Source organism: Lentzea xinjiangensis, from assembly GCF_900110955.1.
Taxonomy (GTDB): domain Bacteria; phylum Actinomycetota; class Actinomycetes; order Mycobacteriales; family Pseudonocardiaceae; genus Lentzea; species Lentzea xinjiangensis.
In genome coordinates this window covers 115344-173014 of record NZ_FOFR01000017.1, presented here as the reverse complement: position 1 = coordinate 173014, position 57671 = coordinate 115344, and the positions used below count along the sequence as shown (strand labels likewise).

The 57671-nt window shown below is 69.2% G+C and carries 47 protein-coding genes and 6 tRNA genes; 20 read left to right on the top strand and 33 right to left on the bottom strand.

Going from position 1 to position 57671, the window contains the following annotated elements:
- Positions 1-305: 305 nt before the first annotated feature.
- Genes BMW88_RS30255 through BMW88_RS30235 form a run of 5 tightly spaced genes read right to left on the bottom strand, consistent with a single transcriptional unit; the run spans position 306 to position 4729 of the window.
- Positions 306-929, bottom strand: coding sequence for a response regulator (locus tag BMW88_RS30255; protein ID WP_089957098.1), 624 nt, complete (start codon positions 927-929; stop codon positions 306-308).
- Between the two features lie 49 nt (positions 930-978).
- Entirely contained in the window at positions 979-2133 is a 1155-nt protein-coding gene (locus BMW88_RS30250) for a sensor histidine kinase (protein WP_089957210.1), read from the bottom strand.
- A 9-nt stretch (positions 2134-2142) separates the two neighbouring features.
- The gene (locus BMW88_RS30245; protein WP_245778165.1) at positions 2143-2868 is read right to left on the bottom strand and encodes an ABC transporter permease; all 726 of its coding nucleotides are present in this window, start codon (positions 2866-2868) and stop codon (positions 2143-2145) included.
- Positions 2852-3745 carry an ABC transporter ATP-binding protein gene (locus BMW88_RS30240; protein ID WP_089957092.1) on the bottom strand — a complete coding sequence of 298 codons (894 nt, stop codon included), beginning with the start codon at positions 3743-3745 and terminating at the stop codon, positions 2852-2854. The genes BMW88_RS30245 and BMW88_RS30240 overlap by 17 nt, the downstream gene beginning before the upstream one ends.
- A 57-nt stretch (positions 3746-3802) precedes the next feature.
- Positions 3803-4729: a LysR family transcriptional regulator gene (locus tag BMW88_RS30235; protein WP_089957207.1), complete on the bottom strand. Its 927-nt coding sequence runs from the start codon at positions 4727-4729 to the stop codon at positions 3803-3805.
- A gap of 71 nt (positions 4730-4800) precedes the next feature.
- Between BMW88_RS30235 and BMW88_RS30230 the strand changes: the two genes are divergently transcribed.
- Positions 4801-5703 (top strand): SDR family NAD(P)-dependent oxidoreductase, encoded by a 903-nt coding sequence (locus BMW88_RS30230; RefSeq protein ID WP_089957091.1) that lies wholly within the window; start codon positions 4801-4803, stop codon positions 5701-5703.
- Between the two features lies 1 nt (position 5704).
- Entirely contained in the window at positions 5705-6523 is an 819-nt protein-coding gene (locus tag BMW88_RS30225; RefSeq protein ID WP_089957089.1) for an SDR family NAD(P)-dependent oxidoreductase, read from the top strand.
- Here BMW88_RS30225 and BMW88_RS30220 read toward each other — a convergent pair.
- Positions 6516-7106, bottom strand: coding sequence for a TetR/AcrR family transcriptional regulator (locus BMW88_RS30220; protein ID WP_089957086.1), 591 nt, complete (start codon positions 7104-7106; stop codon positions 6516-6518). The two genes, BMW88_RS30225 and BMW88_RS30220, sit on opposite strands and share 8 nt — an antisense overlap.
- 79 nt (positions 7107-7185) lie before the next feature.
- Between BMW88_RS30220 and BMW88_RS30215 the strand changes: the two genes are divergently transcribed.
- Positions 7186-7515: an antibiotic biosynthesis monooxygenase family protein gene (locus BMW88_RS30215; protein WP_089957084.1), complete on the top strand. Its 330-nt coding sequence runs from the start codon at positions 7186-7188 to the stop codon at positions 7513-7515.
- A gap of 15 nt (positions 7516-7530) precedes the next feature.
- A complete protein-coding gene (locus BMW88_RS30210) occupies positions 7531-9942 on the top strand; it encodes an ATP-binding protein (protein WP_089957082.1) in 2412 nt (803 codons plus the stop codon).
- Here BMW88_RS30210 and BMW88_RS30205 read toward each other — a convergent pair.
- A complete protein-coding gene (locus BMW88_RS30205) occupies positions 9908-10510 on the bottom strand; it encodes a DUF305 domain-containing protein (protein ID WP_089957080.1) in 603 nt (200 codons plus the stop codon). The genes BMW88_RS30210 and BMW88_RS30205 overlap by 35 nt on opposite strands.
- Positions 10511-10645: 135 nt before the next feature.
- Between BMW88_RS30205 and BMW88_RS30200 the strand changes: the two genes are divergently transcribed.
- The gene (locus BMW88_RS30200; RefSeq protein ID WP_177221471.1) at positions 10646-12082 is read left to right on the top strand and encodes an LVIVD repeat-containing protein; all 1437 of its coding nucleotides are present in this window, start codon (positions 10646-10648) and stop codon (positions 12080-12082) included.
- Positions 12083-12095: 13 nt separating this feature from the next.
- Here the strand turns inward: BMW88_RS30200 and BMW88_RS30195 are convergent, their stop codons facing one another.
- The 8 genes from BMW88_RS30195 to BMW88_RS30165 form a co-directional block, all read right to left on the bottom strand.
- Complete coding sequence (locus tag BMW88_RS30195; RefSeq protein ID WP_089957078.1) at positions 12096-13256, bottom strand: MFS transporter; 1161 nt, start codon at positions 13254-13256, stop codon at positions 12096-12098.
- Positions 13257-13652 carry a VOC family protein gene (locus BMW88_RS30190; RefSeq protein ID WP_089957076.1) on the bottom strand — a complete coding sequence of 132 codons (396 nt, stop codon included), beginning with the start codon at positions 13650-13652 and terminating at the stop codon, positions 13257-13259.
- 7 nt (positions 13653-13659) lie between these two features.
- Positions 13660-14034 carry a low temperature requirement protein A gene (locus tag BMW88_RS44105; protein ID WP_281249466.1) on the bottom strand — a complete coding sequence of 125 codons (375 nt, stop codon included), beginning with the start codon at positions 14032-14034 and terminating at the stop codon, positions 13660-13662.
- Positions 13989-14531 carry a low temperature requirement protein A gene (locus tag BMW88_RS44100; RefSeq protein ID WP_281249465.1) on the bottom strand — a complete coding sequence of 181 codons (543 nt, stop codon included), beginning with the start codon at positions 14529-14531 and terminating at the stop codon, positions 13989-13991. Before BMW88_RS44100 ends, BMW88_RS44105 begins: the two co-directional genes overlap by 46 nt.
- A gap of 85 nt (positions 14532-14616) precedes the next feature.
- Entirely contained in the window at positions 14617-15648 is a 1032-nt protein-coding gene (locus BMW88_RS30180; RefSeq protein ID WP_089957073.1) for an ABC transporter ATP-binding protein, read from the bottom strand.
- Positions 15649-15652: 4 nt separating this feature from the next.
- The gene (locus BMW88_RS30175) at positions 15653-16456 is read right to left on the bottom strand and encodes an ABC transporter permease (RefSeq protein ID WP_245778164.1); all 804 of its coding nucleotides are present in this window, start codon (positions 16454-16456) and stop codon (positions 15653-15655) included.
- On the bottom strand, positions 16441-17361 hold the full coding sequence (locus BMW88_RS30170; RefSeq protein WP_245778163.1) for an ABC transporter permease: 921 nt from the start codon (positions 17359-17361) through the stop codon (positions 16441-16443). The genes BMW88_RS30175 and BMW88_RS30170 overlap by 16 nt, the downstream gene beginning before the upstream one ends.
- The gene (locus BMW88_RS30165) at positions 17358-18479 is read right to left on the bottom strand and encodes an ABC transporter substrate-binding protein (protein ID WP_245778162.1); all 1122 of its coding nucleotides are present in this window, start codon (positions 18477-18479) and stop codon (positions 17358-17360) included. Before BMW88_RS30165 ends, BMW88_RS30170 begins: the two co-directional genes overlap by 4 nt.
- A 192-nt stretch (positions 18480-18671) precedes the next feature.
- On the opposite strand from BMW88_RS30165, the gene BMW88_RS30160 reads away from it, so the two are divergent.
- Positions 18672-19073 (top strand): PPOX class F420-dependent oxidoreductase, encoded by a 402-nt coding sequence (locus BMW88_RS30160; RefSeq protein WP_089957070.1) that lies wholly within the window; start codon positions 18672-18674, stop codon positions 19071-19073.
- Here the strand turns inward: BMW88_RS30160 and BMW88_RS30155 are convergent.
- Together BMW88_RS30155 and BMW88_RS30150 are read right to left on the bottom strand one after the other, a co-directional pair.
- Positions 19068-19997, bottom strand: a complete 930-nt coding sequence (locus tag BMW88_RS30155) for a hypothetical protein (protein ID WP_089957067.1) — start codon at positions 19995-19997, stop codon at positions 19068-19070. The two genes, BMW88_RS30160 and BMW88_RS30155, sit on opposite strands and share 6 nt — an antisense overlap.
- Before the next feature lie 88 nt (positions 19998-20085).
- Entirely contained in the window at positions 20086-20658 is a 573-nt protein-coding gene (locus tag BMW88_RS30150; protein ID WP_089957065.1) for a vWA domain-containing protein, read from the bottom strand.
- 161 nt (positions 20659-20819) lie between these two features.
- Between BMW88_RS30150 and BMW88_RS30145 the strand changes: the two genes are divergently transcribed.
- The gene (locus BMW88_RS30145) at positions 20820-23696 is read left to right on the top strand and encodes an AfsR/SARP family transcriptional regulator (protein WP_089957062.1); all 2877 of its coding nucleotides are present in this window, start codon (positions 20820-20822) and stop codon (positions 23694-23696) included.
- Here BMW88_RS30145 and BMW88_RS30140 read toward each other — a convergent pair.
- Both BMW88_RS30140 and BMW88_RS30135 read right to left on the bottom strand, forming a co-directional pair.
- Positions 23687-24931, bottom strand: coding sequence for a helix-turn-helix domain-containing protein (locus BMW88_RS30140; protein ID WP_089957059.1), 1245 nt, complete (start codon positions 24929-24931; stop codon positions 23687-23689). The genes BMW88_RS30145 and BMW88_RS30140 overlap by 10 nt on opposite strands.
- 105 nt (positions 24932-25036) lie before the next feature.
- The gene (locus BMW88_RS30135) at positions 25037-25216 is read right to left on the bottom strand and encodes a hypothetical protein (RefSeq protein WP_089957057.1); all 180 of its coding nucleotides are present in this window, start codon (positions 25214-25216) and stop codon (positions 25037-25039) included.
- 218 nt (positions 25217-25434) lie between these two features.
- On the opposite strand from BMW88_RS30135, the gene BMW88_RS30130 reads away from it, so the two are divergent.
- Positions 25435-26097: a hypothetical protein gene (locus tag BMW88_RS30130; RefSeq protein WP_089957054.1), complete on the top strand. Its 663-nt coding sequence runs from the start codon at positions 25435-25437 to the stop codon at positions 26095-26097.
- Positions 26098-26137: 40 nt separating this feature from the next.
- Here the strand turns inward: BMW88_RS30130 and BMW88_RS30125 are convergent, their stop codons facing one another.
- The 10 genes from BMW88_RS30125 to BMW88_RS30080 all read right to left on the bottom strand — a co-directional run bounded on the left by BMW88_RS30125 (position 26138) and on the right by BMW88_RS30080 (position 33393).
- Positions 26138-29323 (bottom strand): ATP-binding protein, encoded by a 3186-nt coding sequence (locus BMW88_RS30125; protein ID WP_089957051.1) that lies wholly within the window; start codon positions 29321-29323, stop codon positions 26138-26140.
- Positions 29320-29925 (bottom strand): hypothetical protein, encoded by a 606-nt coding sequence (locus tag BMW88_RS30120; protein ID WP_089957189.1) that lies wholly within the window; start codon positions 29923-29925, stop codon positions 29320-29322. Before BMW88_RS30120 ends, BMW88_RS30125 begins: the two co-directional genes overlap by 4 nt.
- 11 nt (positions 29926-29936) lie before the next feature.
- Positions 29937-31553, bottom strand: coding sequence for a tyrosine-protein kinase family protein (locus tag BMW88_RS30115; RefSeq protein ID WP_089957047.1), 1617 nt, complete (start codon positions 31551-31553; stop codon positions 29937-29939).
- 2 nt (positions 31554-31555) lie between these two features.
- The gene (locus tag BMW88_RS30110; protein ID WP_245778161.1) at positions 31556-31987 is read right to left on the bottom strand and encodes a TIR domain-containing protein; all 432 of its coding nucleotides are present in this window, start codon (positions 31985-31987) and stop codon (positions 31556-31558) included.
- A gap of 323 nt (positions 31988-32310) precedes the next feature.
- Positions 32311-32382, bottom strand: a tRNA-Val gene (locus tag BMW88_RS30105).
- A 1-nt stretch (position 32383) separates the two neighbouring features.
- Positions 32384-32456, bottom strand: a tRNA-Gly gene (locus tag BMW88_RS30100).
- A gap of 158 nt (positions 32457-32614) precedes the next feature.
- Positions 32615-32686: transfer RNA gene (locus BMW88_RS30095), tRNA-Val, on the bottom strand.
- Between the two features lies 1 nt (position 32687).
- Positions 32688-32759: transfer RNA gene (locus tag BMW88_RS30090), tRNA-Cys, on the bottom strand.
- 29 nt (positions 32760-32788) lie between these two features.
- Positions 32789-32861: transfer RNA gene (locus tag BMW88_RS30085), tRNA-Gly, on the bottom strand.
- A gap of 106 nt (positions 32862-32967) precedes the next feature.
- Positions 32968-33393, bottom strand: a complete 426-nt coding sequence (locus BMW88_RS30080; RefSeq protein ID WP_030466274.1) for an SsgA family sporulation/cell division regulator — start codon at positions 33391-33393, stop codon at positions 32968-32970.
- A gap of 256 nt (positions 33394-33649) precedes the next feature.
- Between BMW88_RS30080 and BMW88_RS30075 the strand changes: the two genes are divergently transcribed.
- From BMW88_RS30075 to BMW88_RS30060, 4 genes are all read left to right on the top strand, one after another.
- Positions 33650-34270: an RNA polymerase sigma factor gene (locus BMW88_RS30075; RefSeq protein WP_245778160.1), complete on the top strand. Its 621-nt coding sequence runs from the start codon at positions 33650-33652 to the stop codon at positions 34268-34270.
- Positions 34267-35049, top strand: coding sequence for an anti-sigma factor (locus BMW88_RS30070; RefSeq protein ID WP_089957041.1), 783 nt, complete (start codon positions 34267-34269; stop codon positions 35047-35049). Before BMW88_RS30075 ends, BMW88_RS30070 begins: the two co-directional genes overlap by 4 nt.
- 22 nt (positions 35050-35071) lie before the next feature.
- Positions 35072-35494, top strand: coding sequence for a TIGR02611 family protein (locus BMW88_RS30065; RefSeq protein ID WP_089957039.1), 423 nt, complete (start codon positions 35072-35074; stop codon positions 35492-35494).
- A gap of 56 nt (positions 35495-35550) precedes the next feature.
- Positions 35551-35622: transfer RNA gene (locus tag BMW88_RS30060), tRNA-Val, on the top strand.
- 733 nt (positions 35623-36355) lie between these two features.
- Here BMW88_RS30060 and BMW88_RS30055 read toward each other — a convergent pair.
- A complete protein-coding gene (locus tag BMW88_RS30055) occupies positions 36356-39643 on the bottom strand; it encodes a DEAD/DEAH box helicase (RefSeq protein WP_143116322.1) in 3288 nt (1095 codons plus the stop codon).
- Between the two features lie 13 nt (positions 39644-39656).
- Here BMW88_RS30055 and BMW88_RS30050 point away from each other — a divergent pair, with 13 nt between their 5' ends.
- Genes BMW88_RS30050 through BMW88_RS30035 form a run of 4 tightly spaced genes read left to right on the top strand, consistent with a single transcriptional unit; the run spans position 39657 to position 48041 of the window.
- Positions 39657-41159, top strand: coding sequence for a PD-(D/E)XK nuclease family protein (locus tag BMW88_RS30050; RefSeq protein ID WP_177221466.1), 1503 nt, complete (start codon positions 39657-39659; stop codon positions 41157-41159).
- The gene (locus BMW88_RS30045) at positions 41156-42301 is read left to right on the top strand and encodes a restriction endonuclease-related protein (protein WP_143116321.1); all 1146 of its coding nucleotides are present in this window, start codon (positions 41156-41158) and stop codon (positions 42299-42301) included. The genes BMW88_RS30050 and BMW88_RS30045 overlap by 4 nt, the downstream gene beginning before the upstream one ends.
- The gene (locus BMW88_RS30040; RefSeq protein ID WP_218148255.1) at positions 42298-45570 is read left to right on the top strand and encodes a thioesterase domain-containing protein; all 3273 of its coding nucleotides are present in this window, start codon (positions 42298-42300) and stop codon (positions 45568-45570) included. The genes BMW88_RS30045 and BMW88_RS30040 overlap by 4 nt, the downstream gene beginning before the upstream one ends.
- On the top strand, positions 45564-48041 hold the full coding sequence (locus BMW88_RS30035) for an RNaseH domain-containing protein (RefSeq protein ID WP_089957028.1): 2478 nt from the start codon (positions 45564-45566) through the stop codon (positions 48039-48041). The genes BMW88_RS30040 and BMW88_RS30035 overlap by 7 nt, the downstream gene beginning before the upstream one ends.
- On the opposite strand, the gene BMW88_RS30030 is transcribed toward BMW88_RS30035, so the two are convergent.
- Positions 48014-48433 carry a hypothetical protein gene (locus tag BMW88_RS30030; RefSeq protein WP_089957025.1) on the bottom strand — a complete coding sequence of 140 codons (420 nt, stop codon included), beginning with the start codon at positions 48431-48433 and terminating at the stop codon, positions 48014-48016. The two genes, BMW88_RS30035 and BMW88_RS30030, sit on opposite strands and share 28 nt — an antisense overlap.
- Positions 48434-48495: 62 nt before the next feature.
- Here BMW88_RS30030 and BMW88_RS30025 point away from each other — a divergent pair, with 62 nt between their 5' ends.
- Positions 48496-52653 (top strand): hypothetical protein, encoded by a 4158-nt coding sequence (locus BMW88_RS30025; RefSeq protein WP_089957022.1) that lies wholly within the window; start codon positions 48496-48498, stop codon positions 52651-52653.
- Here BMW88_RS30025 and BMW88_RS30020 read toward each other — a convergent pair.
- Positions 52626-53579, bottom strand: a complete 954-nt coding sequence (locus tag BMW88_RS30020) for a hypothetical protein (protein ID WP_089957018.1) — start codon at positions 53577-53579, stop codon at positions 52626-52628. The genes BMW88_RS30025 and BMW88_RS30020 overlap by 28 nt on opposite strands.
- 177 nt (positions 53580-53756) lie before the next feature.
- Here BMW88_RS30020 and BMW88_RS30015 point away from each other — a divergent pair, with 177 nt between their 5' ends.
- The 3 genes from BMW88_RS30015 to BMW88_RS30005 are packed head-to-tail and all read left to right on the top strand — an operon-like array spanning position 53757 to position 56636.
- A complete protein-coding gene (locus BMW88_RS30015; protein ID WP_089957015.1) occupies positions 53757-54821 on the top strand; it encodes a hypothetical protein in 1065 nt (354 codons plus the stop codon).
- Positions 54822-54843: 22 nt separating this feature from the next.
- Entirely contained in the window at positions 54844-55518 is a 675-nt protein-coding gene (locus BMW88_RS30010; RefSeq protein WP_143116320.1) for an SMODS-associated NUDIX domain-containing protein, read from the top strand.
- Entirely contained in the window at positions 55515-56636 is a 1122-nt protein-coding gene (locus BMW88_RS30005; protein ID WP_089957011.1) for a hypothetical protein, read from the top strand. Before BMW88_RS30010 ends, BMW88_RS30005 begins: the two co-directional genes overlap by 4 nt.
- 178 nt (positions 56637-56814) lie before the next feature.
- On the opposite strand, the gene BMW88_RS30000 is transcribed toward BMW88_RS30005, so the two are convergent.
- On the bottom strand, positions 56815-57471 hold the full coding sequence (locus BMW88_RS30000; protein ID WP_089957010.1) for a Crp/Fnr family transcriptional regulator: 657 nt from the start codon (positions 57469-57471) through the stop codon (positions 56815-56817).
- Positions 57472-57671 lie beyond the last annotated feature (200 nt).

Genomic DNA, 57671 nt, shown 5'->3' with positions numbered 1-57671 from the left:
ATGGTCCCGCCGCGGGGGATGTTCTGCGGGCTCGGCGCCTGTGGCTTCAACGTTAGCGGCCTCGGCACCCGCGATCTGAACGTCAGCGGCCTCGGCACCCGCGATCTGAACGCCAGCGGTCTCGACACCAGCGGCTTCAACGCCAGCGGTCTCGATACCCACGATCTCAACGCCAGCGACCTCGACACGCCCGGCTCCGACACCAGCGGCCCTCGACACGCGCGGCCCTCAAGACCCGCGGCTCCGACACCCGCAGCCCTCAGCACCCGCGGCTCCGACACCAGCGGCCCTCGACACCCGCGGCCTCAGCGCCGCCGTCCGCGCAACAGCCCGCGCTCGTACGCCACCGCGACGGCCGCAGCCCGGTCCGAGACCCCGAGCTTCGCGTAGACGTGCAGCAGGTGCGTCTTCACGGTCGCCTCGCTGATGAACAGCGCCGCCGCCACCGCCCGGTTCGTGGACCCCTTGGCCACCAGCGCGAGCACGTCGAGCTCCCGTGCCGACAACGGTTCCAGCGCGGGCTCCCGGACCTGCCCCAGCAACCGGGTCGCCACCGCGGGCGACAGCACGGCCTCGCCCGCGTGCGCGGCCCGGATGGCCCGCTGCAGCTCGTCGCGCGGCGTGTCCTTCAACAGGTAGCCGGTGGCACCGGCCTTGATGGCCGGCAGGACGTCCCGGTCCGTGTCGTAGGTCGTGAGCACCAGCACCCGGCACGGGTGGTCGCGCAGCCGTTCGATCGCCGACAGCCCGTCGGAGCCGGGCATCCGCAGGTCCATCAGCACCACGTCGGGTCCCAGCGCCGTCACGACGGCCACCGCCTCGTCACCGGAGGCGGCCTCGCCCACGACCTCGAAGTCCGGTGCGGCGAGCATGCCGCGCAACCCGTCGCGCACCACGGGGTGGTCGTCGACGATCACCAGCCGGATCACGCGCACCTCCTCGTCCCGCCGGTGCCGGCCCGGCCGGCCGTCACGCCGGTCACGCCGGCACCCGAGCCGAGATCGCCGTCCCCGCGCCGGGTTCGGACTCCACGGACAACGCCCCCGACAGCCGGTGCACCCGGTGCCTCATCGCGGGCAGCCCGAAGCCGGAGGACGGCCGCGTGAGGTCGAAGCCCACGCCGTCGTCGCGCACGTCCAGCGTCACGACGTCCTCCATGTACGACAGGGTCAGGCCGACCCTGGAGGCCGCGGCGTGCTTCGCCACGTTCGACAGCGCCTCCTGGGCCGTGCGCAGCAGGGCGACCTCCACCTCCGGGTGCATCACCCGGACGGAGCCGGTCAGCGTCATCGACACCGGCACGCCGTTGACCGTCGACCAGCCCGACGCCACCTCGTCCAGGGCTTCCGGCAGGGCCGCGGAGTCCAGCGCGGGCGGGCGCAGCGCGTGCACCGAGCGGCGGGCCTCCGCCAGGTTCGCGCGGGCCAGCTCGGCGGCCACCGCCACGCGGCGCTCCCAGTCGGACGACGAGGCCGCCGACAGCTGCGTGATGATGCCCGCCAGGCCTTGGGCGAGGGTGTCGTGGATCTCTCCGGCCATCCGGTGCCGCTCGTCCTGCACCCCCGCCTCGTGCGCCTGCACCAGGAGCTGGGCGTGCAGGCCCTCGTTCTCCTCGAGCAGCTCCTTGCGCTGACGGGACTGTTCGGTCGTCACGTGCCCGACGAACGTGAACGTGCACGCCACCACCACGAACACCATCATCAGCAGCCAGAAGGCGGGCCGCGCCTCGGCGGGCGGGTAGCCGCCGAACAACGACAGCGTCGCCAGCACGGCCGTCAGGCCCACGGCGAAGAACATCCGGCGACCGCGCAGGACCTCGCTCGCGTAGACGTACACCGCGTACGACACCGCGCCGAACCAGTGCTCGCGCATTCCCAGCACCGCGTAGAACACGACCAAGCCGGCGACGAACACGGTCATGAGCCCCATGCGGTTGCGCCACTGGGGATGCAGCGTGAACCACCACGCCATCCACGCGTAGCCGAACGCCACCAGGCCGTAGGTGACCCAGCGCTCCGAGGCCGAGTGCGCGGTGAAGATCGAGTAGATCACCGTCGTCGCGGTCAGCACGAAGTACGGGATCGCGTGCGCGAGGAACGTGAGCCTGCGCTCCCACCTGTCCAGCACGACCATGTCCACGAGCTACTCCCAGCGGAACGTCCTGGCCGCGACCGTACCCGCCACGAGACCCACCAGTCCCATGATCGCGAGATGCCTCCAGTCCGGAGCGGTTCCCAGCCACGCCTGCTGCAACGCCTCCACGCCAGGAGGCGCGTACGAACCGATCGCCTGGATCGCCGGGGGCAGCATGAACCGCGGCAGGTACACGCCGCCGAAGAACATCAGCAGCATGAACACCGCCGTGGCCCAGCCACCGGCCGCTCGCGCGTTCGGGGCCAGCGCGGCGATCACCAGTCCCAGCGCGAACGTCCCGGCGCCGCCCAGGACCACGGCACCTGCCAGGCCGAGCGGGTGGTGGGGCAGGTCGACGCCGAACACGAGGTGCGCCACCACGACGGTCAACAGCACCGACAAGATCGCCGCGACGAAGTTGACCACCATCTGCCCGGCCAGCAACCGCGCCGGGTGCATCGGTGTCGTCGACAGCCGACGTAACACGCCCTTCTCCCGATAGGTCGCCACAACCGTCGGCACGCGCTGCAGACCGATGAACCCCAACGTGAACACGACCAGCGACGACAGGTAGCTGTCGATGAACCGCAGTCCGCCGAACTCCTCGGCGGGTGTGCGCAACGCCGGAACCGCCCCCAGCACCAGCAACAGCAGCGTCGGGAACAACACGGCGAACAACGAGTTCAGCCGGTCGCGGACGAACAGCCGGGCTTCCACCTTAATGATCTTCAGCACCACTACCCCCGGTCAGTTCGACGTAGGCGTCGTCCAGCGAGACCTGGTCGACGCGAAGCCCGCGCGCCACGACCTGCCTGCGCGCCAGCAGGGAGGTCACCGCGTGCAGGAGGTCCTCCGACCCGCTGACGACGATCTGCTGCCCTGCCGTCGTCACGTCGGTGACGTCCGGCAGCGCCCGCAGCGCCGCGAGGTCCACCGGAGCGGACGGGACGAACCGCACCCGCGTGGCACCGTCCACCCGCGACACCAGACCGGAGGGCGTGTCCAGCGCGGCGATCCGGCCGTCGCGGAACACCGCCACCCGGTCGCAGAGCCGTTCCGCCTCCTCCATGAAGTGGGTGACCAGCAGGACGGTCACGCCGGCCGACCGCACGTCCTCGATCACCGACCACGTGTCGCGCCGCGCCTGCGGGTCGAGCCCCGTCGTCAGCTCGTCGAGGATCGCGACCCGCGGCGACCCTGCCAGCGCCAGCGCGATCGACAGCCGCTGCTTCAGCCCGCCGGACAGCCGCCCGAACTCCACCCCCAGGTGCGCCGACAGCCCCAGCCGCTCCGACCAGTCGACCGGCGCCGGGTAGAACGAGGAGAACAGCGAGAGCGCCTCGCGGACGCGCATCCGCTCCGGCAGCTCCGAGGACTGCAGCTGCACCCCGATGGCGGACCGCACCTCGGCGGGCGGCCGCCCCAGCACGGTCACGCTGCCCCGGTCCGGCCTGCGCAGCCCGGACACGCACTCCACGGTCGTCGTCTTGCCGGCCCCGTTCGGCCCCAGCACACCGAAGATCTCCCCCTCGGCCACCTCGAAGGACACCGAGTCCACGGCGACCTTCCGCCCGTACCTCTTGCCGAGGTCGCGCACTGCGATGATTGCCATGCCCCCACGATCGAGCAGCGCGCGGCGGAGATCATCGAACAGCCGGTCGGACCGGCATCAACCGATCGGTTGATGCTCCGTCTCCAGGACAGCGGCCCGCAGCGCCGCGGCGAGCCGTGCGACGGGTTCAGGAAGAAGCCCGGGAAGCCGCGCGAGCAGGATGCGGCGGCGTTCGGCGGGACCGCCCCGCACCGGGAGCACGCGCACACCGGCGGGCACGACGGCCACCAGCGCGGCGGGAACGGTCGTGATGCCGAAGCCCGCGGCGACCAGGTGCAGCTTCGCCAGCCAGTCGCGGGCGGTGTGCGCGACAACGGGCCGTTCGCCGAGTCCCGGCCACACACCCATCACGAGCTGGTCGCCGGGCCCGGCGATCCAGCGCCGGCCCCGGAGGTCGTCGACCTCCACGAAGTCCTCGCGGGCCAGCGGATGCGTCGCGGGAACGGCGACGCGCAGGCTGCGCTCGGCGAGGACGTCCACCGCGAGTGCGGGGGTCTCGTCGTCGGGCGCGCGGAACGGTGGCGACGACGCGATCAGCGCGGCGTCCAGCGTGCCGGCCCGCAGCGCGCGCACCAACGCCGGTGTGCTGCCCTCGCGCGTGACAACCGTGATCGACGGATGCGTGCGCGCCAACGATGTGAGCGCCTGCGGCACGAGCCAGGCACCGGCCGTGGCGAACCAGCCGAGCCTGACCGTGCTCGTGTCTTCCTCGGGCAGTCCCGCGAGTTCCCGCGCACCCGCATCGACCTGATCGACCACCACGGCAGCCCGCCGCAACACGAGCCGACCGGCCGCGGTGAGCCGTACCCCGTCGTGACGTCGTTCGAGCAGCACGGCACCGGCAGCCCGTTCCAGAGCGGCGACCTGCCTGGACACCGCCGACTGGGTGTAGCCCAGCGCGGTGGCGGCCGCCGTCAACGTGCCACGCTCGGCCACCTCGCGGAAAACCCGGAGCGCCACCAGCGACGCGTCGTTCAAGGCCATGATGGTCACGCATACCCCAGTTGCGGAACTTTCGCTACCCGCATGGTCCCGGCAGGCCTAGCGTCGAAGGCGTGATCGAAACGCAGTTCGGGTTCAGCAGTACCGCCGCCGAGGTCGTCGAAGGCCTCGACCTCACCGACAAGCGCGTGGTCGTGACGGGCGCGTCGTCCGGCATCGGCGTCGAGACGGCCAGGGCGCTGGCGAGCGCCGGCGCCGAGGTCACCCTCGCCGTCCGCGACGTCGCCGCGGGCGAGAAGACCGCCGCCGGCATCGGCGGCACCGTCCACACCGCGAAGCTCGACCTGACCGACCTGTCCTCCGTCGAGGACTTCACCCGCGGCTGGCGGGGCCCGCTCGACGTCCTCATCGCCAACGCGGGCGTGATGGCGACCCCCGAGCGGTACACCGAGCAGGGCTGGGAATGGCAGTTCGCCACCAACCACCTCGGCCACTTCGCCCTGGCCACGGGCCTGCACGGTGCGCTCAAGGCCGCCGGCGGCGCTCGCGTCGTCTCCGTCACCTCCCGGGGCCACATGCTCTCGCCGGTGGTCTTCGACGACGTCCACTACGCGTTCCGCCGATACGAACCGTGGGGCGCTTACGGCCAGAGCAAGACCGCGAACGTCCTGTTCGCGGTGGAGGCAACGCGTCGGTGGGCGGATGACGGCATCACCGCGAACGCCGTCATGCCCGGCGCCATCCTCACCAACCTTCAGCGCCACATCGGACCGAGCGACGTCGACCCGACGATCACCAAGTCGGTCGAGCAGGGCGCGGCGACGTCGGTGTTCGTGGCCACCTCGCCGCTGTTGCGGGGCATCGGCGGCCGCTACTTCGACGACTGCGCCGAAACGCGGACCGTCGACCGCCGCGACGAAGCCCCGCCGATGCGCGGTGTCGCCCGCTACGCCCTCGACCCCGGCAACGCCGCACGCCTGTGGACGTACTCCGAAACCCTCCTCGCGAAGGCCTGACATGACAGTCGCACTCGTCACCGGCGCCACCCAGGGCCTCGGCCTCGCCCTGGCGGCAGGGCTCGCCCAACGGCTGCGGCCCGCCGACACCGTCTACCTCACCGGCCGCGACGCCGGCCGGATCACCGCCGCCGTGCGGACCGTGCCCGGCGGCGGGGCGGAGGTCCGCGGCGCGCTGCTGGACGTCGCCGCCCCCGGCTCGGCGGCACGGCTCGCGCGGGAGGTGGGAGAACGGCACGGCGGTATCGACATCGTCTTCGGCAACGCCGTCATGCGCATCGGTCCCGACGACAACCCGCGCGAGATCATCGACGACTACACCGAGACCAACAACTTCGGCACCACCAGGCTCCTGCGCGCCTTCGCACCGCTGCTGAACGACAACGGCAGGCTGCTCGTCGTCGCCAGCTCACTCGGCACGCTGGCCCACCTGGCACCGGTGCTGCACCGGCGGTTCACCACCGCGTCCACATTGGACGAGATCGACCGCGGGATCGCCGGCTGGCGGGACACCACGAAGCAGGGCCGCGTCAGCGCGTGGCCCGCGTTCGTGAACATCCCGTCGAAGGTCGGCCAGGTCGCCGCCGTCCGGGTGCTCGCCGCCCAGCGCCGCGAGCACGACCGGCCGCGCGGCGTCCTGGTCGCCGCCGTCTGCCCCGGGATGATCAACACGCCGACGTCGGCGCTGTGGTGGGACGTCAGCGGCGCCCCCAGCCCGGCGCAGGCCGCCAAGGCGTTGCTGGACCTCGCGTTCGACCCCGTCAAGCCGGAGCACTACGGCGAGCTGGTGCGCGACGGCGAGGTGGTGCCGTTCAGCTGATGGGCTGGTCCAGCCCGTGCACCACCTGGTCGAGGAGCGTCTGGATGACCGCCTCGTTGTGCTCGGTGCGGCCGGGCGTGATCATCCGCGACGTCGCCTCGACCATGGCGTGCACGAGCATCGCCCGCAACTGTGCGCGCTGCACCCCGGCCGTCGTGAACACACCGACCAGCGGCGCCAGCAACCGTTCGTGCTCCGCCCTGATCTGCTCGCGCGACGAGTCCGGCAGCGTGTGCGCGGACAGGGCGACCACCGCGCCGTGACTGCCGTCGGTGATGATCGCCAGCTCGGTGCGCAGGTACGCCTCGATCTTCGCCGGCACGGACGAGGCGCGGTTGACCGCGTCCTCCAGCTTGTCCGCCCACTCCGGCAGCGCGTCGGACACGATCGCGGCGACCAGTTCCTCACGCGAGCGGAAGTACTCGTACAGGCTCGGCCGCGACAACCCGACGCGTCTCGCGAGCGACGCGAGCGTCAGCGCCTCCGCTCCCTCGGTCGCCACGATCTCGCGCCCGGCGTCCAGCAGGGCGCGCAACCGGTTGGCGCGGTGCTCCGCGACGGTGTCGGCGCTGATCCTCGGCACCGGGGCAGTTTATCGCGCTTGCTTTCCCGACGGTGTGTTGGAATAGTTCCCGACAGAGCGTCGGAATCGGGAGGCCAGCATGTTCATCGCGACCAACCGCCTGTTCGTCCCCACCGAGCGGGCGGAGGAGTTCGAGGCCCACTTCCGGGACAACATGCGGACGTTCCTGCCCGGCGTGCCCGGGCTGCTGCGCAGCACGCTGCTCAAGCCGACGCGCGAGGACCAGCCGTACGTGTCGGTCAACGAGTTCGAGTCCGAGGAGCACTTCCGCGCCTGGGTCGCCTCCGACTCGTTCCGCGAGGCGCACAAGCGCAACCGCGGCATCGCCCGCCACGTCACCGGCAACGCCGTCGAGACGTTCCAGCACGCCGAGGACATGGTGTTGCCACTGCAGCGCACCGAGCGGTAGGCGATACTCCCCCGCATGGGGGAAGTGCGGTTCCGGGTGCTCGGCCCGCTCGCGGTCGAGGTGGACGGACGCGAGGTTCCCGTGCCCGGCGGGCTCTGCCAGGCACTGCTCGCGGCGTTGCTGTTGCGCCCCAACGAGGTCGTGACCGCCGACGAGCTGATCACCCGCGTGTGGGGCGACGGCGGCAACCTCCGCGCGTTGCGCACGCTCATGAACCGGCTCAGGGTCGCGCTGGGCGAGGCCGGCTGCGTGCGCACGGTGGGCGCCGGCTACGTCGCCGAGCCGCAGGACCTCGACCTGCTGACGTTCCGCGCGCTGGCCGCGCAGGGCCGCAACGCCGAAGCGCTGGAGCTCTGGCGCGGCCCAGCGCTCGCCGGCGTCGACTCGGCCTGGGTGCGCGCGGAGGTGTCCGCGCTCGTCGAGGAACGCCGTGCGGTGCAGCAGAAGCTGACCGTCCCGCGGCAGATCCCCGCGCCACCCGCCCAGTTCGTCGGCCGCGACCACGAGCTGGCCGTGCTCGACGACACGTCCGGCCCCCTGGTCATCTCCGCGGTCAGCGGCGCCGCCGGCGTCGGCAAGACCGCGCTGGCGGTGCGCTGGGCGCACACCGCGGCCGACCGGTTCCCGGCGGGCCAGCTCTACGTCAACCTCCGCGGGTTCGACCCCGCCGCCGAACCGGCACGCCCGCAGGAGGTGATCCGGCGGTTCCTCGCGGCGCTCGGCGTGCCACCCGGCCGGGTCCCGCAGGACGAGGCCGCGCAGGCCGGCCTCTACCGGGAGCTGCTCTCCACCAGGAAGCTGTTGCTGCTGCTGGACAACGCGCGAGACGCCGGCCAGGTGCGGCCGCTGCTGCCCGGCGGTGGCGGCTGCCGGGTCCTGATCACCAGCCGCGACCGGATGGGCGACCTCGAAGGGGCGCGGTCACTCCCCCTCGGCATGCTCGGCCACGACGAGGCCGTCGCGCTGGTCGCCGAACGCGTCGGCGCCGCCCGCGCCGCCGCCGAACCGGACGCCCTCGTCCGCCTGGTCGAGCTGTGCGGCGGCCTGCCGCTCGCGCTGTCCGTCGTCGCCGCCCGCGCGGCCGCCGACGCCCAGCTCCCCCTCGCCGCGCTGGCGGAGGAGATCGCCGACGAGCAGACCAGGCTCGACTTCCTCGACACCGGGGACGAGCTCACGAGCGTGCGCGCCGCGTTCTCCTGGTCCTACCGGCGGCTGAGCGAGCCGGCCGCCCGCCTGTTCCGGTTGCTGGGCGCGCACCCTGGTCCCGACTTCACCGCCGCCGTGGCGGTCAGTCTCGGCAGCACGCAGTCCGTGCTCGACGAACTGACCGGCGCGCACCTGCTGACCCAGACCGACGACCGGCGCTACCACTTGCACGACCTGGTGCGCCTCTTCGCCCGCGGCCTGACGAGCGAGGAAGAACGACTCGACGCGCTGCACCGCCTGCTCGACCACTACCTGCACAGCACCCACCGCGTCCACGACAGGGCCGTCGGACCGTTCCGGACCCCGCTCACGCTCGCCGGTCCACTGCCGGGGGTGGAACCCGAGGAAGTCGATGACGCGGCCGCCGCGTGGGCGTGGTTCGACGCCGAGCTCGACGTGCTGACCGGCCTGGTCCCGGCCGGTGAGCAGGCCGGCCTCGACGTCCTCACGTGGCAGCTCGCCTGGAGTTTGACCAACGTCTTCGACCGCAAGGGCCGCTGGCACGAGTGGACCTCGGTGCTCGAAACCGCACTGGTGGCGGCCAATCGCATCGGCGACGCGGACACCGTCGCCCGCATCCGCCACGTCATGGCGCGCGCGTATCGCCGCACGGGCCGGCTGGACGAAGCGGTGGCCATGCTCGACGAGGCGATCAAGGCCTACCGGGAGCTCGGCGACGTCGCTTCGGAGGGCGACATGCTCCAAGTCCTCGCCGCGGTGCACGGCGACCGGGGACGCCTGCCCGAAGCACTCGCCGCCGCCCGCGAAGCCCTGGCCCTCGCCGAGCAGAGCGGCGACACGGTCGCCGTCGGGCCGGCGCTGAACCAGGTCGGCTGGTACAGCGGGGAACTGGGCGACTACCAGGCCGCGGTCGAGCACTGCGAGCGGGCGGTGGAGCTGAACCGGCGAACGGGGTCGCTCAACGGCCAGGCGGCCGCGTTGCACAGCGTCGCCCACGCCCGGCGCCACCTCGGCGACCTGCGGGGCGCGATCGCCGCCTCCCACCGCGCGCTGGACCTGTTCCGGGCCACCGGGTTCCTCGTCCTCGAAGCCGAGACGCTGGTCAACCTGGGCGACACCCACCACGCGGCGGGCGAGGCCGGACGCGCCCGCCACACGTGGCAGTACGCGCTGGCCATCTACGAGCACCTGGGCGACCGCGCGGCCGAGGACGTCCGGCGGCGTCTCACAGAGTGGGCAGCAGCGCCTTCATCCGGTTGATCTCGTCGGTCTGCGTGGCGATCACGTCGTCGGCCATCTCCTCGACCTGGACGTTGCTGCCGGCGCCGCGCACGTCCGTCGCCATCTTCAGCGCACCCTCGTGGTGCTTGATCATCAGCTCCAGGAACATCCGGTCGAAGTCCTTGCCGCGCGCCGCGCCGAGCGCGTTGAGCTGCTCCTGCGTGGCCATGCCCGGCATCGAGCCGTGATCGCCGTGCGAGCCCACGATGTTGTTGGTGCGCTGCCACTGCTTCATGGCGCCGATCTCCGGTTCCTGGCTGAACCGGATGCGTTCCGCCAGGCCCTTCACCGTCTCGTTCTGCGCGCGTTCCGGCGCGAACCGCGTCATCGCGAGCGCCTGCTCGTGGTGGGCGATCATCATCGCCACGTAGTCGCGGTCGGCGTCGTTCGGCGGTGGCGGCACGACGCCGGAGGCGTCCGAGGGCGCGATGGTGGGCGCGGAGCCGCCGGGAGTGTCCGGCGCGATGAGCGGCGCGGTCGCCGGCTCGGACGTACAGCCTGCCAACAGGGCGAACGCCGCCACGATGACCACAACCCCGGAACGCATGCCCGAAGAATACCCTCCGAAAGATGCTGGCCTTTAGCAAGGCGAAGGGGTGATACTCCCCCTCATCAACCCGACTGAGGGGGTCCAGCTGTGACTTCACGCGCAACGGCACGACGGCGCAGAGCGCCGTTGGCGATTCTGGGGGCGCTCGCGCTGACGCTGTCGACGTTGACGGCACCGGCCCTGGCCGAGCCCGACCTGCCGCCCGACGGCGCCGGCCTGAGCGAGGCTCAGCTCGAGGCGCAGGCCGAGGCGGTCAGCGGCATCCCGGGCGAGAACGAGATCAGCCGCAGCCGCAACATGGTGCGGGTGGCGACCCTGCCCAAGCAGGCTCCGCTCGACTCGACGCAGACCGACATCGCGTTCCAGGACAACTACGCGTTCGTCGGCAACTACAACGGCTTCGTCATCTACGACATCCGCAACCCGAAGAAGCCGACGATCAAGGCGCAGGTGCTGTGCCCCGGCTCGCAGAACGACATCTCGGTGTACGGGAACCTGCTGTTCCTGTCGACCGACTCGTCGCGCAGCGACAACTCCTGCAGCAGCGTCTCCCAGCCGGCGACCGAGAAGTCGTCCTGGGAGGGCATCAAGGTCTTCGACATCAGCGACAAGTCGGCGCCCAAGTACGTCGCCGCCGTCGAGACCGCCTGCGGATCGCACACCCACACGATGGTGCCGGCCAAGGACAAGAAGAGCGTCTACCTCTACGTCTCGTCCTACTCGCCCAGCGCCACGTTCCCGGACTGCCAGCCGCCGCACGACAAGATCTCGATCGTCAAGGTCCCGGTGAAGAGTCCGGCCTCGGCGTCGCTGCTCAAGGCTCCGGTGGTGTTCCCGGACGGCGGCAACGCCGGTCGCACCGGCACGATCGAGACCGGCTACACCTCGGCCACCAGCGGTTGCCACGACATCACCGTCTACCCGCAGCTCGACCTCGCGGCCGGCGCGTGCATGGGTGACGGCGTCCTCTGGGACATCTCCGACCGGGAGAATCTGAAGGAGATCCACCGGGTCCAGGACGACGAGCACTTCGCGTTCTGGCACTCGGCGACGTTCAACAACAGCGGCACCAAGGTCGTCTTCACCGACGAGCTCGGTGGCGGCGGCGCCGCGACCTGCAACGAGAAGATCGGCCCGAACCGCGGTGCCAACGGCATCTACGACATCGTGGGCAAGGGCAAGGACCGCAAGCTGGTCTTCAAGTCCTACTACAAGATCCCGCGCATGCAGGGCGACACGGAGAACTGCGTCGCGCACAACGGTTCGCTGATCCCGGTTCCCGGCAAGGACATCATGGTCCAGTCCTGGTACCAGGGCGGCGTCTCGGTGTGGGACTTCACGAACTCGGCCAAGCCGCGTGAGATCGGCTTCTTCGAGTACGGCCCGATGCCCGGTGGCGCCGGCGGCGGCACCTGGTCGACGTACTGGTACAACGGCTACATCTACTCCTCGGAGATGGGCCGCGGCTTCGACGTCATCGACATGCGCGACCCGCGCACGTTCGTGGCGAAGCTCTTCCGCACGGACGAGCTGAACGTCCAGACCCAGGGCAACTTCTACCGCGGGTAGGAGCGGCTCCAGCTCAGCGCGGCTGCCGGCGTTCGGCAGCCGCGCTGACTGCTGTCAGGGCCAGGGTCACCGCGACACCACCGAGCACCGCCCAGATGGGTGAGCCCACCTCCAGCGCCCACGCGATGACGACGGCCGTCAGGCCGTAGCCCGCGCCAGTCACCGCGTACATCATCGAGAACCCGGCCGCGTGCGCGCCGACCGGCAGCCGTTCGCGCAAAGCCAGGCTCCGCGTCACGAGCACGCCGGACTGGAACAACCCCGCCGCGAGCAGCGCGCCCGCGATGCCGGGCAGGTTCGGGAACAACGCGACCGCGCCGACGCAGGTCGCCGTCACCACGAGGAGCACGAGTCCCTGGGTGCGGAACGTTCCCGGCCACGGCCGCAGCCCGTACAGCACCGCGCCCAGCGCGCTGCACGCCGCGAAGCCGGTGAGCAGCGGCCCGGTCCAGCCGATGCCGATCCCCCGGTGCTCGAGCAACGCGGGCAGCACCAGCTCCGCGACGGCGAGCTGCGTCAGCGCCGCCGCGCTGACGAGGTAGATCGGCCACGCCGACGCCACCACGCGCACCTTCGCCGTGCCGGACCGGGAGGTCACGTGCCCGCGCGGCAGGATGAACACGAGCCACGCCGCCACGACGATCAACGACACGGAGACGACGACCGGCGCGCGGTGGTCGACGCCGAGCGCCAGCACGGTGACGAGCGCGGGCGCCACCGCCCACACCACCTGCGTGATCATGGCGTCGAAGCCCATCGCCTTGGGCACCAACGCGTCCGGCACCAGTCCGAGCAGCATCGCGCGCAGCCCGCCCGGTGTCGTCGACGGCCCGGCGCCCGCGACGAACGCCGCGATCACCAGCACCGTCACGTTCGTGGTCAGCGCCAGGGTCGTGAACGCGGCCGCGCCGACGACCAGCCCGGCGCTGAGCTGCCCGCGCATCCTGGTCGGGTCGAGCAGCAGGCCGAACAGCCCGGCGCCGAGGACCTCGCCCAGCACGTAGACCGCGGTGAGCGACGCCGCGAGGACGTAGCCGCCGGACAGCTCCCTGGTCAGGAAGACCATCGTCAGCGGCGTCATGGACATCGGCAGCTTCGCGGCGACCGTCACCACGGCGCACGCCAGCACGTCCCGGTTCGCGAGGTCGCGGTAACCGGCAGCGGAGATCGTCATCTACTCGCCCAGCTCCTGGAACAGGGTCAGCTGCAGCCCGGCGGGCGCGGCGAGGCGGGCGTTCAGCGAGTTCCACGGCGTGCGCGTGGGCTCCGCGATCACCTCGGCCCCCGCGGCCTCCAGGGCGCGGGTGGCGGCGGCGGAGTCGTCGACCTCGAACGCGACCCGGACGTGGCCCGCGACGCGCCTGCCGACCTCGACGGAGTCGATGAACTCCGCGTGCGGCGGGTCGGTGATCTCCAGGGTGGCCCGGCCGGCCTCGAGGATCGTGACCCGCCCGCCGTCGGACGCGAACGCCGCCCGTTGCTCGAGGCCGAGCACGTCGCGGTAGAAGCGCAGGGCCTCGTCGTAGTCGGCGGCGGTGACGACTAGGCGAAGTTCACGAACACCGGTCATGCACTGATCATCGCACCAGTCGCGTGAGGACCACGACAACCACGGCGATACCCGCCGTGACGCGGATCGGCGCTGGTCCGAACGTCGCAGCGAGCACGGCGGCCGCACCGAGGGGCAGCAGGTACCTGCGCGGCCCGGACTGGCCCGGGCAGCCCTGCACGTACCGGACGCAGACGAAGAAGACCGCGAGCGGCACCGTCGTGAACGCCGCGACCGTCGTGCCCGGCGCGTACGAGAGGTGCAGGTCGTAGCCGACGCCGGCCGCGAGGCCCGCGCCGAGCGCCGCGATCGAGCCGAGGACGAACAGGTGCGCGTAGCCCCACAGGAACGCCTTCTTCAGCGAGTGCAGGTGGGTCGGCGCCTCGAAGTGGACCCACCACACCGAGAACACGATGACCAGCGAGGCCGCGGCGAGCGAGACGAGGTCACGCCGCTGTCGAAGCCCTTCCGGAACGCGAGCGTCGCCGCCAGGATCGACTCGCCGAGCACGATGAGCGTGAAGAGGCCGTGCCGTTCGGTGATGTGGTGCGGGTGCCACGTCGTGGCGCCCGAGCGCTCCGCCCAGACCGGCACGAGCAGCTCGCCGATCATGAAGAGGACCCAGAGCGGGATCTGCAGGCTCGGCGGCGCGACGACGACCCGCAGCACCCAGAGCACCTGCATGAAGGCGTTGCCACCGGCGTAGCGCCGGGGGCAGCCGCAGTGCGCCGGGTTGCCCCGCGACGCCCGCAGCCAGTGCGCGACCATCGCGAACCGGATGACGACGTAGCCACCGACGATCCGGTAGTCCTGGTCCTCGAAGACGGCCGGGATGCCCGACGCGACGACGAGGACACGGCGTGGTGCAGCGAGGCGGCGGCCTGGGCGACCGCCACCCACCACGAAGCTCAGGTCGAACAGCAGCTCCAGCGGCGTCGCGACCCGGTGGGCATCCGCCGTGTCGCGCGCGACGAGCTCCCTGATCTCATCCCGGTACCACCATGATCCGTGAGCGGCTGAGGTCCAGTGCGACCCGCGTGCCCGGCCGGTAGGCCGCCGCCTGGTTGGACGGCTGGTCGACCCGCAGGACCTGCTCGCCCACCCGGACGGAGATCCGCGTGACCGGCCCGAGGAACGAGTGGGTCAGCACATCGCCCACGATCTTGCCAGCGGAACCGTCGCCGTCCGCCGAGACGCCGATGTCCTCCGGCCGCACGATGACGCGGACGTCGCTGCCGGACGGCTGGTCGTGCTCGGCCGGGACGGTGACGCCGTTGACGACGACGCTCTGGCCCTCCGCCTTGGCAGCGACCGAGTTCGTGACGCCCACGAACTGCGCCACGAACGCCGTCGCCGGTTGCCGGTAGACGACCGACGGCGAGTCGAGCTGCTCCAGCCGTCCGTGCGACATGACGCCGACCCGGTCGGAGACGGCGAGCGCCTCCTCCTGGTCGTGCGTGACGAACAGCGTCGTCATGCCGAGTTCCGTCTGGATGCGGCGGATCTCGTCGCGCAGGCTCACCCGGACCTTGGCGTCCAGGGCGGACAGCGGCTCGTCCAGCAGCAGCACGCGCGGCTGGATCGCGAGAGCCCGCGCCAGCGCGACGCGTTGCTGCTGACCACCCGACATCTGGTGCGGGTAGCGGCCACCGAGGTGGGCGAGGCCGACGAGTTCCAGCAGCTCGGCCGCCCGCTTGGCGTCGCCCCTGCGCAGCTTGAGGCCGAACGCGACGTTCTGCGCCGCGGTCATGTTCGGGAAGAGGCTGTAGGCCTGGAAGACCATGCCCATGTCGCGCTTGTTGGCGGGAACCCGGGTGATGTCCCTGCCGCCCACGGTGACCGTGCCCGAGTCGGCGGTCTCGAAGCCCGCGACGATGCGCAGCGCCGTCGTCTTGCCGCAGCCGGACGGGCCGAGCAGGCTGACCAGCTCGCCCTCGGCCAGCTCGAGGTCGAGGCCGTCGAGCGCGATGTTGCCGCCGAAGGACTTGCGCAGTCCCTTGAGTTCCAGGTGGCCCATGGTGTCAGTTGCTCCCCGGCGAGGTTTCTTCTTCGGCGACGGCCTGACGGCGCCGCCTGCCGACGTGAGAGAGGGCGAACAGGAGGACGAACGCGAAGAGCAGGCACAGCAACGACACCGCGATGGACACGCCCGCGTTGCGCTTGCCGAGCAGGTTGACCTGCACCTGCAACGTGTCGAAGTTGAGCAGCGAGGCGATGGTGAACTCGCCGAGCACCAGTGCGACCGACAGCAGCGAGGCGCCGATGAGTGCGACGCGGATGTTCGGCACGACGACCTTCCACAGCACCGTGAACCACGACGCGCCGAGGCTGCGCGCGGCTTCGGCGAGCGTCTTCAGGTCGATCGCGGCGAGACCGGCGTCGATCGCGCGGTAGGCGAACGGCAGCACCAGGACCGCGTAGGCGAAGGTCAGCGTCAGCGGTGAGTCGCCGAGGAAGTAGTTCACCCACGCGTAGAGCGGTGCCATGCCGACCACCAGCACGATCGCGGGGATCGCGAGCGGCAGCAGGCACAGGAACTCCACGAGCCGCTGCAACAGGGGAAGCCGCAGCCGGATCCACGCCATCGTCGGCACGAGCAGCACCAGCATCAGCACCGCGCTCGTGACGGACAGCAGCAGCGAGTTGACGAGGGCCTCCATCAGCCCTTCGTCGTCGACGATGGACGTCCACGACTCGAGGCTGCGCTCCCCCGCCCTGCCGCGCGTGGAGAACTCCGCCATCGCGACCAGCGGCAGGACGAAGTAGCCGCCGAGGACGAGCAGGACGACCGCGCGCAGGACGCGCCGCCTCACCGGCGAACCCACTTGGCCACCTTCCTCTGCAGCAGCACGTTCACGCCCATCGCGACGCTGACGACGACCACCATGCCGAGCCCCAGCGCCTTGCCGAGGTTCTCCTGGCCGAGCACGACCTCGCCGGTGAGGAAGCCGCGGATCTGCAGCGGCACGATCGGACTGCCCTGCGAGACGAGCGCGGCGGCCGTGGCGTAGGCGCTGAAGGCGTTGGCGAACAACAGCAGCAGCGCGCCGAGGAACGGGGGCGTGAGGATCGGCCCGCCGACGTGGCGCCAGTACGTCCAGCTCGTGCCGCCGAGGCTCGCGTTCGCCTCGCGCCACTGCGGGCGCAGCCCGTCGAGCGCGGGCAGGAACACGATGACCATCAACGGGATCTGGAAGAACGTGTAGACCAGCGTCAGGCCCGGCAGCTCGAACAGCCACGCGCTGCCGGCGAACAGGTCGACGCCGGCGCTGTCGCGCAGGAACTTCGTGACGAGACCTTCGAAGCCGACCGTCGCGAGGAACGCGAACGCGAGCGGCACACCGCCGAACTGGGCGAGCACGCCGGACCCGGCGACGACGACCCTGCGCAGCACCCCGTCCGGGTTGCCGACCGCGATGGCCCACGTGAGCAGCGCTCCGCACACCGCGCCGATGACCGCGGTGAGCGCGGAGAGCTCGATGCTGCGCAGGAAGGCGTCGAAGACGACCCCGGTGAACAGCGTGCCGAGGTTGCCGAGCGTGAACGCGCCGTTCGAGTCCTGGAAGGCACCGACCAGCACGAGCACCGTGGGGTAGACGAGGAAGGTGCCGGCGAACGCGAGGAACGGCACCGCGACGAGCCAGGCGGCCGCGGATGGCCGACCGGCGGCCCCACCGGTCTTCCCGGTGGAACCGCCGGGCGTCGTCGCTGCGGGAGCGACGCTGGTCATCCGATGGCCTGGGCCCAGGTCGCGGTGAGGACGGCCTTGGCCTTGTCGGCCTGCGCCTGCGTCTGGAACACCTGCTTGCCGTCGGTCTTCGGCAGCTTGTCCTTCGCGGCCTTGTCCGCCCTGTCCCCCATCTTGTCCAGGCGGACCGGGCGGGACATGCCCTTCAGGTACAGGTTCTGGCCCTCGTCGGAGTAGAGGAACTCCTGCCACAGGCGCGCGGCCGCGGGGTGCGGCGCGTCCTTGTTGACGGCCTGGTTGTAGTAGGCGCCGATCTGCGCCTCGGCCGGGACGACGACCCTCCAGTCGAGCTTGCCCTTGAGCTTCTCGGTCTGGGCGGCGTTGGTGTAGTCCCAGTCGATGACGACGGGCGTCTGGCCGGACTCGATGGTCGCGGGCGACGGGTCGACCGGCTGGAAGTTGCCGGCCTGCTTGAGCTGCTTGAAGAACTCGACACCGGGAGCGATGTCGTCGGCGGAGCCGCCGTTGCCGAGCGCGGCCATCATGACGCCGGAGAACGCGGCGCCGGCCTGCGTCGGGTCGCCGTTGAGCGCGACCTTGCCCTTGTACTCGGGCTTGAGCAGGTCCTTGACGCTCGCCGGCGCCGGCACCTTCGCGGCGTCGTAGCCGATCGACATGAAGCCGCCGTAGTCGCCGTAGTAGGCGCCGTCCGCGTCCTTGAGCTCCGCGGCGATGTCGTCCCAGGTGCTGACCTTGTACGGGGCGAACATGTCCTTGTTGGCCAGCGCCACGTTCAGGCCGAGGTCGAACACGTCGGGGGCGCGGTCGTTGCCCTTGAGCTGCTTGGCGGCGTTGATCTCCTCCTGGCTGGAGGCGTCCGGCTGCGCGGAGTCCACCTCGATGCCGTACTTGGCCTCGAAGGCCTTGATGATCTCGCCGTAGTTCGCCCAGTCCGGGGGCAGCGCGATGACGTTGAGCTTGCCCTCCTTCTTGGCGGCCTCGACCAGCTTGTCCATCCCACCGAACTCGCTCGCCGACTTGGCGGTCGCGGCGGCGCCGGACTGCGTCTCCTGGGCGGGCGGGGCGCCGCAGGCCGCCACCGCCAGGACCAACGCGCTGACACCGATCAGTTTCGTGGTGACGTTCCCTCGCTTCAGCACAGGCGGAGGATTCGCGCGGGATGCTTTCGTTGTCAAGGCGGGCGCGCCGGTTGAGACCTTCTCGACTCCAACCGTGAATTCTCGATGTCGCAACGGTTGCCGGTGAACGCTTTCCGCGCTTCGCCCAGGTGCCGCACCGCGGTCCCGGCGCGCCTGCACGTCGAATTCGCGGATCCCTGGTCGTGTAGAGGCATGTTCACCGAAGAAGAGGTCGCCTACCTGCGCTCCCAGCCCCTGGCCCGCCTCGCCACGGTCAACGAGGACGGCGGGCCCGACGTCGTCCCGGTGGCGTTCGAGTACGACGGCGCCTGCTTCTGGGTCGGCGGCGCGGGCGAGCAGGTCCTCGCCACCCGCAAGTTCCGCAACATCACCGCGGGCCGCCGCCAGGTCTCGCTGGTGGTCGACGACCTGGTCTCGTTCGCCCCGTTCATCGCCCGCGCCATCCGCGTCTACGGCACCGCGGACGACCCGGTGCACCGCGCGGGTCTCGTCGGTCCCGGCCACTACTGCCGGATCACGCCGACGAAGGCGTGGGCGTGGAACATGGCCGGTGACCCCGTCGGCGAGACCTGGTACGAGCCGCGCCGGTCATGACGCCCGCCGGGCCGAGCACACCACCGACTCGCCCCACCGCGCGCCGTAGACCAGGCCGGGCAGCAGCCGCCGGAACCGCAGGTGGAGGTCCCCCGCCCGGTCCACGGCCTGCTGCAGCCCGTTCGGCTCGGCGCCGGAACGCCGCAACACCCCGTCGAACGTCCGCACGATCCGCTTGCGGTCCTGCCCGAACCGCAGGCGCAGGTCGAAGGCGTCACACGGCCGTTCGGGCACGTGCAGCACGCACGGATGCATCGCGTCGCGGTTGCGCAGGCGGTACCGGACCAGGAACTCGTGGGCCTTGCCGCGTGCGAGCGGTTCGGCGGGGAAGAGCACGAAGCAGGGACGTTCCGGCGCGGACCGGTCCTGCATCGTGCCGCCGTACAGCAGATGCACGTCCACGTCCCGCCTGCGCGCCGGGAACACGGGGGCGAACTCCAGCGACTCCACACCGTCCTGGTCGGCGACGACCTGGTAGCGCTCCAGCACCTCCGGCTGCTCCTCGTCCAGCGAGACCGACACGACCAGCTCCGCGACGTGCCAGCCGCCGTCGTCGCGCCGCGTGGTCGTCGCCGCCAGGTCGGCCAGCTGGTCGACCGCCTCGTCGACGCGGCGGCGCACGGTGCGGGCGTCCCGGTCGATCGCCATCGCCACCCAGTTGACGCGCTCCTGGTAGAGCGGGTGCCGGATCTCCGGGGCGAGGCCGAACGCCGCCCGCGCGGCGAGCTGGAGGTCCTCCGGCAGCTGCTCGACCAGCTCGGTCAGCCTCGTGACGAGCTTCTGCCTGGCGGCCGCCGGCCCGTCGGCGCCGGTGATCCCGCACGCGGCGGCCAGGGCGGGGCCCACCTTGTCCACGATCCGCCCGGCGTGCACACCCCGTCCTTTGCGCAGTGTCTTCAGCTCGCGGACCAGGTTCGTCGTCATCTCCGCTCTCCTCCCCTTGCGCACTCACGTGCGGCGGAGGCAGGTTGCGTCGACCGTGTGGACGAGAAGTGGACACGCCGTGGATCCGTCAGATGTGCTCCGGCCGTTGAGCCGTCCGCGCCACCGAGGAAGCCAGCGCGATGCCGAGCCGCACCCCGTCGCGGCCGAGGAAGACCCGCGACGTGCCGATCCGGTCCAGCGCCCGCCGGTCGACGGCACCGAGCCCGAACGCGATCATCACCGGGCACGACGCCGTGGCGGTGAGCCGCGCCAGGGCCGCGGGCCAGGTCGGATCCGTCGCCCTGCCGTCGGAGACGAAGAACAGCACCGGCCGGCGGACCCGGACCCCCTGCGCCTTCAGGTCTCCCACATCGCGCTCGACGGTGGTCCGGACGAGCGTGAAAGCGGCGCCGAAGTCGGAACCCTGCTCCTGCCGCGGCCGGACCGGTTCCGCGGGGTCGAGCGCGGGCAGCAGGGGCCGCACGACCAGCGGTCTTTCCGCGAAGACGACCACGCAGAGCCGAATCTCCGCGCCGGCCCGCCGATCCGAGTGCACCACCCCGCGGAACTCGCGCATTCCGGCGTTCACCTCGTCGATGTGGTCGGTCATCGAGAACGACACGTCGCAGACCAGGTAGCACGGCAACACGTCCGAAACCATCCGTCTTCCCCTCACCACAAAGAGTGCTACGAAGAACCGTTACCGGATCGCGTTGATCAAACGTGGACAAAAAGCGGATTCGCTGACACGTCAACGGGCCGTTGCGCGACATTCCACCCAGACGCACGCTCGGACACCGAGGAGGCAGTGTGGAATTTCGAATGCTGGGTCCGCTGGAGGCGTGGCACGACCACACCTCCGTTCCGTTGGGAGACCAGCAACAACGCTTCATCCTCGTCGTGCTCCTGTTGCACGCGAACAAGCCCGTGTCACCCGAACGGCTCACCGAGGTCGTGTGGCCCGACAACCCCGAGCGCAGGACGCTGGTCCGCGGTTACATCAACAAGCTGCGCAAGGCGTTCGAGGGCACCGGCACGTCGATCGAGACGACCGCGACCGGGTACGTGCTGCGCGTGCGGGAAGAGGACGTCGACACCGTCCGCTTCGACCGGCTGCGCTCGGCCGCCGCGCGGGCCTCGCAGGACAACGACCAGCGCCGGGCCATCGACCTGCTGCGCGAGGCGGTGGCGTTGTGGCGCGGCCGGTTCCTGGAGGACATCGACATCGACCGGGTCGGTGGCGCCGAGGTGATCGTGCCCGACGAGAGCTACCACGACGCGCTCGGTGACCTGGCCGACCTCGAACTGGTCACGGGCGACCACCGGTCGGCGCGGGACCGGATGCGCCGCGCGGTCCGCACCTCGCCGGACAACCAGAAGTACGCCGAGCTCCTGATGCGCGCGTTGATCGCCGGCGGCGACCGGGCGGGCGCGATCCGGGTCTTCGACTCCGCCTCGGACGCCCTCGCCGAGTTCGGCATCGAACCGGGAACCGTGCTGCGCAACCTCGCGGAACGCGCCCGGCGCGGTGAACCGGTCAGCTCGCTGCCCTCCCGCCCCGGCAAGTTCACCGGCCGGTCGGCCGAGCTGGCCGAGATCGAGGCCGCCGCCGCCGGCTCGGACGAACGGCGGGCGGTGTGGATCAGCGGCGCGCCCGGCGTCGGCAAGTCGGGCCTCGCCGTGGAGGCGGCGCACCGCCTGCGCCACCGGTTCCCGGACGGGCAGCTCCTGGTGCGCCTCAACGGGTTCACGCCGAACGTCGCACCGATGCCGGTCTCGGAGGCGCTGACCCAGCTGCTCCTGGAGCTGGGCGTGCCCGCCGAGCAGATCCCCGACACGGTGGGCCGCAAGGCAACGCTCTACCAGACCCAGCTCTACGGCACGAAAACGCTGGTGGTGCTGGACAACGCGGCTTCTCCCGAGCAGGTCCGGCCGCTGCTGCCGGAGACCCGCGACTGCTTCGCCCTGGTCACGAGCAGGAAGATGGGCGAGCCGGACATCGGCGAGCACGTGCGGCTGGCACCGCTGCCGCCGCGGGAGGCGTCGGCGCTGTTCGAGAAGCTCACCGGCCCGTTCCGCGTGCGGGGCAGGGCTGCGGACGTGGCGGGGCTGGTGAAGCGCTGCGGCTACCTGCCGGTGTCGATCACCGTCGCGGCGGCGTTGCTGCGCAAGCACGACAGGTGGTCGCTGGACCACCTGCTCGGCCAGCTCGACGACACCGGGTCGTGGCAGGACGGTGGCGCCGCGGTCCACGCCTCCTACCGGCAGCTCGACGACGACCAGCAGCACGTCTTCCGCCTGTTCGGGCACCTGCCGGGCCCCGACGTCGACCTCGTCGGCGCGGCGGCCCTCATCGGCCGCGACGTCGCCGACACCCGCAAGCTGCTCTACGACCTGCACGAGGTCTGCCTGCTCGAGGAAGTCGCGCCGGACCGCTACCAGATGCTCGACTCGGTCAAGGAGTTCGCCGCCGCCGGACCTCCGGACGAGGAGGCGTTGGCGCGGTTGTTCGACTTCTACCTCGTGACCCTGGCGAACGCGGGGAGCGCCGCCTACCCGTTCGACCGCACCGTCCAGCCGCCGGTGGACCGGGAGAGCCCGCTCGGCCTGCGGTTCACGCGCGAGGACGAGGCGGTGGGGTGGATCGCCGCCGAGCGCGACAACCTGATGGCCGCCATCCGGCTAGCGGGTCCGGATCACGCGTGGCACCTGGCCGCGTTGATCTGGCGGCACTTCAACACCACGAACCGCTTCGAGGACTGGATCGACGTCGTCAGCACCGTCCGGCCGGACGGCGACCACGGCCGGGCGCACCTGCTGGTCCGCCTTTCCACCGCGCACGACCGGTGCGGCCGGCACGCCGAGGCACTCGGCTTCGCCGAGCAGGCGTCGCGGTGCTTCGCCCGGCTCGGCGACGTGCCCGGCGAGGCCGCGGCGCTGTGCGCGCTCGCGGTGTCCGCCATGCAGCTCGGCGACCACGACAAGGCGGTGCGGCATTACGAGGCCGCGCTGGCGAAGTACGAGCAGTGCGCCGACCTGCGCGGGCAGGGGCACGCGCTCAGCATGCTCGGCTACCTCAACGAACAGCACCGCCGGTACGAGGTGGCGATGCGGCAGCAGGAGAGGGCGGTGGTCCTCCTGCGCCAGGCCGGGCACCTGCAGGGGCTCGCCCACGCGGTGAACAACCTCGGCGCGATTCGCCAGCACCTCGGGATGCTCGACGAGGCCATCCCCGACCACTTCGAGGCGCACGAGATCGCGCTGGAGCTCGGCGACCTGTGCGTGGCGGCCTACGCGTTGACCAACATCGCCGACGCCCACCGGCTCGCGGGACGGCTTCCCGAAGCGCTGCACCACCACGACCTCGCGACGAAGGCGGCCGCCGGGCTGGCCGACGCGGACCTGCAGGCGAGGCTCTACCGCGACCGGGCGGCCACCGAGTTCGACCGCGGTGACCTGCACGCGGCGCTGAAGCTCTACCGGACGTTGCTCGACATGGCGACCGGCACGGGCAACCGCACCCACAGGTCGCATGGCGAGATCGGCGTCGCCCGCACGATGCACGCGCTGGGCATGCACGCCGACGCCGTGGCGCACTGGGACACCGCCGAGGCGGTGTTCCGCGAGCTCGGCCAGCCGGAGGCGGAGGAGGTGCGGGCCGAACGGGCGGCGCTGACCTGCGCGTGCGCTCAGCGGTGAGCCAGCAGGCGCTTCAGCTCCGGGTAGATCTCGCGCACCGCACCGTGGTTGTGCCACCGGCCCAGGGTCCTGGCGAGCTGGCGCAGGCCGGTCCGCACCGTCGCGGAGTCGACGTGCGCCGCGTCGTCCAGGACCTCGGCGAGCGTGCGGCAGCTCTCGTCGACCTCGCCCGACAACGCGTGGGCGAGCGACCGCCTGGTGCCGAAGCGGGCCCGGCTCCGGCGCGACGTCACCGGCACCAGGGCGAGCTGCCGCTCCAGCAAGGCCGCCGCCTCGGCGTTGCGCCCGAGATCGGACAACGCCCAGCCCCTGGCCAGTTCCAGCGGATCGGGAGCGCTCGGGCCGAGCGCCGGGTAGGGGCTGTCCGCCGGGACGGACTCCATCCGCTGTGCCGCCAGGTCGAAAGCGCGTCCGGCGGCACTCCTGTCCCCCGCGAGCGCGTGTCCCTGCGCCTCCCGCCGCGCGGCCAGCGCGAGGACCCGTGAGCCGGCCCGGCCGATCCACTGGGCCTGCTGCGCGAGGCTGATCGTGGCGGCCGCGTCCTGGCGGTAGAGCGCGAGACCGGCTTCCCGCACGAACGCGTAGCTCGCGATGTCCGGGTCTCCCGCCGCGCGGGAGAGCTCGGAGGCGTGCCTCGTCCACCACAGCGCGCCCTGCTCGTCACCCGCCTCCTGGCACATCCAGCCGGTGTACTCGGCGATGCGCCCGGCGAGCCGCAGCAGCCGCACGCCGACCGGTCCGGTGTCCTCCCTGGCCATCCCGTGCACCGCCTGCTGCAAGGCCTTCAGCGGTTCGAGGACCACCCGCGGGCTGGTGCGCAGCCCGAGGCCCCGCAGCTCCTCGAACGAGGTGCGCATCCCGGCGATCACCTGTTCGTCCGGCACCGGCCGCTGCCCACCGCCGGTGAGCGCCCCGACGCCGAGCATCGTCCCGGCCACCAGCACCCGGCGCCGCCCCAGCCCCTGACCGTTGCTCAGGGGCCCGTTGCGCGGGGGTTCGTTGCGCGGGGGTTCGTTGCGCAGGGATCCGTTGAGCAGGGCGGCCTCGACGAGCCGGCCACCGACGTCCAGCACGCCGTCGCACAGCCGCGCCACCGTCGGCGTCGGCGGTTTCAGGTCGTTCTCGATCTTGCTCAGATAACCCTTGCTGTAGTGGATCAGCTTGGCCAACTGCCCCATCGACAGTCCCGCCGCGACGCGGTGTGCGCGCAACAACTCACCAAAAGTTTCGGACATGGTCGCCTCCCGCTCCGGCGTGCACCGAGTACACCATCCCCACCGTTGTGCCGCAATCGCCCCGGCCGTTTCGAGAAATGGCCGGGGCGCGCATTCGCGGCTAGCTCACCCGTGCCAGGGGTTTCCGCCACCGTCCTGCGTTTCCGTGGTGGTGGTCGTGGTGGGAGGCTGCGGCGGCGCCTCGTCCGCGTTGGCCGCGACGCCGCCGGAAACGGAAGCGGCGACCGCGATGGCCGTCAGCAGCGTGGTGACACCGGCAGCGAAAATGGACACGGTTTTGGACATGGCGAACCCTCCGAAGGGAATCGGATTTCATTTCTGGATTTCGCCCGCCGGATGCGGGCTCCCTTCGAGCATTCGTCTTCGAAAAGCGCGGAACCAGGTGTTTCCCGTTGCCCACCGAGGTGGTCAACACCTCCACTCCTGATCCACTTCCGGTCAACACCGGCAGTGCACCCTGCCCGCACCCGGCCGCCGGCCGGGGAGTCATCAGGGAGGTTGGAGTGACCGAATCCACGAGCTACGACATCGCCGTGTCGTTCGCCGAGGAGCAGCGCGCCGTGGTCGACGAGGTGGTCGAGGCGTGCCGTCAGCGCGGTCTGACCGTGCTGGAGAGCAACGACCTGCCGCAGGCGGAAGTGCGCTTCCTCGTGCCGTTCGTGTCCACCGCGGGTGAGGTGGACAGCGACCACGAGCACGTCCTGCCGGTGCTCACCGGCGAAACCACGGCGTCGTCGCCGCACGTGACGTTCCTACGCGCGGACGAGCACCTGGTCGACACCTTGGTGGCCCGCGTCGAGGCCGCCGAGACGGCGGGCCGCGGCCGGGTCCCCGTGACCGACCTGGTGACCGCGCTCAAGCAGCCGGCCCGGCAGGCCCCGTTCAGCGGCCACGCCGAGCAGAACGCCGCCCTGCGCCGGCTGGCCGAGCAGTTCGCGGCGGCCTCACCCGCGCTCGCGAAGCGCGGCCTCGCCGGCACCATGCACATGGGCGGCACCACGGTCGCGGTGCGCGTCGAACGTGCGGAAGACACGGTGTACGCACTCGAAGTGCGCCGTGACGGCGTCAACGACGACATCGTGAACTTCGTCGTCCTCGGCGGCTCCACCGAGCAGTTCTCCACGCTGTGGCAACGGATCGAGGACATGCTCAGCACCACCGCGTGACACGCGAAAAGGGCGGTGCCCCTCGAGGCACCGCCCTTTCTCATCCCTGCCGCGCTCGGTCGACGACCTCCTCCAGCCGCAGCGGACTGGGCGGGTGGTGGCTCAGGCACAGCGGCGCCCGCATCCGCCGGAACCCGAACGTGTCCCCGGTGACGTAGAACTGCCCGCGCTCGAGCCGCGAGATGTCCGCGATCGAACTCCCCTTGGCCCGCGCCATGTCCGTGGCCGCGGCGATCTGCGCAGGACTGTTCAGCCGCCCGAAGAACTGCGTGGTGGCGTTACCGGTGACCTGGTTGTGCACCCCCTTGGGCGCCTGCGTCGCGAGCAGCAGCCCGAGCCCGTACTTGCGCGCCTGCGAGGCCAGCAGGATGGTGGTCTGCGTACTGGCGGTGGCCTGCCCGGAAGGCGCGATCGTCTGCGCCTCGTCCATCACCATCAGCCCCCCGAGCGGCCGGTCCACCGCCGGGTTGCGCTTGACCCAGGCGAACACCTCGAGCTGCAACTGGCTGATGAACCCCTGCCGCTGCTCGTCGGACGGCAACCCGATGAAACTGATCACCGAAACCCGCGCCCGCTTCCCCGCGGCCGGCGTCAGCAACACCCCGGGATCCGTGGGCTCGCCCTGCCCGCCCAGCAGCGGATCGTTGACCATCGCGGCCCGCAACGTCTCAGCGAGATCAGCCGCCGTGGCCACCGCGGAGTACAACTTGCTGACCCCCTCCGGCAACTCGGCCAACAGGTCCACGAACCCGTTGAGATCCCGCCGATCGTTGCGCGCGTAGTGCTTCAACGCCTCCTTGAGCACAGCACGCCCTCGAACAGCGAACTTCGTCCCGTTGGCAATGCGCGCATGAGGCACCAGCCGAGCCACCGCGGCCTCGATCGCCGCACCGAACTCGTCCTCGTCCCCCCGAACCTCGGCGAAGTCGGGCAACGGGTGAAAGCTCAAGGGCCGCCCACTGGCCCGCCCCGGCGTCCACACCACGACCTCGGTGTTCGCGAGGTACTCGGCAGCCGCGTCCCGATCCCCCGGCAACCACTCCCCCGGCGGCACGGGCCACGCGTCCCCGAGCCGCGCCAGGTCGTTGTTGGGATCGAGCACGATCGCCGAGACCCCCTGCAACGCACACTCTTCGACGATCCGGCGCAACAACACCGTCTTGCCGCTACCGGACCCGGCGAACACGATCGCGTGTTTGCGCAACGACTCGAGCTGGATCCGGATCTCGCCGTCCATCCCGAGCACGATCTCACCCGCCCGCGCGGCCTGCCCCGGCTTCTCCACCGACGCCTGCGGCTGCGCTTCTTCCGGCCGCGCTTCCTGCTGTGCCTGCTTTTTCGGCTGTGCCTGCGAGACGTCGGGCTTCGGCTCGGGCGGAGGGCGCGTCTCCTGGTGTCCGCTCCTGTTCCCGGTCCTCGCCGGATCCGGCAGGATCGACTTCAGGAACGTGCTGCTGCTGGCCGGTTTGCGCGCCACCAGCCACGCGAGCAGCTGATGCGTCTGCGACGACCACATCTCCTTGAGCGCGATGAACGTGCGCAAGTCGTCATCGGACACGTCGATGCTCTTGCCGCCGCGCTTCTCGAACTCCGCGACCTCGCCCCTGGTCTTCGCGCCGGTCCAGCCCTGGGAACCGTTGCGGATCAGGACGAGGTGCCGGCCGCGGCCGGCCTCGGCGGCCGCCCGCGCGTCCCGCAACCTGCGCAGCACGCGGTTGCCGTGGCTGCTCGCGATGAGCCGGAAGACCCAGCGCTCCTCGACGTCACGTTCTTCGTCCACGGTGTGCCGGAGGCTCGCGTGCAGGCTGTTGTCCTGGGACTGGGGCTCGGGGTACCACGCCAGATCGTCGTTGCCGATCTCGGTGACCCATGACCGCAGTCCCGCCAGCAACAACGCCGGCACCACGTCGTCCTCGTTGTGCGGCCTGACATCCGCGGCGGCGAGCGCCGCCTTCTCCCGCAACCGCTGGAACTTGACGTCGAGCTCGGCGAGGTAGTCCGGTTCAGGACCTGCCTGCGGTGTGAACGAGACCGTCGGCGCGGGCACCTCCTCCTGCTCCGGCTCCTGGAACGAGCGCAGCTCGCGGACCTCACCGTGCAGGCAGGCCTCCGCGTGGGAGTGGACGCGCTTGAGCAAGGTGCGCGGCGTCTCCATCTGCCAGTCGGCGCCGAAAGCTTCCGGCGCCACCGGCCAGGTCGGGTGGGGAGGCGTGATCCCGTGGCTCCGGTAGATCACCGCGAGCCACTTCTCCACCAGCGTCCTGGCGACCTCGGGATCGGCGATGGCGCCTAGGACCGGCGTCAGCGTGAACCGGTCGCCCACCGTGTCGCTGGCGGCCTTGCGCAGCTTGGTCCACGTCGTGGGCAGGCACGCGACGATCGTCAACGTCCGCCGGGTGATCTCGCGCAGCTGCATCAACCCGTCCGAGATGAGCGCGAGCTCCCGCGCCTCCTCGGGACTGAGGTCGTCCTCGATGAGGTCCTGGGTCTTGTTGACCACGGTGTCCAGCTGGTCGATCGCGATCACGCAGGGACCGGTCATCGCGAGAACGCGTGAGATGTCCCGCACGACCTGTTGCGATGACTTCGTTTTGGCCGACAGACCCCACTCACGGCGCTCGCCCACCTCGTCGTCCAGTCCCTCGAGGTAGTTCCGGCCGATCGACGAGTGCTTGGACGCGTACAGCACCAGCGCACGGATCACCTCCTCGCACTCGTTCGCGATCCGCAGGTCCACCTTGCGCAGCCCGTCGACGAGAGCACCCAGGTGCTCGGGCGTGAGCGACGCCTCGTTCACGATCGCCCTGGTGGTCTCCTCCGGCAGGTCGGCCCCGCGGCAGAGCTGCCGCAGCAGAACGATGATCTGCAGCTCGCCGCTGTCATCGGTCCTGAGCAGCTCGCTGCGCATGGCGTTGGCGACGTCGTCCCAGAACATCGGCGCGGAGGTGATCTCGATCAGGAAGAAGTAGCCGCCGGTCTCCTGCACCATGGTGCGCACCGTGCCGAGCAGGTGGGTCTTCCCCACGCCCTTGCGCCCCTGCAGGACGAGCCCGATGGGGTTGGAGCCGGCGCTGTCCCTGGCGTCCGCGATGGCGGTCCTGATGCGGTGCTCCGCCCTGGTGTGCAGACCGTCGACGTGCGAAGGCGAGGTGCGCCAGACGTCGTCCGGGGTCTCGGCGGAGTTGAACCGCAAGGCCGCCAGCGCCTCGCGCAGCTGAGCGGTCATGACTCCTCCATGGCCACGAGGTGCAGGTCCTCGCTACCGACCCGCAAGGCCGCGGCGTGGTCCTCCGCGGTGAGCACCTTGGTGTTGGACTCGGGCGCCAGGTGCACGGTCCCGGTCTTCATCATCTTCACCAGCGTCTCGTCGACCTCGGCCTTCTCCGCGCCGTTGAGCCGCGGCCGGATGCGCGCGAGCCGGATCCAGTCCTGCGGTTCGACCGCCAGTTCCTCGTAGACGGACCGGATCAACGACTCGAGGTCCCGGACGCTGAAGGCCTCGGTGAGGAGACCTCGCTCATCGAGGAACCTCAGGACGAACTGCAGAACGTCGGCATGCACCCGAGCCAACGGCCCCGAGCGCGTCGGCGGCTCGCCTCCGCGCAGGTCCGACCGACACCAGTCGCGTCCCTTGTCGGTGATCTCGTGCACCAGCCGCCTGGCTTCTTTGGACGTCTGGAGGAGCCCGTCGGAGTTGAGCACCTCCCGTTCCTTGGGCTGGAGCCTGATCTTGTACTGGCTCACCAGCTCGGTGTTGGGGATCGCCCGGTTTTCCAGCATCAGCCGCAGCAGTGCCGCTCTCGCGCCAGGCCCGTACTTCTCCGGCATCACGCCGCCTCTCAATCGGTGAACGCGGTGAGTCGTCGATCGATCCGGGCGAGCAGGGCACCCACCACGGCTCGCAGTTCAGGTGGCATCGCGGTCAGGGAGCCATTGCCGCGCGTCTTGCTGATGAGCACGAGATCGGCCGAGTGGTCGAGCAACAGCTCCATGTCACCGCTGTCGAGCGCCGCCGCCATGCCGCGCACGGTCTCCTGCACGAGCGCGAACCTGCCGGCGTAGGGCATCTGTTCCGGAAGACCGCGCAACGCGGTCGCAGCCGTCATCAACGCGTCGTGGTTCGACTCGTTCTCAGGGGTGCCTTGGATGAGGGTGTGGAGCTGACGCGCGACCAGCGCCGGGCTCGAACCGAGCTCCAGGCGCCGCAGGTTGCGCAGGAAGCCCGGGAGCCGATCTCGGTCCGTGTTCTTCGACAGCACGCAGAAGAGCTGCCGCTGGCCACCTTCCGGGCCGATCGCGTGCCGCAGGAAGCGTTCTGCCTCGGTGATCTGCCACCGGCTGGCCTCGCCGTCCACCAGCAGGCACAGGTGCTCGGCCGGCACGCCGGTCCGCTGCAGGATCTCGGGGTCGCCCGACACCGAACGCTCGGCCCGCACACCGAGCGAGTTCAGTTCGACGATGAGTTCCTCGGTGGCTCTCAACAGTGTTCGTGGACTGGACACGAGGAGGTCGAGGTCGAAGTCCCGGTGGTGGTTGCGGGCGGCCGCGACGTAGGCGTCGCGGTTGTCCTCCAGCACGTCGGTCCGGTCGAACCCCTGCGCGATCACCGCGGCGATGGTCTCCAGCGCGTACGAGATCTGGTCCGGGGAGGGGACCGGTTCTTCCAGCACCGGCAGCTGCTCGCCGAAACTCCAGTAGGAGACGTACGGCACCGTGAGGTGCCGGAGCATGAGGTTCTCCGGAACGCTCTTGACCAGCCAGTTCTCGAACAGCGGGGCGACCGCCTTGGCGCACTTGCGCTGCCACATGTCCGCGCGCTCGTACTCCACCCGGTTGTCCAGGCGCGACAGCACGGGGAGCACGGTGTGCCGAGGCCGGTCGTAAGGCATCCGGTCTCTCGCGTCATCGGCACGCCGGGTGATGTCCACGACCTCGTCGAGGTTCTGGTCGTTGGCCGTGAAGACGACGACCAGACGATCCGGCAGGTGGGCGGTGCAGATGCTCGCGATGTCGGAGATGCCGGTCCTGCTGTCGATCAGGACGAAGTCGTGCTCCGCGGTCCAGATGTCGCGGCACACCTCGAGGAAGTTCGCGAACCCCTGCTCGTACAGCCTTTCCCAGTCGATCGACTGCATCCGCCCCATGTAGGTGCGGTCCATCTTCCCCGCTGCGAGCAGCGAGAGGGCGCCGTTGCCTTCGACGGCGGCCTTGAGAATGTGCGGAGCGGGCCTCTTGGCGCCCGAGAGGAAGTCGTCCGCGAGATCGATCACGCCCCCGCGAGGTGCCTCCGGCAGGATCGGCGCGAAGTAGTGGTGGAGACCGGGAGCTTCCAGGTCCCAGTCGATCGTCAGCACCCGATAACCCCACCGGGCGAGCAGCACCGCGATGTTGGCCATGGTGAAGCTGCGCCCGACGCCGCCCTTGTAGGAGTAGAAGGTGATGACGGTCCCAGCCATGGTCAGAACCTCGGTATCTGCGGCGGCGGCATGAGCGGGGGTTCCGGTGGATCGACGTCAGGCCAGTCCGACCGCCACGGCGGCACCTGGTTGGCGAGCCGCACCAGGTCCGCGGCCAAGTTGTTGACGCGTGTGTGAAACCGGAGGTACTTCCGGCTCTGCTGATAAACGGGATCCGGATGGGCCACGTCCTTGAAATCCACCCAGGAACGCTCTTTCTCCTCGATCGGGAAGTTCTCGGAGTCGGAGTAGAGAATCGGGTAGATCAGCCCCTGCGAGACCTCCAGGCTGGCGAGGCCCAGCATCTGCTCCCTGGCCCGCATGCTGTTCTGCTCGGCCATGCACCAGCGCGACTCGTAGTACTGCGGCGTGAGGAGCTGGATCATGATCTTGCTGTGCCGCAGCGCGTCCCGCAGGTTCGACGGCCAGTGCACGCCCGTTCCATCGACCGGTCGACGTACACCTTGGGAGTCGGCGCGTACTGGTCGGCCAAACATTCCCTGAGCTTGTCGAGGAAATGGTTCAGCAGCCATCTCTGCACGCTGCCGTATCGGCAGTAGCTGATGAAGAAGTCGTACTTGTAGCCGGACACGACACTGAACAGTAGATGCGATCAACGCGCGATAAAAGACAAAAAAGTGGGCATTTTCGGCTGTTTCGACCAATAAATTGGACAAAAACTGGACCGCGCACCGACCAGAGTCAGTACAGCAGGAAGCCCCCGATCGTGTCCGATCGAGGGCTTCCTGACGAAGAGTGGACGATACTGGGATTGAACCAGTGACCCCTACCGTGTCAAGGTAGTGCTCTCCCGCTGAGCTAATCGTCCGAGCGGATGACGAGACTCGAACTCGCGACCCTCACCTTGGCAAGGTGATGCGCTACCAACTGCGCTACATCCGCGTGCCCCCCGGTTTCCCGTGGTGCGAGAGGAACTTTATCCGACGGTCCCCGGAACTTCCAAATCGGCTGATCTTGAGCCTGACGCATCCCAGCGGCCGGCCCGGAAACGCCAGTGGGGCCAGGTGCGCTGTGCACCTGGCCCCACTGGCGATCCGAAGTGGACGATACTGGGATTGAACCAGTGACCCCTACCGTGTCAAGGTAGTGCTCTCCCGCTGAGCTAATCGTCCGAGGCGGAGACGGGAATCGAACCCGTGTACAGGGCTTTGCAGGCCCTTGCCTAAGCCACTCGGCCACTCCGCCAGGAGCATGAGTCCACGAAGGACCCACAGAGCGGATGACGAGACTCGAACTCGCGACCCTCACCTTGGCAAGGTGATGCGCTACCAACTGCGCTACATCCGCGTACATCACTGACTTCGTGATGTTGGAACAACCTTATACGAGGGGTTCAAGCGGGTTTCACCGGGGGTGCCCGCACCGCCTTCGCGGGCCCCCTACCTCGGGTTACTCAGCTCAGATCGTTCGAGATGAGGTGCGTGAGCGCCTCGTCGACGTTGACCCAGAGGTGCTCGTTGCCCGGCACCACGACGTCATAGGTGCGGTCGAGGAAGTCTGCGAGCTCCTGGGCGGACGCCTCGAACATGGCGTGCCCGGAGGGCGAGCTCAGCTCGATGACGACGACCTCGGGGTCGTCGGCAGCGGGGCGGATCCGGACGTCACCGTCGCCGGCGTCGGCGATGAGACCGTCTGCGAGCAGGTCGCGGGCGAACACCCACTCGACCCAACCGGCGCGGCCGGTGCGGAACGCGGCGACGACCGCGTACGGGTCCTTCGTGTCATATCGCAGCTCCACCTGAACCGGGACCGCGGGGGTCCTCGGCGCCAGCAGGTCGAAGACCGCTGTCGAGCGGAGCGTCACGTGATCGTTGCGCATCGTCGTTACCCTCTTCTCCCTTCCCGGTCAATGAAACGACCGAGCAGCTTAGTTGTGACGTGCATGTGGCGAGGAACGCTCGCAATACCGGCCCAGATCACCCCATCGGGTCATCTTGACTGCGTAACGCGACCGTTTGCACGCACTCTGTGTCCTCCTCGCTCCCCAGCCGGTGTTCAGCGAGTCCCATCTTGCTGGGTCTAACCTGAACCCGGTACCGGCTGTTGCGCGAATGTTGGACGTGAGGACATCTCTGGTGGCTGACTCGCCCGGTCCACCCGTTGCGCCACGCGACGGCCGGCCGACCGATTCCGACCTCGTGCACAGGCTCGCACAGGGCGATCGGCCGGCGTTCGGCGAGCTGTACGACAGGTACGGCACACCAGCGTATTCGCTGGCCAGACGCATCTGCGTGGACCCGGAACTGGCCGAGGACGTGGTCCAGGAGGCGTTCCTCGCGCTCTGGCGGCACCCCGCCAGGTTCGACCCCACGCGCGGAGGTTTCGGCACCTGGCTGATGACTCTGGTTCACCACCGCGCGGTGGACGCCGTACGTAAGGAGAACACCCAACGCCGTCGAACTGTTCCCCTGACCGAAGACGTCTCACCGTCGGCCGAGGGTTCGGACCGCGAGGCGTTGGTGAGCGTGGTGAGCGCCGAGGTCAGGGCGGCTTTGCGAACATTGCCCGAGGAGCAGCGACAAGTCATCACGCTCGCCTATCTCGGCGGCTACACGCAATGCGAAGTGGCCAAGCTGACGGGCGTACCGCTCGGAACTGTGAAATCGCGCACGTTCGCGGCGATCAGACGCCTGAGAAGCACGTTGGGGAACTTGTGGGCCGGCGAGACCGGCGAAACGACGGGAGTCCACCGGTGAACGGCGAGATGTGCCCTCGCGAGGAGCTCGCCGTCGGCTGGGCGATGCACTCGCTGGAGCCGGACGAGGAAGCACTGGTCCGCGACCACCTGCCGACCTGCCCCGCGTGCCGGCGCACGGTGGAGTCGACGCAGGAGGTCCTCGCGGGCATCGGCGGCGCGGTCCGCCAGGAGCAGCCACCACCCCACCTGCGCGCGAGGCTGCTGGAACAGATCGAGCACACCCCGCAGGAAGTGCCCGCCCCACAGCCCCCAACCCACGCGGCGCCCCACCCGATCCACCCGCAGAGCCGCCGCCGAACCGGCCGCACGCTGCTGGCGGCTGCGGCGGCCCTCGCCGTCCTGGTCGGCGGCAGCTACCTGGGCGTGCGCGTGAACCAGCTCTCAGACGACGTCACAGCCGCACAGGCACGCACGGACGAGCTGAACAAAGCCCTCTCCCTGGCCGCCGACCCGGCCACGAACAGGGCGGTCCTGCGCACCAAAACCGGCGACGAAGTGGCCGTGGTGCTGTCCAACCCGACCTCGGGCGCGGTGATGCCGGTGAAACTCGAACCGAACGACTCGGGTCACGTCTACGTAGTTTGGGGTGCGAGCACGGAACCGCCGGTACCGTTGGCGATGTTCGACGTACGAGCAGGCTCGACCGACCCGCGACTGCTGGCCTGGTCGTCCCAAGCGCACAAGCACACGACCTTCGCGGTGTCGCTCGAACCGGGCCGCCAAGCCCCGCCGAAACCCTCCGAGGTGCTGGCAGGAGGCCAGGTTGCACCCGCCTGAGTCCCACCAGGATGATCTGCACATGACCAAGCCCGACGTGAAGCCCGACGAGCACAAGGGCTGGCGCCACTGGTTCCACCGCAACCCGGCGCTGAACCTGGCCTACCGCATCGGCGTGGGCGTGATCGGCGGCCTGGTGCTGGTCGCGGGCGTCATCATGATCCCGTACCCCGGCCCTGGCTGGCTCGTGGTCTTCGCGGGCCTCGCGATCCTCGCCACGGAGTTCGAGTGGGCGGGCCGCGTCCTGCAGTTCGCGAAGCGCTACTACGACCGCTGGGTCGAGTGGCTCAAGCGCCAGCCGTCCTGGGTCCGCGGCCTCGTGATGGCCGGTGTCTGCGGCATCGTGCTCGTCACCTGCTACCTCCTCAACGTGTTTGCGCTGGTAGGAGGCTGGTTCGGCCTCGAGTGGAGCTGGTTGCAGAGCCCGATTTTTGGTTCTCGTTGATGATGTTGTAAGCTATGGCCACACCGCGAGAGCGGGGCAGCACCACAACAGAACACGGGCGTTTAGCTCAGCGGGAGAGCGCTTCGTTCACACCGAAGAGGTCACTGGTTCGATCCCAGTATCGCCCACATCGTGTTTTACCTAGTCAGACGGCCTGTCGATGGATTCCATCGACAGGCCGTTTGCGGTGCGTAGGCAGAACTGCCCCGCCAACCTCAGGTCTGCGTACTGCGAACCCGCAGGTCAACGGCTTATCACCCATCCAGCCCGTGATCTATTCGCCAGTACCGAAGAGGTCACCAGGTTCAGCTCCGGCATCATCCTTACGACCGAAGCCTCTGACCTGGGCACATGGAAGATCTCTCGGTGTCCATCGCTCTCCGCTCTCGGGGCTTCGGTAGTAAATGTGGTAGCAAACTTGCCTCGTCGCACGTCACCTCGGCCCCGTCGACGAGGGCAGCTGTAGCAGACCAATCACTGTCTTGGCGACGTCCCGTTCGGGATCCTGAATGTGTGCGTTGAGTGGGCCAGCGCCACCTTAGGCAAGCGCGTTCCTGAGGTCCGCACTGGTCAGCCAGCGCCCCCTGCACTAGTTAATAAATCTCGATGAACTTCTTGCACGGTCCGCATTGAGCAGACTGGCCTTATCCCTCGATGAGAGCTGCGCCAGTCCAACATTGCTGCAAGGTTGTGCGCGCTACCTTCCATCCAGCGGCCCTCAGCTCCGCAGCCTTGGCGGCCTCGCGTGCGCAGCACAGGTCAACGACCTCGGGAAGCGCTTTCAGGTCCCGGCCATCCGATCAGTGGCCCAGGCGTCAAGACTCGTCTTGCCGCAGTCGCTGGAGCCCAACTCAAGGACCTTTATGTCCTCAGATATGCCACGAGGGCCGACTTGCTTTGAGAGCAGGCGCCTATGTCGTCGACTGAACTGGCGCCCACCGCCTCGGTTTCCGCAGCCAGCTCCGCGGCGATTCTGAGCGCAGCCACCAGTCCCGGCCCTGCGAACACCGCCAGCAGGTCGTCATCTGAGGATAGAATTGCAGCCGAGGTGCCGATCCCGCCGGACAGCAGCCGGAGGTAGTGCTGACGCGTCAGCTGGCCGCCCGCGTGCAGCGCCACCGCCGCAAGTCCTGGCGGGACCCCGAAGTCCAACTGTGCTGGGAGCAACGAGAGAGCGCGCAGGTCGAGTTCCTGGTGCACCTGCGCGGCGATGCCGACCATGGTCTCGATGACGTCACGAGTCCTGAGCACCACCTGCCGCACCGGTCCCGCATCCGACCCCGCCGGTGCCAGCGAACTCTCGATCTGCGGGAGAGGAACGGTGCGCGCCCATTTCAGACAGGCGATCACACGCCGGGAGCGATCAAGCGCCCCAGGCCCGCGCAGCACAGCGTCCACAACGGACTTCGGCAGACCCAGTTCCCGCACCTGCGCGCTGACCATCGCTTGTGCCCTGGCACGGTTGCGGCCACCGCCCAACCTCGGGGCGGCATCGAGCTCGACGGTGAGCTGCGCCAGGGCGATCAGCACTTCGGAGGTCACTTGCTGCGGCTCGAGTGTGCGCAGCACGTCCACGACATCGCTGACCGACTGGACGCGGAGGCTGCCTCTGCTCACTGCATCGCCCAGCGGGGTGAGCTCGAGCTCGCCCGGCCGCCGGTGGACCAGCCCCAGCCCGATGAGTTCGTCGATCGCCTTCCGCACCGGCCGCCGTGGAACCGCTCCCTTAGGTTCCTCCAGGCGGATCCGGTGCGCGGCGAAGCTCCGATCCAGGAAATCCAGGACGTCAGTCCATCCAGGTTTGCGGCCAGGGCCCCGCAGAACGGCGATCACCCGGAGCAACAGCGTGGTGAGCTCGGAGTCGTCCAGCAGCACCGAACACAACCGTTCCGGTGCGGCGAGCAGGTAGCGGTCCCAGACGTCCTGCTCCGCCTCGCGGTCACTGCCCACGAGGATGATCGCGCGACCGCTCGAAGCCAGCCCGCGACGTCCCGCCCTGCCCACCATTGTGCGGACCTTCCCCAGCGAGTACGGCCGTGTCCCGTCCTCGTCCTCGTGCCAGAGCTCCGCCACGACCACGGTCCTCGCCGGCAGGTTGACGCCGTCGGCCAGCGTCGTGGTGGACACCATCACGCGAATTCCGCTGCCAGGCGCGCGAAAAGCCCGTTCGACAGCACGACGTTCCTCCTTGCCGAGCTCCGCGCTGTGCAGAGCCACACCGCCCTTGAGACAGCGGTTCAGCAATGACCGCGCTTTGATTTCCTCGTCCGCAGGCAACTCCACGCCCGCAGGTGGGAGCCCGAGCATCCCCGCCAACTTGTCGGCGTGCACGCGCGCGCGGTACCGGGTGTTGTGGAAGATGATCACCTGCTCGCCCTCCCGGACCGCGCGTCGCACCACAGCGTCCACACTGGGCAGATCGAGGTCAGACTCGTCGACGAGTTGCTCCTCCGCCTGCCTTCCTTCGGCATCGCGGTACCGGTAGCGGCCGTGCGGATCGAGCGTGCCCTCGACCAGCGGGACCGGCCGCTCCCGACTCAGCACTCCTCTGGCCCCGAGCCAGCCGTCGAGATCGCCGTAGTCCTCGCCAAGCACAGCGGACAGCCCGACTATCTGCGGCCTGCGCTGCTCAGGCACTGACTGCGCCACGGTGAGCAGGAACTCGAGCACGGCACCGCGGTGTGGGTCGCCGATGGTCTGGATTTCGTCGACGACCAGCGCAGAGATCGTCTCCAGCAGACTCGGCCGACTCACCACCAGGCTCACGCAGGTCTCGTACGTCATCACCGCGATCGTGAACCGGCCGTCAAGGATCGCGGGCACCCGCTCGCCCGACTCACCGGTCGCCTGCACCACCCCGAGACCGACCTCGCCGTACAACTCCACGAAACGTTCGAACTGCTCGTTCACGAGTGCCCTGGTGGGCAAGAGGAACACGGTCTTGCCACCCGCGCGCGCGAGGCTCAGGGCTAGCATTTCCCCGATCAGCGTCTTGCCGGACGACGTCGGCGAGACCGCGACCACGTTGCCGCCACGCAGCACACCGGCGTCGTTCACCGCCTGCATCTGCACGGACGTCAGCTTCTGGATCTCGCCTCGCCAACGATCGAGCACGCCGGCAGGAACGCCGTGGTCCAGCAGGCTGTCCGGCGACGAGGTCGCAGGTGGCGGCTCCTCCACCCCGGCCGCTGCCGCGAAGTGCTCACCGGCGCGGAGCACTGGCCAGAGCATCTCTTCGCCCGGTTCCACGAACACGATGGGCGTTTGCAGCACATCGCACTCGATGGCGCGGTTGACCACCGCGCGCCGCACCGCCAGCAGTACGTCGTGCAACGACCTCGGCTCGTCGGGCGCGGCGCGCAACTCCCTCAGCAGCCGGCCGGTGAGCAGCCCGTGCCCGGCGCGGGTGTCCTCGATCGCCTCCTCGTCCTCGCCACAGGCGGTGATCACGTACCTGCCCCGTCCCAGATGTCCCCGCACGACGGACTCGACCGACTCAGGTCCCTCGCGGTCCGTCGCGACCGCCTTGGCAAGCACTCCGCCCGCGAAACAGCAGTCGAGGACCAACAGCAGCTGCCGCGCCTTGATGCCCGAGACGAGCTCAACCAGGTCGGCCATCGGCAGCACGTCGTCGTAGAGGTTCAGCTCGTGTGCGCTCGTCCCATGGCCGGAAAAAGTGACCACCACCACATCTTCGTCCGAACAGGTGGCGCGGAGGTGGTGCAGCTCTTCGACGATCCTTCTCCTACCAGCGGATTCGTCAGTGAGCAGCCGCAACGAACCGTGCAGGTGCTCCGGAAGGTTGTCGAGGAACAAGGCCCGCAACGACGCCGCGTCGTGCGGCGCGAAGCGCAGCGGCAGCGTGCTGTCCGTCAGGTATTGGGCGAGACCGACGAACAGCCCGTGGAAGGAACCCTCACCTTGCGCCAGCACGCCCCCGCCACCCCTTTCCCTGGGAAGGCCGCGAGAATAGCCGGACGCCGGAAGGGTTCGGCGCATGCGTGACCAGGCATGGCTGGACGCGCCGGAGCACGCCGCCGCGTTGATCAGGATGTCGGCCCGCGACGTGCGTGACCCCGCCCGCGGCTGCCCCCAGTGGCGAGCGTCGCGGGCGCGCCCGGCGATCTGCTCACGACCGAACCTGCGCAAGGCCAAAGCACCTGTGCAGCACACCGACCACGCCGTCGACGGCGTGCTCGACCTCGTCGAGTTCCGCGGACGTTCCGCCGGCCGGGCTCAGCAGGAATACCAGGCTGCGGAAGGCAGGCGCTGCGATTCAGGACTGCTCAGGTGGGCGGAGCACGCCGTCGGCCAGTACCTGCGGGCGAGCGCCGAGCTCCCGGCGGTGCCGGGCGCGGTGATGGCGCCGTGGTCGCGGGAATGGGCGATCCAGTACGAGCAGGGCGGGCTGCGGGAGTTCCGCGTCCAGGGGCGCCGTTATGCGAGCGCGGACGGCCGCATCCGCGAACTTCGCATCATGCACACCGGGTCTCTGGAAGACCGCGGGTCTGACCCCGCCGTGGCCGCCGTCGCCGCCTACGTCCTCGCTTTCGGCCGGCCCGTGCTCGGCGGCAAGTGGGACGTACCGCTCGTGGTCGGCAAGATCCCCACCGAGGTCGACCGGATCCGGGTGATCGACATCGGACTGCTCGACGGTTCCTGGAACGTCGTGTTCGACGGTGACCGCAACCAGGCCAGCGCCGCATTCCGCACGGAGGCGTTCCCTTCGATCAAAGCGATCGCGGACGGCCGGGAGTTTCGTCCCGGCAACGACTGCGCGCGTTGCTACCTGCGCCGCGACTGCCCCGCACTGCCCCGTCGGGCCGGACTGCTGGGCATCCAGGACACGACCAGGCGGGCTCGTTCGTTCTCCATCACCAACGGCAGGCAGCACGACAGGTGCCCCAGGCAGTCGCGCTTGCGCGAACTCTGGCTGCCGTACCCGAAGGAGGCCGAGTACGACGAGGCCGCCCGCCTCGGCCAAGCCGTGCACGAGTGGCTCGAACACGCACACAGGCGTTCACCCGATCGGGCCTGCGGGCCTCGCGAGACCCCAAGTCCGCCCGACGACTGGAGCGTGGGCAGATGGGCTGTGAGGGGGGACAGTGCACTGCTCGGCGTGCAACTCATCGGTGACCACGCCCTGATCTGTCCGTTGAGAACAGGGGCAACGATCACCGGCGTTCGGCCCGAGCACTCGACAGTGGTCTACGACCCCGACGCCGACGTCGTCGTCCACGCGAAGTCGGACCTGGTGTACACCGACGGCGACGTGCTCGTGGTCAGGGAGACGAAGACGACTTCCCAGGAGCACGAGCGTGACCTGCTGCGGAGATACCCGCAGATCGCGCTGGCCGTCGTGCTGGCAGCCGAGAGAGTGCTCGGTGACGACCCCGCGCTCACCAGGGTGGAGCTCGAGCTCCTGACGCCCGCCGGTCCCTTCAAGTCCACGTTCCATCCGGCAGACCCTGGCCTCGTGCAGGCAGCCCGCGAGGTGGTGCACGACCTCGCCGCCGCCTGGCACGCGGACACCGAGTGGGCGCCGCGGCCCGGCTGGGCGTGCGGTAGGTGCGAGGTGTCCCGGTGGTGCCCCGATCGGCTGAACGACACCGGAGACACGACTCCAGGCGACCTGACCGGACCCGACCTCGGGGAGGCGGAATGACGATCACTTCCTTGACCAGCCGTGGCGATGTGCTTCGCCGTCAGGACAGGGTGGTCGCGGCGTCACTGCGGGCCGCGCACGTCCGATCGGAGACCGACGGGTCTCGTCGCACCATGCGGGAGATCTGCCGGATGACCGGGGTGATCATGGAGGCTCTCGGTCCCGGTCGGGCCCCCGCGTCGCCGTACGCCCTGATTGAGGCGTTGCACCGACCCCTGCGGCACCTGCTGTCGTTCGTGCCCAATCTCGATGACCACCTTGGTGCCGTGCAACTGCTCTCCGACGACCGGCTCACGGACCACGCCTACGACATCGCCGTCGAGTTCGCAGGACTGCTCGGCCGCCTGACAGGGCCGGGCGAGCTGCCATCGTGGGCAAGGGCAAGGGCCGACCAGACCCAACACGAGGCATTCGGCGCGCTGAAGGAGTCCGGTGACCAGAAGACCTACGTCCGCGCACGCAAGTTCGTGATCGAGTTCCCCGCTGGGAAGGACGACGAGCTGAGGAAGGCACTGCGCACGACCGGTGCCCGGTGCCGGGTCGAGTACACCGACCTCTCCGTCGATCAGAAGTACCCCTCCGGCGGCGACGAGTTCTGGTGGGGCTGCCCCGTGTGCCGCTACCCGATGGCCGTGACCGGCAAGAACGTGCGCTGCCGCTACCGCCCGCATCGGGCGCTCTACCAGGTGGCCGGCGGCCGAGGCACGCCCAGGCTGCTCGTCAAGAACGGCGAGGAGAAAGTGCCGCCCGCGCCAGAGGCGCTGCCCGCGTCGGGGGTGAGATGCGTCGATTCGGGGGTGTGGAGATTCATCGTGGTGCCAGGGGCGACCGAGCTGCGACTCGCGAAGGTTCTGGAGACCGCTTCCCGCCAGGAGGTGTCACTGTGGCCGCAACTGGACAGCTACGACCTCCTCGTCACGATCGCGGGCAAGCCCTTCGGCTTCGACGTGAAGGAGTACCGGTCGATCGACCGGCTGCTGACCGATCTGGCCGAGAAACCGCCCAGGGCCACGGTTCTGCTCCCTCGCACCCATGAGCACCAGGAACAGCCAGTACTGGACGCGCGGCTGCCAGGTGTGCGCGTCACCACCGAGTCGAAGCTGCTCCGCAGGGTGCGGCGGGCCGTGCGGGAGGCGTCGTGAAGCGCCAGGACCCGGTGTTGCCACAGGTGATCGAGGCAGCGGTCGCCTTGGCCGCGGCGTACCTGCCCACCGACCTACCCGCCGGGGGCGCCGAGCGCACCACACGCAGGAAGGACGTCTGCTTCGTTCTCGACGGTCACGTGGACAGCTGGTCGGAGTGGGCAGGGTTGACTCCAGTGGACGCCCGCAGGTTCGGCAGGCTCCTCCGCCGCCGTCCGAACGACCTGGCGAACGCAGAGGTGAGCGGTCCGTTGCTGGACAGGCTGCTGAGGTCCGGCGAGCTGCCGGGATGTCGCCCTGCGGAGGGCTACGACGAGTCGGGGATCGTGGTCGTCTCGCCCGGCATGCCGCTTGCGGAGCACGTCGACAGATGCCTCGATCTGCTCGACACGCACCTGTCGAGCAGGACCAGATTCCGGGAGCAGGCACGGCCAGGGCCCCACCACTCGACGCTGCGGACCGGTGGCCGGCGCGTCGTCGACGCTCGGTACGACCTGCTGCCACATCACGTAGGCGCACCGCAACCACCTCCCGCCGTCGTTGACGCCCCCGAACTTCCACACCTGCGCGTCCCGCTCGCCGGGCTCGCGGATGTGGCCGACCGGCTCGACCGCGTCCACGCCACGGAGTACCGGTCGAAGTCCGTGGCCAGGTTCCGGGAACGGGTCCGCGACCACCACGGCAACCAGATCGTCGAGCTGGACATGGCCGCCGGCGAGCTGAACCAGCTGCTCGCCTACACGGGCTTCGGCAAGTCCGTGGTGATGATCGAGGTTTTCGCATGCTGGGCCGCGGAGCACGGCCTCGTGGTCTCCTTCGTACTGCCCAACAACTCCGACGTGATGAAGGCCGCGCACTTCGTCGAGTGTTCGTTCGAGCGACTGGGGATCGCGACCGCGGTGACCCCGCTGGTGTCACCGCGGTCGATGATCCAGATCGCCGAGGCGACCACCGGCGTCAACCAGGAGTGGCTGTGGCGCAAGCTCGGCTACGGGTGCGCGCTCGCCGCGACCACGACCGAGGACGCCGTCGACGCGTGGCAGCCGGGACGAGAGCCCTGCGGCTGGCTCAAACGGCCCGCGCACGGCGACGAACCAAGCCAGCTCGCCGCCTGCCCGTTCCGTGCGTCGTGCGACAGGTTCAAGCTGGTCCGCGCGGCCCTCACCGCAGGCGTCGTCATCACCTCCCACGGCAATTTCCACCTGGGTGTCCTCCAGTACCCCGTCGACGACGGCTTCGGCACGACTGAGCACCTGTCGGTCGAGGAACTCCTACTGCGTCGCAGCCACGTGGTGGTGATCGACGAGGTCGACACGTTCCAGAACGGAACGCTCGACCAGGCGGGCCGCGGCCTGCTGCTCGACCAGGCGGGACACACCGACACCCCGCTGCGGCGCTTCGACTCGGAGTTCGGCAGGGCATTCGGGCTGGTGCGCGAGGACGTCGACGCCAACGTCCGCGACGCCCACGCGGTGCTGCGCTACCTCTCCGAGATCTACGTCAGCCACCTCGCCTACGACCGGCTCGGTCCCGCGCGGACCGCGAAGGCCTACCGGGTCCCCCAGCGTGCCTGGATCGTGCCTCGGCGATGGGACAGATGGCTGACCTCGCAGCTGTTCGAAGTGGACGACACCCTGGTCACGCCCGACCAGCTGCGCGTCTTCGAAGGCCTGTACGACACCAGGAACCGCAGGAGGAAGGGAGACACGGCGCTGCTGCGCGGCCTGCGTCACCACCTGTCCGCGGTCGTGGACGTGGGCAACGGCGCGAGTAACGTCAACGGGGCGCGTGCCCGGATCGACGCCCTGCTCGCCAAGCAGCGGCGCGGGACCGACGGAAAACCCCGTCCCGGAGTCGTGGCCGACGGCGTCGTCAGGGCACGGGTGGTGAGCCTGATGATCCGGCGCGCGTTGCTCGAGAAGATCCGCTTCCACCTGCACCGCCTGATGAACAACAGCTCCCAGCTCGTCGATGTCGGCGTCGAGTCCATGCAGGCGATCGCCGACGCACTCGGCACCTACGGCCGCTGGCGTGTGGTGCCGACAGGTCCGCTGGGCAGGCTCGTCTTCGCTTTCACCGAGTACCTCGACACCGAGAACGTCAACGCGGCTTGGCTGCGCACCGCGGCGTTCGGCGGGGACCCTCACGTGTACGTGCCGAGGATCGGTGACGTCACCGCCCTCGCGCACACCGGGGTGCGCAGAATCGTCGTCGGGCTGTCCGCGACCGCGTACTTCCCGCGCGCACCCCAGCACCATGTGCACGTACGCCCGCGGTGGTACGTGCGCGACGACACCCCCGGCAGCGACGTGGAGGTCAAGGCGGCCCAGATCTTCGACGGTGACGAGGCAATCAGGGTCTCCGGCCGCAGCGGACCCGACCGTGCCGAAGCCACCCGCGTGCTGGCGCGCCTGCTGTGGGTCCGCGAGCTGGAGAAAGAACTGGTGCGCCTGCAGGAGAAGAACGACGACCGAGCGCGGGTGCTGCTCGCTACCACCTCCTACGAGTCGGCGGTGCACATCGCTGAAGGGCTCGTGTCCGCAGGTGCCACGCCGTGGCGGATCTGTGTGGCCACCAGACCCAGCCCGGACAACGCTCAGGAAGCCGACGAGGATCCGCCTGACAACACCTGGCAGGTGCTGCCGGCGGACCAGCTCGACAGGTTCCCGCAACTGCGCGCGGACGTGCTGATCGCTCCTCTCGCGCGGGTGCAGCGCGGCGTCAACATCATCGGGTCCGCCGACAGGTCCGCGCTCGGTTCGGTGTGGCTGGTCGTCCGTCCGATCCCACTGATCGACGAACCCGCTGAACTCCTGGCCCACATCCAGGCGAAGGCCCTGCGCGAGCACGGCGACCCCGCAGGCGACCCCCTCGATGTCCTGGCCGCGCGGCGCAAAGAGGCCGGCAGGTTCTTCGACGACATCACCTCGAGCCTCCCTTACTTCCGGACCCAACCGGAAGAGGTGCGGGTGAGCGTGGCTGCCGAGATCGTCAACGGCGCCATCCAGCTCATCGGCAGGGCCCGCCGCGGTGGCACTTCCGCAACTCTGCACCTCGTCGACGGCGCGTTCCTCAACGCGGGAGGCAAAGCCGACCTCGCGACCCTGCTGCAGTTACTGCGCAAGGCGTGGCAGGCAGACGGCGAGCTGGACTTCGTGGAACGGCTCTACGGCAAGACTCTCGAGGCCCTCTTCAAGTACGCCGACGAACATGGACAGCTCACCTCTGCCGACCGCACGGCAGCGCACAACCCGGAGAACCGATGCTGATCACCCTGTCCTACCCCGTCCCGCGCGCCGAGCTGCGAGTCCTGCTCGGCGACGTGACGGTCTACCCCCTCACCGAGGAGTTCTCCCAAGCCTGGGACGCACTCCCCACGCCATCGGGACGGCCAGGCCGGCAGCCGTACGCATCGCTCGCTACCGGGTTGACGGCCGCGACCGGCCAACCGGTGCGGTTGTTCGGAACAAGCAAGCTGTCCGCCGAGGAGATCGAGGGCGGCGACCGCATGCTCCTCATCACCGACAAACCGTTCGACGACAAGCTGCCGAGCGCGGTCGCTGCCTGGGAGCGCCACGTCCGCAAGGACTCGGACGAGCAAACGCTTGCCGACCTGCTGCCGTCGCCCGAGGCCGCCCGACCGCTGGCCGAGCACGTCGTGTTCCGGGACGGCGCAGTGCCGGTGGCACCGGGCTGGGTGTTCCGCGTGGCCACCTGGCAGGTGATGCGCCGGCTGTCCGGGACGCGGCTCGCCATCAGCGGTCAGGACTCCATCAGGCTGCGGCTCGCCACTGACGGCTCGGTGCTCGCCTGGCACGAGAACGACCTGCTGCGGAACGGGTACGGCGTGAAAGGCGGCATGGTCCGCCTGTCGGCACGGCTCACCACCAGGGCGGGCATAGAGGATTTCGTGCTGTGCTTCACCGCCGTTGCGTCGCCGATCGCCTCCACCTGGAATCGCACCAAGAACGTGTGGATCGACCGACGGGTGCAGGGCGCGCCGGTCCTGCATCTCCCGCTGAAGCCGCACAAGACGGAGGACGGCCAGTGGACCAGGAAACTCGAGGATGCCGTTCCCAAGATCCTCGAGGTCTGCGATCTGAAGACGATGGACCTTCCGCGGGAACTCCCGGCAGAGCCCGGCGACTACCGGCCCATCGCCCCCGTCGGCAGGCAGCCGGTGGGTCCAGGCCTCGGCGCACGTTTCATGTTGCGGCTGCACAAGCACCTCGTTGGACAACTGCCTGCCCTGCGGACGTTGTCTTACGCGCACGACAAGCGCATCGTCGTCCCTGAACGGGAGAAGCCCGACAGCTCGGGGCTGTCCTCACTCGCCCTGGACTCTACCGGGTTCAAGCGGTTGACGATCATGTGCCTCTACGACACGACGGAGGCACGGGACCGGATGGAGGTCGCGCTCTCGGAGCTGGCCCGGAGGACGATCCGGCTCGAGCCCAAGGATCCGCCGGTGGTTCTCGACGAAGGCGTCGAGGTCGTCGCCCGCTGGTGCCCCGAGCTGCTGCAGCACGGCCCGACGAACCGGAACGCCCTGATCGACGACGTGCTGGACGTCGAACAGGACGAAGACCACCTGGTCGAGGCCTGGCTGGAGACCAAATACCACCCCGATGTGCCCGTACCCGCCGGCGACGCCAAGCCGCACCTGCGCACGTTGTTGGCGCACCGGAAGATTCCCAGCCAGTTCCTCGCCACCGCACCCGCTCTCCCGGCGGGAACGAAGCGCCCGTCCGCGACGAACAAGAAGCACGCCGCGCGGGCAGCGTTGCTGGACTTGTTGCGCGGCGCCGGAATCGTCGACCAGCGCATCTTCCGCGCGACCACGCGGGAAGGCCTCGGCTTCCGGCTCGACCGCGACGCGCTCCTGGTCGGCCTCCACGTCCGCAGGCAGCAGGTGAAGAAGGAACCGGCCCGGTTGGTGGTGACCATGGTCGCGTTGCACGCGCGGACGGACGCCGATCTCCCGTGGCGGCTTTACTTCACCAGCGGGGAGAGCACGAACTGGCAGCGTGCGGCACACGGGATCGCGCACTTCAACCACAGCCAGATCGGCAGCACCGAACTAGGGCGCAGCGAGGAGAAGGCCGCACGCACTCGGAAGATCGTGGGAAACCAGCTGCGGGCCCTCGTGAGCGACGACCTGGCAGGCACGCCGTTGGTGCTGTTCGTGGACGCGGTGGCGACTCGCACGATCTGGCCGGGCCTGGCCGACCTCTCGTTCGGCACTGGTGCGCTACCGGGAGACGGCCTCGACGTTCCCGTCGCGATCGTCCGGCTGAACGACGACCTGGACGAGATCGGCCGCCCCGTTTCCAGGACCGCCGACGGCAGCCGCCGTCCGGCGGACGAGGACAAACCAGCCGCCCCGGGCCAGAAGGTCTACCGGCTCTCCGACTCCGCCGAACCGGTGTGGATGTTCCCCCGCATCTCGCGATCGATCGACACGACAGGCGGGCGGATCGGCCTGGAGCACACGCGGTGGAGCCTGCCCGGCAACCTGGCCCACCTGAGGAACAAACCCTGGCACTCATTCACCGCGACGGAGATCGCTGTCGTCTCCCGCGGCGTCTTCGACCCCGTTCAGCTGGCCGCACTCGCGGCCCGGCTCTGCCAGCAGCCTGTGTCGTGGGACGGCCGCACGTCCTTCCCGGTTCCCCTGCACCTGGCCGTCGCCGCGGACAAGGACCACCCGTCCTACCGGGCAGCGTCCGAAGAAGACTGAGAGGACTCGAGTTGAGCCGTGTGCTCCGCCGCCATCCGCTTTCCGGTGAGCTCGCAGAGAGGCGCTTCTCCCGTGAAGTTCCCGAAAGCAAGGCGGTCACAGATGCCGACGGGACACTTGTGATCCCCTTCCGACATTGCCCTCGCCTTCCGGCGCGGGACGCCGTCACCAGACTTGCCGACGAGTTCGTCGTGAAGGCCGTCCCGTTCGTCGAGCTCTTTCCGCAGCCGCGACCACTCGTCGACGGTCGCGTGATCCGGCGAGGCGGACGCGAGCGTGACGAACCTGATGTCGAGCCCGTGCAGGGTAGCCGACTCCCGGTAGTACGAGAAGCTTTCGCAAACTTCCCGCCAGGTCAGCTCGCTAAGTGCGACGGGCGTGCGGTCCGGCATCGCTGTCCTTCCTTGTGTGCCGTTCCGAGCGAACGGGGAACAACTTCGGAGACCCACAACTGATGATCGGCCTGAACGTTACCTTCAGCGGGGCCGCGGCCTCGCTCGACCCGCTGGTGCAGGAGCAGATCGAGACCGAGGTGCGGCGCATCCCCACCGACCGCGTCAGCCCAGGACACTGGCCCTACGCGGTGCATGCCGTCGAGGTGACCGAGCAGTTCGAAGGACGTAGCGGCGGACACACCTTCGGCGCCGTGGTGCACAACGACAGAGGCCGCTCCTACGTCGTGATCAAGCTCGACCGGGCGTCGACACTGCGCCGCGAGTGGATCGGCCACGAGCTCATCAAAGGCGTGGCGACGTCGGTGTTCGCACCTGTCGAGGCCGCCACGCCGGACGTCGCAGGTGACTCCTGTCCGGAGAGACTCGGAGCGATCGTCTACCGACACGCCAGCCAGCACGCGGGAACCCCAGGAGCGGCGGTGCGCACGCTCGAACGAGTCGTGGCCGAGGCGCATCGTGACCCCGACCGCATCGGAAACACGGTGGCCTTGATCGAACAGACGCTGTTGCGCATGCGACCGACGCTGTACGACCGAGTGGATCTGCACCGCGCACCATCGAACCTCAAGGGACTGAACCGCAGCCTCGGACCGATCCTGCAGTTGCGCGTCGACGCCGGGCAGGAAAGCGATCCCGGCCCGATCGCAGACAGCACGGTGTTCCGCCGCTCGCTCACCGGCGGAGTGGGCGACCTGTGCGAAGGCGAGCGGATCGTGCTGCTGGGCCTGCGTGTCGTCGGCCCGTCGACACTGGAGGTCAACGACATCAGGATCTCGTGCCACGGCACGCCGCTCCTGTCGTCCGGCTCTGTCGCCGAGGTTCGCGGAACGATCACCGGCGTGCGCGGCGAGCGGCACCGCGCCGCGCTCGGAAAGGCGCTGGGCGTCGACCACCCGGCCGGCGAACACTGGCAGGTCGGCGACACGACCGTCGCCGACCCGTTCGGAGCGCTCTCGCCCGTCCTCACCACCACCTCATCCGACAGAGCCCTGTCCGCGGTCCACGGAGATCTGAACGCTTGCAACATCGTCGTCGGCCCGGACCACACCACGGTCATCGACTACGCGGACGTTGAGGATGAGCGCGCGCAGCAGGGCGACTTCGGCTGGCTCGAGGTGTCACTGCTCCGCGAGGTGTTCGCGGACATGGGCTTCGCCTCGTTGGTCCATCTGCAGCGAGTATTGGCGCTCGGCGGCAGGCTCCTGTGCCTCGGCGCCGATGGTGAGGAGGCCGAGCGGCGGTGCCTGCCGATGCTGGCGGGTACGCAGGTCGGTGCTTTCCAAATGCTGTTCGCCATCCGGCGCGTGGCACGGACCTGCTACCCACCGGAGGCATGCCCTGACTGGTCAAGGGATCACCTGGGGCACCTGCTGCTAGCCGCCCACCGCACGATCAAGTTCCGGGAAGAGTTCCAGTCGGACGCGAAACTGGCTGCCGTGGCGGCCGCCGCGGGGGTGGTGACCGAATGGCTGGTGTGCGAAGACCCGTTCGAGCTGTGGGACGACGAGCACGCGGACGACGCGCGTGAAACACTGTGCTCACAACTGGTCCTGGCTCACGGGACGGCACCCGCGACAAGCCTGCTCGCCGATCCCCGGCTGCGCTTCAACTTCGTCGACCCGCCGGCCGGGGAACTGGGCGGCGAGTCGGCCGTCCGCGACACCGCGACCACCCTCGCACGTGAACACACGGCCATCGCGATCGTCGGGCCGAAGGAAAGCGGCAAGACCACCGTTCTCCGCGCGCTGTGCCGTGAGGTTGCGCAGCAGACCCTGCGGGGTGATGAGCGCGTCCCGGTGCTGATCAGTGCGGAGGACCTCGACCTCGCTTCACCTTGCGACGTCGCTGTCCTGAAGGCGGCCTGTGGGCAGGGCGCGGTCACACTTGAACACTTGACGGTGGGAGCGCTCCACCTGTTCGTCGACGACATCCCTGCCCACAGAGGTGAAGGCACGCATGACGTGGCCGCCTGGCTCACCAGGTTGCACCACCGGTTCCCTCTCACCCGGATCGCCGTCTGCTGCGATGACGCGGTCTCCGTTCCGGACGGCTTCGCGGCCGTGCGGCTGCTCGACCTCGACGAGGAGGCGGTCAGCACCTACCTGCATCGGTACGTCACGTCCCGGGAGAAGGTCGAAAGCCTGCTGGTCAGGCGAGAGCACGACCCGATGTGGGCGGCGGTGCACCTGGGCAGGTTCGGTCCGCTGACCCGGCTCGTCTCCTTCCTGAACGACAACGACCTGCCTGAGTCCCCGTACGAGCTGCAGGACGCGGTTTTCCGCGCCCAACTCGGGAACGATCAGGCCGCAGCGGAGGTCGCAGAGAAGCTGGCGTTGAACGTGCTCTCTACCGGCGCGGGCCGGCTGCCGGAGAACGGCATCCACGTACTCGTCGAGGCGGGGATCGTCCTGGTCGACGGCAAACAGGTCAGATTCGTCGACCAGCAAACACTCCACTACTTCGCCGCACGCGCCCTCGTGAGCGCGACTTCGCGCGAGCCCACTTTGGTGCTGAAGTACACGGATGAGGCCCGCTGGCATACCGTTCTCAATGTGCTCGCGGCGCTTCCCGATGCTTCCCGCGAGTCGATCGCACTGCTGGTGGACGACTTGTCCGGACGCGAGCCCGTGTTGGCAGGACAGTTGCTGGGAGCGAGCGGACTCCGTTCCCACGACTGCGTGGGCCGTTTCGTCTCGAAACAGCTGACGATCTTGCACAGCACGGGGAGCGCGGCCGGATCGCGGGAGCTCGCCGCGCTCGCGCTGGTCCTGCACGGCGATCTCGGCCCGCTGGTCTCGCTCATCGAAGACCAGCGTGTTCTCGAGGAGCCACGCCGCATCGCACTCTCGCAGCTGATCGAGCAGACAGAACTACACCCTCCCGGTCCGACCCGCCAGCACATGGCGGAGGTCCTAGCCGCAGTGGTGCGGAGGGTATTGGCCGACGAAAACTCTCCTGCAATGATCAAGGACGCGTTGCGGGCCATTCGATACGGCCTGGTACCGAAACTGGAGCTCGTCGTGGGCGAGTTCGTCACCCGGGACCGTCCCTGGCCTGTGGTGCACGAGGCCATCACAACGTTGATCGCACTTCGCACCGTGCTGCCGGACTCGTACCAGCGCACCTACGAGGCTTGTAGCCTCCAGCGCCTGGACGAGATCGAACGTGAACTTCGCACGTGCGTCGCCGTGCAGGACATGCGCAAGTTGCAGCAGGAACGAGCTTCCCTCCTGTCGATGTTCCTGCCCGGCACCTTCGACCGCGCGCTGCGACTGCGGTTCGCGTTCGACCTCGGCCACAAGATCGAGCCCCTGCTCGACAGCTTCGTACCGGCAGGCCAGAGCGTGGTGCGATCGGTGCTGACCGGGCCGCACGCGCCCGAATCGTGGTTGACGTACGCTCTCGGGGACTCGCCGGACGTCGCAGCCGCCGCAGCTCATCGCTTGCTGCGAGACGCCCCGGAACGCGCACCTGACCTCCTCGCCGCGCTAAGCGGCAGCACGTCGAACGACCGGCTGCTGATCGCGGCCGCAGCCACAGGTCCCGACGAGGCCGCCGTGGCGGAGGACCTGTTCCGCACGGCGCTCGTGGTGGCTGGCCACCACGAGCTCGAAGGGCTGTCGGCGTTGCTCTGCGCGATCTTCGACGCCGACCAGCCGCGCGGCGTCCGGCTCGCCTGGACCGCCGCGACCACGTTGACCGAGCGGAACCTGTTCGAGCGGTTGTACTGGCCGTGGCGCACGGCACTCGCCCGATGTGGCGGAACTGCGGCGGACCACGAAGCTCTGCTGTGTGACGGCGATGACGAGTCCGTGCTGCTGGCTATCGCCGCGCTGTCGAACCGCCCTCCGTCATCGCGCCGACGCGGCCATCGGTTCAGCGACGAGGCAGTCGAGCAACTGGTGCGGGCGTGTCCTCCGGCTGGAGCCGCCCCAGCCGCTGTGGCCGACTGGGCTTGGGCGATCGTCACCGCCCACCCATCCGGAGCGCAGGCCCTGCTGACGCCACTCCTGGACCGGCCAGGCCTTGTGGAGTCCACGATCACCCACATGACCGCGCAAGGCCCGCTCCACCGGTCCGCTCACGACCTGGTCATGATCGCATTGCGCTCGCTCGACGAGGAGGACGTTCAGCCGAACCGCCACCCGATGCCATAGCCGAACCCCTGATGCAGCCGGGTGAACCGCTGCGAGATCTCGCCGACGCCATCGAGCCGCAACTCGTCCGCCCCAGTCTTACCGAGGTCGGCCAGCACACGCGGCACCGCCTCCTCGATTCGCCACAGAGCTTTGGGGAGGCGGTCCGCCGCGAACCGCACGTGTATCTCGCAGGACGTGCAACTGTTCAGTGGCGTGTAGGTGTAGTAGTCGCGGATCGGCTTGCCGTCCGTCACCCTGACGACCATCGCGAAGCTGTGCTTGTCGCCCCTGTTCAGCGTGACCGGCAGCTCCAGCTCGAAGCAGAAGTGCCCCTGCCCCTCCCGGTAGCGGTCGACGAGCAGGGCGCCGTGCTGGACCTCGACCTCCACGTCGCGTTCCTCGTCCAGGAGAAGACCGGTGCGGGGCACGCTGAACCGGATCACGAGGCGACGCAGGCCGTCGGCCACGGCGACGATGGTGCGTTCCTCGATGGCTTCTGGCTGGGGCCGGTCCAGCAGGACAAGTGCGCGGAACACCTCCACCGCCCAGCCTCGGTGCGGGTCGACCGGCTCCATTTCCTCCGCGGCCTGCCCGGCCAGGTCGGCGATGCCACCTTTGATGCGACGGTGCAACGTCCGCGTTGACACGTGCAGGCGGTCGGACATTGCCTGAAGACGTGCGGTCAACGTGCGATGGCTGTACTCCGCATGGAGGGCCAGACCGACGCAGAGCGCGAACGCGTCCGAATCCGTTTTGGCGTTGTACGGCAACAGCCTCAGTACCGCCTGTTTGACGCGACGCGATACGTCGGTGGCGTTCGGCGGCACGTCGGCCCAGCGCGCGACCGCGGGACCGATCCGCTTGTGCAGGTCACTCCGTTGTAACCCCCAGCCGTGACACAACCCGGCGATCTCCTCACGCAGCTTCGCCTCGAAGTCTTCCATCCATCTCCTGTCCAGCCGTGGCTTCCAGTCCGCGCCGCAATGACAACAGAGCGCTTGGACGAAGGCCAATCGTGGCCAAAAACCTAACAAAAGGTGGCAAGTCCGTGTCCAGATACGACTCTCTGGACACGGCAGCATGCACCTCATCGAGGCTATTTGGGTGATGAGGAGTTACTCATGTACAAGCAGGACCCGGTGCCGCGGCGGGTGTCCGCAGCGGAGGTGCTCGACCTCGCGAGGTCGGGTTCGCTCAGCATCTCGCTCGCCGAGGAGGCGCTCACCGGCCCCAAGGGGCTCAGTCGCACCGTGTACGACCTGGTCTGGCCGATCGTGTTCGACCGGATCACCAGGAGGGCCGAGTTCAGCCGCGGGCACACCGCGTGCGCTCGCTCGGTGAAGCTGCTGGACGGGGACTGCCTGGACCGTTTCCACGACGACGTCGCGGCGGTGCTGGACGTCGTGCGACGCAGGGCGACGGGCCGGATCGACGACCTGGAGAGGTGGATCGGCGGGGTGGCCCGCTCCGCCACGATCGACGGGCACCGTCGGCGGCGCGGCGAGCTCGGTGCGCTGCAACGGCCACGACCACCGCGCTGGCTCTGCGACGCGTTGAGCAACGACCCGTGGCTGGTGTCGCTCGCACTTCGCGTGCTGGAGTGGGCAGGAGTCCCCGACGCCCCCAGCAGTGGCGTATGGCCCTTGTCGAGGTGGAGCGAGCAGCGGGCGCTGGCGACCGGCGACTGGGAGGGCAGCACGCCTCGGGTCGTACTCGCCGAGGTGGAGCGCGTGCTCACGTGCATGCGCACCGAGAAGCGCTGGTATCACGACTACGTGGAACGGCCGATCGGGCGCAAGACCGCACCCACCTCGTCCGGTTCCGGCCTCCGCCCGTTGCCGCTCAGCGGATCGCACGACGCTGAGGAATGCCGGCTTCGTTCGAAGGCCCACGCGACGATATTGGAGATCTCCACTCGCACCTGGGCGGGCGAGAACCCGTCCGATGCCGCGCTCGACGCCCTGCGCCGACACTTCTGCTCGGATCCCGTCAGCTCGATGATCACCGAGGTTCCACACTGCTCCGCCCACGCCCAGGACTGGCTGAACGAACGCTTGGGCGACGGCGAAGCCGCGCTCATGCTCGCATCCGCGGTGGCCGTTGACGTGGTCGCCGGCCTCGGGCGCACCGCACTGTCGGCCAGCGCTGCGGGAGGTGATGATGCCCTGGTGGCCGCGAGCCGTTGAGGTCACGAGGCTCGGTGACCCGGTGGCACAGTCTCCGCACCGGCGCCAGGTGCGGATCTCGTGCGCAGCGCTGTTGCGTCTGCGCGATGACAACCGATATGTCCTGTTCGAGGCGCGTTCACGACCTGGAGCCTTCAGCCCGCCCGGTGGGGTGTTCAAGTACTTCGGCCCGGCGGCCGAGCTGCTCGACGGTCTCGGATTCCGCGCTGACAGATGGCCCCAAAGCTCCTCCGACATGCGTGCAGATCTTCGGGGTCTGCTTCCGGCACGCTCCCTGACCTCCTTCCGTCGTTGGTTCACGACCGGCGCATATCGCGAGGACGCCTCGGAGTGCCTGCGACGCAAGCTGTCCGAGGAGCTGACCGAAATCGGGTATCCGGGACTTGCACACTCCGTGCGGGCGACGAGGTTCGCACACCTGCGCACGATCGTGGAAGGACTACTCCCAGTGCCGGGACAGCGGTACCGCCAGTGGCGGCAACTCGAGGTCTACGATCTGATGTGCGCGGACAAGGAGACACTGAAGTTGCGGACCGAACTCGTGGCTCTGACGGCCGATGCCGCCGCACGCACAGTCATTGCTGCCACACCCGACGACATCCAGCACGGCCGGGCCGGTCGGTCGCTCCTCACTCCAACAACGTCGTATCTAGTGGGAGACAGGCGCATCCGCTACGACATCCCCCCGGTCCGATGATCGGCGTCCAGCACACGCGCACACTCACGACCACCCGGGAAACCAGCACTGGACGGAAAACCACGCAGATCTCCACGGTGGACTTCCAGCTCCTCGGCACCTCTCTGCAGGACGGACTGGTGACGATCCGTTTCGCGATGCTGCTCGGCACGCCCACACGGCGACGGCAGCCACGGACAGCGTTGGTGCGCTGCGCGATAACGCCCTCGCCCGCGGCGTTCGACCTTGACGGTCCCGTTGGCCTGACCACGTCGGTGTGCGATCTGTCAGGGTCCGCCCGAGGTTGTCAGCTCGGCACCCTGAGCCATGATGAGCTGCCGGCAGGCCCGCACGAGTTCCGCGTCGTCGTCCAGGCCGCCGACGAGCCGCTCAGGGTCGAGCTGACGGTCCAGATGGACATGTCACTCGCGAACCGCGCGTTCTTCTGGAACGGCAAACGACTCATTCACACCACGACCTCGTCGCCGTGGACAGCCCAACTGGTCCTTCCCGCGCGGCAGGGCACATGGGCGCCTCCGCGCCGGTCAGCTTCTCCGCCGGACAGCAGCGCCAGGGTGAGGCTGTGCATCGCCGCGGACATCGAGCGGTACAGCAGATTCCGCGGCCCGGAAGCGCTGCTCGCGCAGGAACGCTTCCTCGGAATCATGCGAGAGGCACGGGCCCATGCCGGTATCGACGAGTCCGCGGTCGTGACCGACGGCGAAGGGGACAGCCAGTTCGCAGTACTGCCCTCGGACATCGACGAGTCCGAGATCGTCCCCAGGTTGTTCGAGGGGTTCAGGAAGGCGTTGCAGGAGGCCAATCACAGCCTGAGCGATCACTCGAGACTGCGCCTACGGCTGGCGTTCGACCGCGGACTGCTCGTGCGCAGTTCGAACGGGTGGGTCGGCACCTCCACGATCGCCGTGCACCGCCTGCTCGACTCCGCACCCCTACGCGAGGCGCTGAAGGCCGATCCCGATACCGACTACGCCGTGATCACGTCCCGCACGTTGTACGAAGACGTCATCAGCCACGGTTACGGCGGACTGACGCCCGCCGAGTTCACCGGTGTCGAGATCGACCTGCCTCAGAAGGGTTTCAGCTCACAGGCGTGGTTGTTTACACCCCGGCGCTGAACACACCGCCAGCCAGCACCACGAGAACGACCTCCAGCAGTGCCAGGAAGAAGTGACTTTCCATTTCGCGCTCCTCACGATCCGAGTTGCAGTGGGCACCGGCCGGTGTAAGACCAGCGTCGGCGCTCGACAGCACCCGGTCCGCGCACAAGTGCGCACATGCAGTGCGCACTTGTGCTCAGAGTCGGCCGAGGTTTTGGAGGATGTCAGGACGGTGCACAACCACGTACATCCGGCCGGTGGTGATGATGTTCCGCCCTCGTAACATCGTGATCGCTTGCACAACGGCACGGCGAGACACGCCGAGGTGCGCGGCGATGTCTTCCTGGCTCAACGGTACGTCGACCGCAATCCCCCCAGCGACGGACTTGCCGCGATCGCGGGCAAGCTCGAAGAGGTACCTCGCAACCCGCTTGCTGACGTCGAGCGAGGCCGCGCCCACACGTACGGCCTCGGCATCACGCAGACGGTCCGCGATGGCCTTCGCAAGCGCGATCGCGATACCTGGCCTTGAGTGAACGCAAGCCAGGAAACGCTCAGCACTCCACTGCACGAACGAGATCGGGTCGATGCTGCGCACCGACGCCGCTCGTTCACCACGCTGCAAAGCCGCCAACTCTCCGAGGATGTCGCCAGGCCCTCGAAGTGCAAGAACCACTTCGCGGCCGTCACTGAGCACCGTAGAAACCCTGACGCAGCCGGAGATGATCAGCTGGACGTGGGTTGGAGGATCTCCCTCCCGCAGCAGCACCTCATCCGCGGCGAGCGCGCGCTGAACGCCTTGCTGGAGCAGGTAGGCGCGGTCGGATTCACCCAAGTGGTCAGCAAAGGTCACCGAATCATGGTCCCAGGTTGCCGTGCGATCGAGTTTCTCCGCACCGCCGCCGACGACTAGGAGAACGTTTCGTCGCAGGGCTCTCGGCTCGTGCCGCGGACGAACCGCGGCAATGGCATCGTCCTCGAACTACCGAATCCCGCCGATCTCGCGTCGCCGCGCGGAACGTGATCGATCTCGCGAGAACGTGCCAGGTGGCG

Coding starts and splice junctions, on each gene's coding strand:
- BMW88_RS30035 (WP_089957028.1), top strand. CDS start 45,564: ATGCTGATCACCCTGTCCTACCCCGTCCCGCGCGCCGAGCTGCGAGTC.
- BMW88_RS30125 (WP_089957051.1), bottom strand. CDS start 29,323: ATGACCGCTCAGCTGCGCGAGGCGCTGGCGGCCTTGCGGTTCAACTCC.
- BMW88_RS30120 (WP_089957189.1), bottom strand. CDS start 29,925: ATGCCGGAGAAGTACGGGCCTGGCGCGAGAGCGGCACTGCTGCGGCTG.
- BMW88_RS30195 (WP_089957078.1), bottom strand. CDS start 13,256: ATGACGATCTCCGCTGCCGGTTACCGCGACCTCGCGAACCGGGACGTG.
- BMW88_RS30215 (WP_089957084.1), top strand. CDS start 7,186: ATGTTCATCGCGACCAACCGCCTGTTCGTCCCCACCGAGCGGGCGGAG.
- BMW88_RS30045 (WP_143116321.1), top strand. CDS start 41,156: ATGACGATCACTTCCTTGACCAGCCGTGGCGATGTGCTTCGCCGTCAG.
- BMW88_RS30145 (WP_089957062.1), top strand. CDS start 20,820: ATGCTGGGTCCGCTGGAGGCGTGGCACGACCACACCTCCGTTCCGTTG.
- BMW88_RS30155 (WP_089957067.1), bottom strand. CDS start 19,997: ATGACGACGAACCTGGTCCGCGAGCTGAAGACACTGCGCAAAGGACGG.
- BMW88_RS30015 (WP_089957015.1), top strand. CDS start 53,757: ATGTACAAGCAGGACCCGGTGCCGCGGCGGGTGTCCGCAGCGGAGGTG.
- BMW88_RS30225 (WP_089957089.1), top strand. CDS start 5,705: ATGACAGTCGCACTCGTCACCGGCGCCACCCAGGGCCTCGGCCTCGCC.
- BMW88_RS30140 (WP_089957059.1), bottom strand. CDS start 24,931: ATGTCCGAAACTTTTGGTGAGTTGTTGCGCGCACACCGCGTCGCGGCG.
- BMW88_RS30240 (WP_089957092.1), bottom strand. CDS start 3,745: ATGGCAATCATCGCAGTGCGCGACCTCGGCAAGAGGTACGGGCGGAAG.
- BMW88_RS30170 (WP_245778163.1), bottom strand. CDS start 17,361: ATGACCAGCGTCGCTCCCGCAGCGACGACGCCCGGCGGTTCCACCGGG.
- BMW88_RS30250 (WP_089957210.1), bottom strand. CDS start 2,133: ATGGTCGTGCTGGACAGGTGGGAGCGCAGGCTCACGTTCCTCGCGCAC.
- BMW88_RS30115 (WP_089957047.1), bottom strand. CDS start 31,553: ATGGCTGGGACCGTCATCACCTTCTACTCCTACAAGGGCGGCGTCGGG.
- BMW88_RS30080 (WP_030466274.1), bottom strand. CDS start 33,393: ATGCGCAACGATCACGTGACGCTCCGCTCGACAGCGGTCTTCGACCTG.
- BMW88_RS30180 (WP_089957073.1), bottom strand. CDS start 15,648: ATGGGCCACCTGGAACTCAAGGGACTGCGCAAGTCCTTCGGCGGCAAC.
- BMW88_RS30190 (WP_089957076.1), bottom strand. CDS start 13,652: ATGACCGGTGTTCGTGAACTTCGCCTAGTCGTCACCGCCGCCGACTAC.
- BMW88_RS30025 (WP_089957022.1), top strand. CDS start 48,496: ATGATCGGCCTGAACGTTACCTTCAGCGGGGCCGCGGCCTCGCTCGAC.
- BMW88_RS30210 (WP_089957082.1), top strand. CDS start 7,531: ATGGGGGAAGTGCGGTTCCGGGTGCTCGGCCCGCTCGCGGTCGAGGTG.
- BMW88_RS30235 (WP_089957207.1), bottom strand. CDS start 4,729: ATGGCCTTGAACGACGCGTCGCTGGTGGCGCTCCGGGTTTTCCGCGAG.
- BMW88_RS30030 (WP_089957025.1), bottom strand. CDS start 48,433: ATGCCGGACCGCACGCCCGTCGCACTTAGCGAGCTGACCTGGCGGGAA.
- BMW88_RS30150 (WP_089957065.1), bottom strand. CDS start 20,658: ATGGTTTCGGACGTGTTGCCGTGCTACCTGGTCTGCGACGTGTCGTTC.
- BMW88_RS30005 (WP_089957011.1), top strand. CDS start 55,515: ATGATCGGCGTCCAGCACACGCGCACACTCACGACCACCCGGGAAACC.
- BMW88_RS30065 (WP_089957039.1), top strand. CDS start 35,072: ATGACCAAGCCCGACGTGAAGCCCGACGAGCACAAGGGCTGGCGCCAC.
- BMW88_RS30135 (WP_089957057.1), bottom strand. CDS start 25,216: ATGTCCAAAACCGTGTCCATTTTCGCTGCCGGTGTCACCACGCTGCTG.
- BMW88_RS30160 (WP_089957070.1), top strand. CDS start 18,672: ATGTTCACCGAAGAAGAGGTCGCCTACCTGCGCTCCCAGCCCCTGGCC.
- BMW88_RS30205 (WP_089957080.1), bottom strand. CDS start 10,510: ATGCGTTCCGGGGTTGTGGTCATCGTGGCGGCGTTCGCCCTGTTGGCA.
- BMW88_RS30020 (WP_089957018.1), bottom strand. CDS start 53,579: ATGGAAGACTTCGAGGCGAAGCTGCGTGAGGAGATCGCCGGGTTGTGT.